The following is a 54395-nucleotide window of genomic DNA, read 5'->3' on the forward strand; positions in this document are numbered from 1 at the left end:
TCCTGCACGGTGCGGTTCCAGTCCCGCATGGTCGGCACCACGTCCTCCCAGGGAAGGCGGGCGGTCCAGCCGAACTGCCGCACATCCTCCAGGCTCATCCCGATCAGGTCCAGGAACGACGGGCTGACGTACTCCATTCCGCCGCTCTCGTCGGCTATCCAGATGCCGTAGGGTATCGACTCCCCAACCGCGCGGTAGATCGCCCCCTCGTCCCGCAGGGGGTGTCCACCCCTCTTTCCACGCTCTTTCGGGGAGGAGGGCTTACACCGCTCGTCCAGGGTATCGATCAGATCCTGCAATCGCGATCGCAATTCCGGATGGGCGTCGTCGGCTTTTTCGAGGATCTCGTGAAGCTGCTGTTTTACATCGGAAACCGTATGCTTCAGGTCTTCAGCATCCATGCGATCGCTCCGAGACCTCCGGCAATACGAGATAGTTCAGTTCACCGGTGCATCAAATTTGTGTTTGGGGGATCCGCCCGTACCCGGGTGCAGCAGTCAGGACGGCAGGGCGCCCCGTTCGCCCTGCCCGCAGGACATTCGCAGGAGACGAAGGCGACAGCGTCCCCGTCCCTCGTCACCATCTCCCCCCTCTTCGCGATGGGGCAACCGGGAGAATCGATCTCTCGCCGGCCGGGCAGAGAAATCTGGATTGCAGAGGGATCTGCCGCGGGCATGGACGACAAGGATCCATAGCGGAGCCGGGGGATCCACCGCTTCCTATGCCTTCGGCGCGATGGAACCGAGCAGGGAAGATGCGGATATTCGAAGAAGCCGGGAGAGGTTGTGCGCACCCGCTCGTCGGGATGCGTCCCCGCGTCCGGGAAGCTATCGCAGGCGGGGGTGAGGGCAAGCCCTCACCCCCGCCCTCCCCTGCGGGTTGTCGCACTGCAGGAGGATACCCCAAGGTGCGATGGCCTGCGCTGTCCTCCCGTGCCCTGATGCGGATCGAACCGTCTGACACCCAGGGGTCCTGCCGATCCTGAGAAGGGCCTGCCTGACCGCGCCGTGTGCAGCGGGCTGACGACAGGAGCGGCAGCGCGGCTCCGAAAAATGGGCGAAGTCAACGGCCCATCGCAGTCACGGTGCGGTTGCCAGGCAGAGCGAGGGGCAGGTAGTCGGTGTTGTTCGGGGCCAGCGAGAACGGGTCGTCGCAGATGAAGTCGGCGTCGGCGTCCGCACAGGTCTGCGAGAATCCCGTGCCGTTGGGCGTGGCCCAGTAGTTGCCCCCGAATGCCCCGGCGCCCATGATGTTGCTGGCGTTGCTGAAGGTGGAGTTCCAGGTGTTCTCGAAGAACAGCGGTTCCCTGCCGCTGCCCTCTTCCGACCAGATGAAGAAGTTGTTCGTGTTGGTGAAGTTGTTGTCATAGAAGACGCTCCCCCCGCCGCTGAGCGAGGGGCCGATCACCACGCCGACGGTATTGTTGACGATCTGGTTGGAGACGGCGATGAGGGTCGCGTCGGCGATGTCGATCCCGGCACCGTTCCCCTCCAGCCGGGAGCCGCGGATGACCACCTGATAGGCCTCGGCGACGAACAGCCCGGCATAGTTGTTCAGGAGAGTCACGGTGGAGATGTTCATGCCGTCACAACCGGCGTAGATGCCGTATACGCCGTCCCGCACCGTCACGTTCCGGATCGCCACGTCGGTGGATTCATTCCCGGGGTCCGTCGTGACGATCTCCGGCACCCGGATCCCGACCGAGCCGGACCGCCCGCTGATCGTATGGTTCTGCCCGTCCAGCACCACGCCTCCCGACTGTATGTCGATGCAGATGTCGCTTGGCCCGTTGGAGATGTTCCGCTCGAGGACGTAGGTGCCCGGTGCGTCGATCACCCCGCACTCGGTGACGGCAGTCTGGGCCGAAGCGGAGACGGCAATTGCCAGAATCAGAAAAATGCATAAAACGACCAGATTTGTTCGCATGGTAACCCCTTACGGAACGGTGTAATGGCAACCCTGACTAATAAACGTATGCCGCCTGCATAAGAACGCGAATCCTCAGGGGAATGAGTCTGAAATGGCCGTATTTATGAAATTTTTTCCAACAAGAGGATATGCCCGCTCGCAGGGATCCGTCAGGATTCATAGAGCGCGAGCGCGGATGGCGCATCTCTTTTGCTTCCGCCCGGAAGATTTTAAAAAGAGCTGCGGAGATGCCGCAGGAACAATTCCTGATCCTTCCCTTCACGGGGCCCGCGAGCGTGAAGTTGTCCATGTACCCCTCCCAGGTCGTACGCCCGGACGCATATGCCGTCTTGATCGGCGTCGAGACAGATCTCCGAGTATCCATCGTCTCCGGGGGATGCCAGTAGTTCCCGCCGCTCCTCCTGCCGCCGACGATGTTTCTCGTCCGCGTAAGCATGGTGTTGCATGGCGTGGACTCGGGGATGCCCCGGGCATCCCGGTCGCCCGCATTCCGGGGATAGTCGTTCGCGATCGTGCCGCTTGTAGAATCCCACATCAGGATTCCCGGGTCGTTGTCCTTGATCTGGCTGACAAAGACGCTGCAGCCGGACAAGGGTTCGCAGAAGATGCCGAATTCGCTCCCTCGACGGTGCTGTCCCGCACAGCGATACCGCCGTCAGCGGCGATGGCGAACCGATTGTCCTGAAGCCTGCAACCGCTGATATCGATGCTTACGCAGAAGTGATGCCGATACCGCTCTCCCGGTCGGTCAGCGCCAGGTTGCGGACAACGGATCCGTCGGGGGTGTCCATGCCGCTGATCGAGATGCCTGTTCCCGTGCCGACGCCGTCCAGCGCATGCCCCCGCCCGCCGATCGTCGCAGCCGTCCGGACATCGATGCACGAACCGCCGGCGTCTGGATCCACGTTCCGGGGATCGCGTTTCAGAACATGCGTTCCGGGCTGGTCGACCACCCTGCAGCCCGTGATGGGGGTCGCCTGCCCGGGACATATCGCAGGCTTCGCCGCACCGGGGACGACGGGAACGAAGCACACGAGAGAATTCCCATGACCATTCCTGCTGTTTGCATTCAAAATCCCCTCCCCACGTGGCAATGTGCCATGGCATTTTCCGTTAATGAACGTGCGCAACGCTCTGCTGATGACGCAAAGCCCCTTTAAACCAGTGAAGAATATGCAATGAACCGAAACGCAGCAGGAGCCCGATCTGACATAAAAAACCTCCAGGAATCCGCAATTGGCCGCCGATCCCCCTCCGTGGTGCCGCACGAGCCGTGGATCCGGCGGGTAGCACCTGTCCCGAGGGTATTCCCCCACCTACCGCCGCGCGAGACCGATGTAATAGAGGAGCTGCAGGATCGCGACGGCCGCTGCGCCCACGTAGGTGAGGGCAGCCGCGTTCAGCATCGAGCGGGCTCCGATGCGGTCCTGCTCGTCCACGATCAGGTTGGCCTCGTCCAGCATCCGCAGAGCCCGCCGGCTGGCGTCGAGCTCCACGGGGATGGTCAGGACAGAGAAGATCACCACCAGGAGGAAGAACCCGATCCCGATCCAGAGCAGCCCCGCCACGCCGGCGATGATGCCGAAGAAGATGAACAGGTACGCGAGGGTCGGGCTGAACCGCAGCGCCGGCACCAGAAGGTTGCGCACCCGCATCAGCCCCGAGCCCGCCTGGTACTGCTGGACGTGCCCGAGTTCGTGCGCCGTGACCGCCATCGACGCAATGGAGGGCTGGGCGGCCACCGGCTCGGAGAGGCGGACCACGTTGGCCCGGGGATCGAAGTGGTCGGAGAGCGCTCCGGGTGTGCGCTGCAGGGGAATGGCTTTCAGGGCCGTGCGGCTGAAGATCCGCTGGCCCACCTGGGCGCCGTTCAGGTTGGACCCGTTGCGGACGGTGGACCATCTGGCGTAGGTTCTCCGCAGGTAGAGCTGGACCCCGGCGGAGATCAGCAGCGTGGGTATCAGCACGAACAGGAAGTAGAGGGGATCGAGCCAGAAGACCATCGGATTTCTCCTTGCTTTCTCTGTGAGGCGGTTTGGCCTTTTAAAGGTTATGCCGGCTCTTTGCCGATGGAGCGAGCGAGAACAGGGCGGGACGCTCCCGGCAGGAGGGGGCAGCTGCCTCCCGTAGCCTTCGCGGCGGGATGTATTGTGGGGCGTGGCTGGAGCACGAATGCATGTCTAACATCCCCTTCTTCTGCACAGAAGCTCAAAATCCCCTGGATCGATGCACGGTCCGTCGTATCGAGGCACCGGTCCTTATATACACCTTTGCAATAACGTTTTTTATATAAGCCTTCTCCCGCTCTGCTGGCTCCCGTGCAGCATCTGCCCCAGCCCGGCAAGAGCTCCGTTTGTCCCCGGGTCAAGACTTCGGTGCGAAGAGGGCGGACACGAATGCAGTACGAGAGGTGTAACGATGAGTGTACGTCTCAATCAGAAGTATACGGCCGAGATGTTCGGCACTTTTGCCCTGGTGCTCGTCGGCCTCGGAAGTGCGGTGCTGGGCGGCAGCCAGGTCGGAAATCTCGGCATCGCTCTGGCCTTTGGACTCACCCTGATGACGATGGTCTATGCCATCGGGGATATCTCCGGCTGCCATGTCAACCCTGCCGTGACCGTCGGCGTGCTGGCCGCCGGGAAGATTCCCCTCAAGGAGGCTGTCGCCTATATCGTCATGCAGTGTCTGGGTGCCCTCCTTGGTGCCGGAGCCCTCCTCGTTATCGCAATGGGAAATCCCGACTATTCGCTGGCCGTGGACGGTCTTGGCGCGAACGGATACGGTGCGCTGTCGCCGGGAGGCTACTCGCTCCTCTCCGGGTTCCTGGTCGAGGTGCTGATGACAGGCCTGTTCGTCTTCGTGATCCTGTCGGTCACCTGCATCGACGAGTTGAAACGGTTTGCCGGCCTGGCGATCGGGATGGCGCTCACCATGGTGATTCTTGCGGCGCTGCAGGTGACGGGGGCGGCTATCAACCCGGCACGCAGCCTGGGGCCGGCGGTCTTTGTGGGGGGCGAGGCGCTGATGCAGCTCTGGCTCTTCTGGGTCGCACCCATCCTCGGGGCCGTCTTCGCCGTCGTTGTCTGGCGGTACCTCATGGCCGTGCGGGCAACGCGGCCGATCGCCGTCGCGACGGCTGCTCAATCGCGCACCTGACAGCCGGGCGGCTCCCGTCCACCCCTTTTTGGGGATGACCGTCGATGCCCGGGCAGTGAAAACCGTCTGCCGAGCCGGAACGGTTTTCAGTCTCCCGCACCCATCCGATTTCTGCCGCACGCGGGCCGTCGGCAGCGGAACGCGGATATACTGGCCGCGTGAATGGCCAAGGGATTGCCATGCGGCTCTGGACGCTCCCGCCCTCTCCGGGAATCCCCGGGCTCGCGGAGATGGCCGGTGACGCCTTCCGCGGTCTTTAAACCCCGGTGAGGCATGCGGACCTGTGGAGGTCGGGATTCATGTCTCCGGGCCGGATTTTGCCGCCGGGGGCTCATCGCCCTCCTGGCGGGGATCGCACTCCGGCAGGCCCGGAACCGCTGGTTCGGGAGGGGAGAGATGCGGTCCGCGAGGATAGTCGGCAGTACCCGTCTGGATCCCGATGCCCTCCGATCTCTGCTCTTCTCATGGCTTCTCTTCGCCGATCTCGGGGCGATCGGCATCCTGATCCTCGGGAGAACGGTCACGGTGACGGCCCAGAAGGTCATGCAGACCGGTTGGCCTGAGGATATGCCCCGTTGTGCTGCTCCCCGATCCGGTGCAGGAGGGTGCGCGCAAAAGCGGAGGCATCCCCCGATGTGCCCTCCTCCGCAGGGGGAGCTGCCGGACCCGTACCGGCCGCATCGGCACGGTCTCCCGGGTTGCAGAGCGATCCCGCCCCGGATAATCCAGAATACATTCGTATAAGACAAATCATGCCATTCAAGATGCGAAGAGATGTCCGAATGACGTCAGGCCCATCCAGAAAATTTAATATAGAATCGGCCGATACAAGGGGTGTTCCGGGGATCACGGGACCGCAGCAGCACCCCCTACTGCACGCCCTGTATACGATGCTCATTGAAGCATGCGACACGATTCGCTCCCTGCGGACCCGCTTTATGACCCCCGGTTGCCATTTTGGACGTTAGGCCGGCATAAAAGTCTTCTCCTCTCGCGGCAGCGGTGCACAACTCTTATCAGGAAACCGGGGGAATCCACACTCTGCACCGCGATGCCTCCTCCCCGAACGAGAGCCGGCTTCCTGAAGGACTCTCCCGGCCCGGATTATCCGGCTACGAATCGGCCATCTGGGGAAAATAGCAGCGATTTCCAGTGTTTTTTACCGGAATGTCTCCCTCAGGGAGTTCGGGAGACGCCGCCCCGATGCTCCGCCATTCCCACAGGCTTCCATCCCGTCTGGATCCCTCAGGCGGTGCGATCCTGCACAGACCCCGGATCCGGCCCGATGCAAATGAAAACCTATTTGTGGTCAGCGAGCATTCTGCTATCATTCCGAGGGATTCTGACCGGGGCAACGATGCCTCCCGCCGCCGAACTGCACGTATGATCCGCTGGGATTGAAATGGGGGCACATGGGAGGACGCGCTGTTCGGGGAGGAACGTCCTTCGGCTTTGACAGCTCTTCTGGCGCTATCCCCGTTTCGGGTTCCACGCCACATAGCAGTAGTATGGCGGCTGCCCATCGCTGCGGCCGCTCCGGGCTGGGGAGGTGTCGCAGAGATCCGTGAACTGGTCGCGCAGGCGCCGCTCTATCTCGCGGATATAGCCCGGTGAGCGTGTTCTGTAGAGAAGGGCGATCTCGCGGTAGCGCCCATCGCAGTCCCGTGCGGTTTCCCGCAGATCTCCGGTGATGCCGATCCGGCAGCGCCCCCGGGAGGCGGCCAGATACTGGCGGATCCGTCGTCGGAGGATGGGATACGCGATATGCAGGTGTCCGGTGAGGGGTTCGCCGCTGGCGATACTGACCATCGGGGGTACCTCAGCCGAATTATCAATATATTATAATAATAGTTATCCACCGGCAGACGCTCCCCCTGCCGGACGCGTCGCTGCCCACCCTTCCGCGGACAGGCGATGGCCTGCCGCGCCCGAGGACACCTCCCCCGACTGCTGGACGGCACGGTCGCCTCTGCCGCGGATCCCCGACCCGGAGGGATCGATGCGCGATATCGTGAGAGATGGCCTGATAAGAGCCCCCGAGGGTCAGGCGCCTCCGCCCCGCGACGTGCCGGTGGTGCCCCGTGCGCGGCGACGGCGCCGGGAGGTCTTCCTATCCCGCTTCTCTGCCGCCTCCTGCTCTCTCTGCCTCTTGATCCAGGATGCCAGGTAGTTCAGCCCCCGATCCTGGTAGACGCCACGGTTGACCACGTCTGTAACTCTCCGGAATGCCGCAGCAAGTTGCCGAAAATGGGAGTCCAGCCTCCTGCCTTCGGCTCGTCCGCATGGGGGTTCGATTCGTCATCGGAACGCTGATGACGCCCCGAGGACGGTTTGTGGAGCGTTCACCGCATTTCTATATATCTCTTCTCAAACCTCCTTTTCGGGCTGCAAAGCAGAATCGGGGGGATCGGCGCTCGCCGCACGATCCGCCTGCGCCAGTGTCTCCGGCCGGGGGCGCGCCTCCGCCCCGGTCTCCCCGATCCGCTCACGGCGCAGGCAGGCTGTCGAGCGGGGGATGGCTGAGAATCCCCGATGAATCGAGGGAGTTGTGAAAATAACTACGAAAATTCCCGTATTTATCTGAAAATATATACGCCGCCCTGCCGATGTTGTACCATGGCAACCAAGCGACTCCTCGCGGTGCTGGGAGCTCTCGCCGTCATCGCCTGCATCTTTGCGGCATCCGCCGCAGAGCCGGGCGACGGGGACTCCCGCACCCGGATTCATGTATCGGGCTCCGGCGAGGTCAAGACGACCCCGGACGAACTCGTCCTCTCGGTCGGCGTCGATACCCGCAGCCCCAGCGTCCAGACCGCCCAGGCAGAGAATGCCGAACGGATGACCGCCATCCTCGACGCCCTGGCCGCCTACGGGATCCCACAGTCGGATATCAAGACGAGCGGCTACTCGATCTACCCGGAATACGACAACTCCGACAGGATGGGGATTCCCAAAATCACCCAGTACCGCGTCTCGAACACCGTCACCATCACGACCGATAGGGTGAACGATGCCGGCCTGATCATCGATCTCGTCGGTGAGAAAGGGGCCACGAATGTCAACTATATCCTCTTCGGGGTCTCGGACGAGAAGCAGCAGGCCCTCCGAGGCGATGCGATCCGCGATGCCCTGCAGAAGGCCCGGGCGGATGCCGACGTCGTTGCGGCCGCCGCCGGCCTCTCCATCACGGGCATCGACGAGATCACCGTCGGCGGCAGCTACATTCCCTACTACCCGGCCTACGATACGGTGCGGGGCGAGAAGGCAGGCGTCACGACGCCGATCGTTCCCGGGGATGCGACCGTCACCGCCTCGGTGACGGTCACCTACTTCGCCTAACCTTTTTACAAACGCGGAACGGTCCCGGATTTGTCCCTTCACAGGATAGCCGTCGCATTGCGCACGACTCAGGACCGTTGCCGGAGCTGCGGTGTCGGGTCCGGCAGATACCGCTTCGGCCGCAATCGCCGAAGTGCTCGGGCCCGGTCAAGGCCTTCCAGATCCGCTCGACAGGCACCCCGAAGATACGCGTGACATCGAGATCTCTTCCTTCGATAGTATCGGTCATACGCTTCATGCCTTTATGCGAACGTTGCCTCAACCGCATTCCAGGGGCACAACGGCGATGGCATCCATCTCCACCAGGAAATCCGGGTTTGCCAGTCCCGACACGAACATCATGGTGATTGCCGGGGGATTGGGGCGCCGGCCCCATACCTGCTGGAATACTGCAAAGGCCGGCTCGGGGGGCTGCCCCTCGACCACATATACGTTCCACCTGACGACGTGCTCCAGCCCGGCGCCGGCGGCCTTCAGCGCCTCCTGCAGATTGGCCAGCACCTGGGAGACCTGATGCCGGAGGTCGCCGATTCCCACTACCTCTCCCGAAGCGTTCACGGCATCCTGTCCGCCGATGTATATGGTCTTCACCGGGCCGGTCACGGCAATGACGTTGGTGAATGCCGGATTGGCCGGCAATGCGTCCGGGTTGATATGCTGAACCTGTCCCATACGTCCCATCATCCTCGAGCATCTTCATTAGACCTTCCGTTTGAGATCTTTTGGTCTGCTCACCATCCTTCTCTATCAGGATCCGGCAGCGGTTCAGCTGCACCACCGTAGCGATCTGCCTTCATCCTGTCCGGACCGTGTGCAGATGCCACCCCCACCTCGACGGTCCGGGGACGGCGTTTAGCTTCTACCTTGCCCTATGCCCCGGTCCATCCACGGTTTTTACGAGAACTGCCGGACAACGTCCACGAACATGCCCGCCGGATCCTCTAGCAGGAAGTATTTCTGCCCCCGCTCCTCCTCCACGTACGAAAGAGCAATTCTCAACCCTTCCATCCCTTTGGCCTTCCCGTACTCTATCTGTGCATCCTGTGTGGATGATACCCTCTCCGTCATTCTCGGGATGAAGGAACGCGGGCTGGTTGGAGAGATGGGGTCTCATAAATGCCAGTTCCACGCCGCTCCCATGCTCCAGCTGGAATATCCAGTCGGGATCAAAGACGAGAGCGAAACCGGAATAATGTGCATAAAATCCCTGCACTCCATAAATTTCGGTGTGAAAACGACGGGGTACTGCCTGGCAATGTCAATTGTCTGCATGTTCCTCCTCCTGCTAAATTTTACCGGATGCGGCTGCTGCCCGCAGGATTCTGCCCATTCCGGGCGGCGGGATATAAAACGTTGCGGGTCGGGGTCATCGGGGCTTCACGCCCCCTATCCACGAACCTCACGCCTGAGGTCCCCGTGCCGTGTCACGACGCCGTGCTCATCCGTCTCAAGAATAGCCCTGAAATCGCCGCTCTCGAAGCGGTAGAGGTCGGCTGCAAGTCGGGTGCACTCACGTTCAGGCACCACAACATCGTACTCCGGGAAGCGGAGCCAGACCACGCGGATCTTGGCCACCTCGCCGCTCGCAAGAGCCAGCCGCCGGATCGGGAGCGTGCTCGTGCTGGGCGTAAAGCCCGAGCCTGCACCGAGGATGCCCCCGGACTTCCGATACCAGAATCCTGGTTCGTCCACATCCAGGTCGATTGCCCTTCCGCGTCCGAGCGGGCAACGCGCACGGTGCATTCCCGCGTGCGCCACGAGCGATCGCACGTCAGCACGTACCGGATCTCCGCAGGGCCGGCGGCGATGATGGGTGAACACCATAAAACGGACCGGATCGGCCGCATGGAACCGCCTTCATCACCCGTTGAATAGGTAGCCTCGCTGTCCCTGGAGCGAATAAAGCCTCCGTCGATGTATCAGAACCCTTCGAAGCATGGTCCATGCATCCGTGATGCTCATCCGGGCCGTCGTGTGACCGCCGGATCATCTCTCTGCCTGTTGGAGGCGAGCTGGCCTCCGATCGGGCAAGGAACTCCCCCCACCAGCCCGGCGATAATCCCGACGGCGAGCGGCAGGAGAAATGCCGTGAGAAAGGCCATCAGGGGCGGTGTCTCCCGGGGCCACGTCGGGATGCTGTCCAGGACCTCCCGCATCGCAACGAGACTCATCATCAACGGGTTCACCTGGTACATCCCCTTCAGATTGTGCGTGTCGGCGCGGCCATACGAACGCCACAACGGCGACGAGAGCCGTAGCGTTCGTCAGGGAGGTCAGCGCGGGGTTCTCGAAGGTCGGGGGGGGCGGTCAGGACCCGAAATAGTCCAGCAGCAGTCCCATACCCGTCTGTGCGGTGGACCCCGAGAACGCATAGAGGGGGAGCATGTTAAAAGAGGTTCACGTTCTTCGCCCTGGCGTGGATGCGGCTTATTCTGAGCAGCTGGTGCAGCGTATGATACACAGAAACGGCGATCATTCCGAAGGATACCGTGCAGATGGCCAGATCGACAACGAACAGCGCGGGCGACCGCTGGATTGCATCGGTCAGGCAAGGCGTGAACATCGCGGACACCGCCGTGAACAGGAGCGCCAGCCCCAGTACGACCCACGTCCGGCCCCGGGGAAGCGTCGTCAGCCCGTACTCCGACACGGCGTATTCGGCTTTGCTTCCGCCCCAGGCCGGGCGAAAGGTGGCGCGTGCCTGTTGGGCCATGCGGTTTAAGTAGTGCATAAAAGCCAGGACGGCTACGGGGTAGAACGGGATCGAGGTCCGATAGAGACCGAAGGTGCCGATCGGCACCGGCCCATCGAGCCAGGCGATGCCGTTGATGACCGGAATCAGCAGGACGAGCAGCGCCAGGTAGAACGCCCGGGCGGGGCCGGGCAGGCGACCCGCCCACGCCATGAAGCGGTCCACCACGCCCGCATCCCGCTCCGGTTCGGATGGAAGTAGTGGAGCGAGCAGAGCGCCGGGGGATACCTCCCCTGCCGGTAACCCTCCAGCAGGAACATCGCCTCGTTCCCCACGGTAGATGTCTGGTTGAAGGGCATGAAGGAACTCAGCAGCGAGACGACGGTGCCGCCGGCTCCTCGGAGTCGATCCTCTCCATCAGCGCCGCGGCATCCGCAGGAGCGATCCAGCCGTCGGGCGTATCCAGGACCGTGACGATGCTGTCTGGATGGCGGCGGAGTTCGTCCAGAAACTCGAGCGGGGTATGGTTCTCGAAATAGGCCGCACTCGTTGCGGAACAGGAGACCCCGCCCCCCGGCGCAGCGATGCAGAGCGGGCAGTTTTCGTGGACCGGGGGAGGGTCACTGGCTTCCCATTGCACGCAGGCGGCTGCAAGGGAGGTCGGTCAGGAGGACGAGCAAAATGAGCCAGCCTATCCTCCCCGGTATTTGCCGCATACTTGGCCTCCGTTCAGTCCTTCTCTGCCTTCCGGGTTGGATCGCGATCCCTCTGTGCGCCTTCGCGACCCGCTCACCGTTTCCGCACGCATCCGTACAGGAGATCGGCTCCCGGCCAATAGGAGATTCCGATCTGCGTGGGAACGGCGGACGGTATGCGAGAGAATGCGATGCCCGGCTGCTCCGCAAACTCCTCCTGCGCTCCCGCCAGCGGACACCGACTGTGATGATCGTGGCCCTATCCTGCTCCGGAATGCTCTCGCAGGAACTCTGCCGCTGCGGACCGCACCCCCCGCCTCGTACCCCGCCATCGTGTGGCCGCCCTACCCGAACCCGGCGAACCGTGCGTCCTGCTGTGCTGTGCGGTGTACTCTGCCGCCGGGCAGGTGTTGTAGAGGTCGTCGCGGGCCATGACGATGAGCGCCGGCACATCGATCTCCTCGAGGTGCGCCCGCTCCTGCACCTTCGGGGGTGTCGCCAGATGGGCTCGCCTGCATCGGCAGCCAGAAGGGGAGATCCGTGGACATCAGCGCAGCGTATACGGACTCCGGCACCCGTGGCGATTCCGAGGCCCGGGCAGCCGTGGGGTAGAGGCCAGGAACCAGGAGCACCAGGGCCGATACCCGCTCCGGGTGCTGCACCGCGAACTGCAGGGAAGAGGGTGCCCCCGACGACGCGCCCGCGACCGCGACCCGGGAGATGCCCGGAGCGTCCAGCCGGCAGGCATGGGCCTCCGGGCCGCGATGGATGCATCCTCGGGCAGGGGAGTGCAGAGGTAGCCGAACCGCGAGGGGGCGACGATGCAGAAATCCTCCCGATGAGATCTATGCTAGGGGGAGTCCCTGGTCGTAGCCGCCCCTGGCGCCGGGGACCAATTGCACGGGATCCCCCGATCCCGTTGCGCCGTACTCGATCGACCCGCAGGCGGTCTCGGCGATACGGCTGCCGCCCTCCCGGCGATCCCGAGCCTGCCGGATCTCCGTTGGCACTTCGAGGAGACGATACCGCCCGTCACCGAGGCAGCGATGCCGAGCCCCGCCGGGAGCCCGCGGTAAAATCCTTCCCGTATCATCTCCACCACCCTGACCGACCCACCGGGTCGTCCATGGCATATAGGGATTATCCCCGCAGGAGCATCAGCACCCCATCCCACCGCACTTTACCCGTTCCTCTTCCCGCCGGGACTAACCCCTCGACTCCCCGCTCCTGAATCCGGGCCAGGTTCCTGCGGTGCGCATCCCCATGCACCTCGTTCAGGAAGTTCGGCAGCCCCGGCTCCCCCTTTCCCGGCAGCATGCGCCGATCGGACAGGAGGGCAGGCCCCCGCCATCCCTGCAGCCCTGCCTGCATCGGGACACCGGCATCTGAACCAGGAGGTCGTGGCATCTGGGACAGGTCTCGAATGCGTTCGCGAATATTTCGAGATCGCCGCTGCAAACTTCTCATCATATGCCGCAGTTCGCGAGGCAGGTCGGCGATCTTTCCAGAACAACCATGGTAGTCCGGGCAGCAGAGCCGCATCAGGCGGCAACCGCTTCGTTCTCCATCTTGTCACGACCTTGCCGGATTTCAACTGCTGGATTCTCCGCGGGGCGGAGAGCGAATAGCAGTGTGCTCCGACGACTATTGTTGTGCTCCTGCCATCGCTATCTTTAATATTAATAATATTATAAATAATACCAATTGCTAACATTTTTTAGTTTTGTATACCAATACCCCATATACAAATAGAAAAAGTATGAGGCATTCATATGATTTCTAAAATAGGTATTACTATTGTCGTTCTCCTCGCCGTCGGCATGGCCATCATGGCCGGCTGTAGCACCCTGCCTGCAGACACGGGGAAGAGCGGCAGCGCAGGGAGACCGGCAGGCCAGGAGATCTCGATCACCGACGGGTTCGGGAGAACGGTGACGGTGCCGTCGCCGCCGCAGAGTATCGTCTGCTCCGGATCCGGATGTCTGCGCTACCTCGTATATATGCAGCGGCAGGACCTCGTCGCCGGTGTCGACAGCATCGAGAAGGAGGACCGTGCGATGGATGCACGGGCCTATGTACATGCCAACCCGCAGTTCCGGGATCTCCCGCTGATCGGCGAGTTCCGCGGCAAGGACGACCCGGAGAAGATCGTCGGCATCGGCCCGCAGGTCATCTTCAAGACGGGATCGACAGGCACGTCCTACGCGACGAGCGGCTCCGAGGCCGATACTCTGCAGGCGAAGACGGGCATCCCCGTGGTCGCGTTCCCCTACGGCTCGCTGCGCAGCCAGGCGGAGAAAGCGGAGATGTACGCCGGTCTGCGACTCATGGGGGAGGTCCTCGGCAACCCGGAGCGGGCTGAAGACCTGATCGCCTACATCGAGGCGACCATGGCCGACCTCGAGAGGCGCACGGCGGACATCCCCGAGTCCGGGAGGAAGAGCGCCTACATCGGAGGGGTGAGCTCGGCCGGCGCCCACGGCATCGTCTCGACCGAGCCGGCCTACCCGCCCTTCCTCTGGGTGCATGCCGAGAACGCCGCCGGCGGCATGGGCGTGGCGCACGCGGACGTCGCCAAGGAGGCGCTCGTCGACTGGGACCCCGAGTACGTCTTCATCGACGTCGGCACCATCCAGCTGGAGAGCGACGGCGCGATCGGGGAACTGAAGAACGATCCCGCGCTGCAGGGGCTCTCAGCGAGGAAGGGAGGCCACGTCTACGGCGTCCTGCCCTATAACTACTACAACACCAACTACGAGTCGGTGCTCGCGGATGCCTACTTCGTCGGCAAGGTCCTCTATCCCGACCGCTTCACGGACATCGATCCCGTGGAGAAGGCCGACGAGATCTACACGTTCTTCGTGGGGGAGCCCGTCTTTGACGACATCAACCGGCAGTACCGCAATCTGGCGTTCCAAAAGATCCCTCTCTGACGCGGGGGATGGGAATGCACTTCGCTGACGGGACGATGCCGCAGGACTACCTCGCCTACATTCGCAGAAAGCATCTCTGGATCCTGGGCGGCGTCCTCCTCCTCCTCTTTCTGTTCGTCGTCTCCATCTCGGTCGGGGCGGTCAGCATACCCGCCGGCGACGTGCTGCTTGCCATCGTGAACGGCGCCATCGATCGGCTTAACGGAGCCCTGCACCTCGGCATCCCACGCTTCGGCGACAGCGTATCGCATAAGTGGGATGCGATCGTCTGGAACATCCGCCTCCCGCAGGCGCTCGCGGCGATCGCAGCCGGTGCCGGGCTCGCGGTGGCCGGGGGGGCCATGCAGTCCATCCTCAGGAACCCGCTGGGCTCCCCGTTCACCCTCGGGATATCGAACGCCGGGGCGTTCGGTGCGGCGTTCTCCGTCATCCTGCTCGGGAGCGGCACCATGCAGTCGACGGTTGCCGGCGCCGTCACGATCAACAACCCCTGCGTGACGACGGTCATGGCATTCATCTTCTGCCTGCTGGCGACGGCGATGATCCTGGCGATATCCCGCATCAAGGGGGCGTCGCCGGAGGTGATGGTGCTGACCGGCGTGGCACTCTCCTCCCTCTTCACGGCGGGAACGATGTTCCTGCAGTACTTTGCAGACGACTCGCAGCTGGCCGCCGTCGTCTTCTGGACCTTCGGCGACGTCGGGCGGGCGACCTGGGAGACCCTCGGAATCATGGCCCTAGTCGTTGCCGCATCGGCGATCTACTTCGCCGCCAACCGCTGGAACTACAATGCCATCGATGCCGGCGATGAGACCGCCCAAGGTCTCGGCGTCAGCGTCAAGCGAATCCGCCTCGCGGGAATGGTCGTCGCCGCACTCGTCTCCGCCGTGATCGTGGCGTTCCTGGGCGTCATCGGGTTCGTCGGGCTCGTCTGCCCGCACATGGTGCGGCGGCTCATCGGCGACGATCAGCGGTTCCTGATCCCCGGTTCCTGCGTGATGGGCGGGATCCTGCTCCTGGCCTCGGACACGGCCGCACGGCTGATCGTGGCGCCCTACGTCCTTCCCGTGGCAGTCCTCACGGCGTTCATGGGGGCTCCAATCTTCATTTACCTGCTCCTGCGGGGGTACCGGCGATGATCCTCTCGGTGGACGACCTGCGGTTCTTCTACGACCATCGCGAGGTGCTCCGCGCGATCGCGTTCTCCATCGAGCCGGGCCAGGTCGTCGCCGTGCTCGGCCCGAACGGCGTCGGGAAGACAACGCTCTTGAAGTGCCTCAATCGCATCCTCCGCCCGAAGGGAGGGGCCGTCTACATCGACGGCGAGAACCTGCTCGCCCTCGACACGATGGAGATCGCGCGCCGCGTCGGCTACGTCCCCCAGCGTGTGGAGAGCGGAAGGCTGACCGCCTTCGATGCGGTTCTCCTGGGGCGGCGGCCGCACATCGGCTGGGACCTGAAAGACCGCGATCTGGCTATCGTCGACGCCGTCTTCCGGCGTCTCTCGATGGACCACCTCCGCCTCGCCTGCATCGACGAGATGAGCGGGGGGGAACTTCAGAAGGTTGCCATCGCACGGGCGCTCGTGCAGGAGCCCAAAGTCCTGCTCCTCGACGAACCGACGAGCAACCTGGACCTGAAAAACCAGGTGGAGATCCTTGCCACCATTGTCCGGATCGTCCGCCAGCACGGGATCGCGGCGGTGATGACGATGCACGACCTCAACCAGGCGCTTCGCTTTGCCGACCGCTTCATCTTCCTGAAGGACGGCGCCATCTATCTCCACGGTGGTCAGGAGGAGATCACGGCCGAGGTCATCGAGGAGGTATACGGCCTCCCGGTGATCATCGGCGAGATCGGGGGCGTGCGGTGCGTAGTCCCCGATAGATGTCCCGCAGAATGAACATAGGAACAGGATGTGATGGTAATGGAACGCAACAGTTCAGAGCGTTATCCCTCGTTCGAGGAGGTAGTTCAGTTTCACGGACATGCATGCCCCGGCCTTGCCGGCGGCTACCGGGCTGCGGTCGCCGCGATGCAGGCGCTCGGGGTGGCCCGCCCCTACGACGAAGAGCTGGCCTGCATCGCGGAGACCGACGCGTGCGGCGTGGATGCCATCCAGTTGGTCTGCGGCTGTACCGCCGGCAAGGGCAACCTGGTCGTGAAGGACTACGGCAAGCACGTCTTCACCGTCATCAGCCGCGAGAGCGGAAGGGCGGTGCGGGTGCTGGTCCGCAATGCCGACATCCCGGAGCGGTCGGAGATGGATGCGCTGCGAAAAGAAGTCTTCTCGGGCAGGGCAGCCTCCGAAGAGCGGGAAAGGTTCCAGGCGCTCATGCGCCGGGCGACGGAGCGGATTCTTAAGCTGCCCGAGGAGAAGGTCGTGGCGGTGCGGGAGGCCCATGTCGAACCACCGTCGCAGGCGCGGATCTTCGCGTCGATTGTCTGCGGCTGCTGCGGCGAGGCGGTCGCCGACGCCAGAACCCTCACCCTCGACGGTTTGCAGGTCTGCATACCCTGCTACGAGGCGCGGCACCCTCCTCACCGCTGAGCGGCGATCTCTCCCCTCCTGCCCTGTGGGCGGGCGATTGATAATATTCTCGCGCGGGCTCTCCTCCCCCCTCCGCAACAGTCCTGCAGTTGATGCCCGCTCAACCGGGTGCCTCCCCGGTCCACGAGGGGGTTTCAACTCGTGCGCCCGCCTCCGAAGCGGCTGATGCACTACTCGCGCTTTCCATCTGCGTGCGGCGAGACCTGCATCAGAGAGGGTTGACCTTATCCGACTGGCAGTCCGGGCAGAGAGGCCTTTTTCCCGTTCCCTTGAACTTCCGCCCGCAGTTCTCGCACTGGTAATCGTCTTCTTCCGTATCCAGGATCGTGATCTCCATGGGGCCCCCGGCAGAGCACACCGCAGACACCTCGAGAATCTCTAACGGAGGATGTCTATTTCAACCTTGCGGTGCCGGCGAGCAGCGGCGGAGCCTGCTGGATCCCCCCGATCGGCATTCGGGCAGCGGGAGAACGATTGCAGCGTCCCCGATCCCCCGCACCGGCTCCCGCCCGAAGGGGCATCGCCCGGGAGGTCGGGCTGTCAGATGACGGGCAGTGTGTCGTGCATGCATCGGACGCTGGCACCCCCTCGATGCGGATCCGCCGGCGCCCGGTTCGGCCGCACGCCCGTTCGGCACGGGGCAGCCGTTCGAAGTGCGGGCGCACGGCGGGTGTCGACAGCGGTTCGAGCCGTCAGCCGCATGCCGGTATGGTGAAGTGGAACGTCGATCCCACCCCGGGTTCGGATTCGACCCAGACGCATCCGCCGTGACGCTCCACGATTCGCTTCACCAGCGCCAGCCCGATGCCGGTCCCGGGATACTTCTCCCGATCGTGCAGCCGCTGGAAGATGACGAAGATCCGCCCGAAGTACCGCGGTTCGATCCCGATCCCGTTGTCCTGCACCGAGAACTGCACCATCCTGTCCTGTCTCCGGGCGGATATGCGGATCACAGGGGGGACGTCTGGCCTCCGGAACTTGACCGCGTTGCTGATCAGGTTCTGGAACACCTGACCGAGCTGGACGGCGTCGGCCATGACGGGAGGGAGCGCCCCGTACGTGATGGAGGCGCCCTGCTCGTCCAGGGTGGTCCGCAGGTTCTCCAGCACACCCTGGAGCACGCCCTCCGCGTCTGTCCGCGTGAAGGTCGCCCCCCGGGTGGTGACCCGCGAGAACTCCAGCAGATCGTCGATCAGCTCCTGCATCCGTCTTCCCGCATCCACGACGAACCGGATGTACTCGTTCGCATCCCGATCGAGCTGCCCCGCATAACGCTTCTCCAGCAGCTGGGAGAAGACCACGATCGTCCGCAGGGGTTCCTGCAGATCGTGGGAAGCGGCGTAGGCGAACCGCTCCAGATCCTCGTTGGATCGCTTCAGGGTCTCCGCGTACTCCTTCAGGGCTTCCTCCGACCGTTTGCGCTCCGTGATGTCCTGCAGGATCTCAACGGCTCCGATGATGCGCCCCTCCGCGTCGCGGATCGGGGACGCGGTGAAGAAGAGCCAGGTGCCGCCCCGCATCTGCGGGAAGAAGTCGGTCGCCTCGTAGGCGTCGCTCACCAGGGCGGAGGGGGCGTACTTCCCCTCGTACCACACAGGTATCTGGTCGATAGCCTGGTCGACGATGAGATCGGCCAGCGTCGGACGCTCTTCGGGATAGAAGGCCTTCCAGGCGAGCGATGTGTCCAGCACGTCTTCCGCCGGAATTCCGCTGTACTCCGCCAGCGCCCGGTTCCAGGAGACGATCCGATGGTTGCGGTCGATGACGAACGTCGGAACCGGCGACCCCTCCACGACTGCGCGGAAGCGCTCTCCCTCCAGACCGCCCTCCTGTGCAGACCGGTCCACCGGACCGCTTTTCCGCATGCAGACCTCCGCCAGATCGTCAGCCAGCTGCCGGATCCGCGACTGCAGGAGGGATGCGTCCCCCGGCTCCTCAAAGAGCGACTGGATTCTGCGCCGGATCTCGTCGGATATTTCTCTCTGGCTCCTGTCGTGCATAGAAGCATCCCTTCGGGAGTCTCGGAAGATGGTTACCGCTCCGCTGCGGTAAATACCTTCTGAGCTGCCATCGCTCGGCCGACACGGGGGGACCCTGTGCTGCCGCCGCGCCTCCTCCGTCCGCACCTTACCGGACAGCTTCTCGATCGCCTTGCGGTTCCTTGAGGACGTTCTCGAAGACCCCCAATGCCGCGTTCGGCTCTCCTCTCTGACGAGCCAGCTGTAACCTTTCCTCACCCTGTCGTCCCCCACCCTGTCAGCAGGATGCCGCGGATGGCGAATGCCTCCGCGGGCCCTTCCTCGGGGGAGAATGAGCGTGACCGAGGACGCCCGCCGCATCCGGGGTCTCCCGGGCGGACCCAAGCTCCGGCTTCCCTGCCTGCTGTGGGAACGGCACGATCCGCTCCCGGCGGTGCGGTTGCGTAACCCGTCGCACCTGCCCCCGAATCTCCGCGTCCATCCAGCGCCCGGCGGCCGCCAGATCCCCGGACTCCCCGCACGGATGGAACGGCAACCTCCGAAGCTGACGAAGAATGCCACCCGGTGAGCCGGTGCAGGAAGCTCCCTGCAGAGAGCATAGATCCTGCTCCTCTCTTCTTGCTTCGCCTCTATCAGGCTGTCTCCCGCCTTCAAGCCCCATAGCGGGCTCCTTGAAGAACCGCTGGAACGCCTGCTCCGTCTTCTCGCCGGCGCTTCGCCTCCTGCTCCCGCCGGATCCCCTCGACGATGCCGTTCGTGCGACCTCACCGGGGATGGCTACGGAGTGCTGGCCGCACTTCCGCGCGAAGACCGGGCCGGTCGCATACTGCATGTTCCATGTGCGGCGACTGCGGCGGCATCCTGCCGGAGAACGTGCCCCACACCGGGATGTATGCCGCTCCAGAATCTCACGGTCGACCGCAGGGCATGTGCCCCCGATCCGGGGGAGACAGGGTCGGGCAGGATGGGACGGTCCGGCACGGCGGTGCCGGCGCTGCAGCAAGTTCGAGGACCGTGGGCCGTTCTGCCTGTATTGCAGAGGGCGTTCTCTGTGCACCGGCAGAAGGTTCTCCCTTCGCACGGGGGCTGCCCGGGGATTGCGATACGGCCGATCCCCCCTAGCCCCCTTCATAGCTACCCAAAAGAAGAAATACGGTAGCAGCTCTACTATTGGGACGAATGGCATATGGATGCCATCCGTGAGGTGTCGAGATGAAAAAAGGTTTTATCACAGATATCGAGACCGAGACCCGGAAGAACACGGATTATCGCCGTGTGCTCTATACCAGCAACTTCAGCCAGCTGGTGCTGATGAGCCTCAGGCCCGGCGAGGAGATCGGCAGGGAGAAGCACGACGACGTGGACCAGTTTTTCCGCTTCGAGCTGGGCGAGGGGATCGTCGAGATCGACGGCGTGGAGCACAAAGTAAAGGATGGCAGCGCCGTCGTCGTCCCCAACGGGGCATGGCATAACGTCACCAACACGTCCAGGACAGAGGACCTGAAGCTCTACACGATCTACTCGCCTCCCGAGCACCAGGACAAGGTGGTGCGCAGGACCAAGAAAGAGGCGGAGGCGACGGAGGAGCACTTCGACGGCAAGACGACGGAGTGAGCGGCTTCCGGGGAATACTCCCCCTGCCCTTTTGGAATCCGGTGCCGACGCTGGGAAGATCACGGGCGAACACGTCTTTCTGACCCTTTTCCGGAAGTGCCTCCCGCACATCCGCCATCGTCGCCTCGAAGTCCCGCATGCAGGCGAAGTCGGGCTGAAGACCGGGCGGTAGCCGTCGGGATCGCGCACGATGAGTTCCCGGGTGCTCCAGGGGCGGTCGACCGCCCCCTCGACGATAACAGATCGGCCCGCACAACCCGTGCGGCAAAGGCGTCGAACTCGGCGAGACGGTCGACAGGCTCTATAGAGAACGCAAGCGTGATGTCAACGCCGAGGCCTGGCTCTGCTGCATCGGGGAGGCGGCGGGGCGCCAGCAGGATTGTCCTGGTGCACCAGCCGCCGCAGGTGCGCCAGGCAGGGGCGACGGGAATCGTCCTGCATCCGGTTCACCAAGGAAAAATCCAGGGACCGGTATCCCCGTCCACGGATGCCGTGATGTCCCGGATCTCGAGCGTGGAGAATAGCGCCATCGGATAGATCCCTTTCATGTGCCCGTACATCTCTCATCAACAGGCATACGATCTCTCATCGGATTGCAATCCCAGAGGACGGATATCGGCATTCCCATCGCTGCGATCTTCGGCGGTGCCGCCCCTGCCCCCGTGGCAGGAATCGTGGCATCGGTTTTATCGGGACCACAGTTGACAGAAGAGAAGAACCGTTGCATTCGAGTTTGTCTGGCCGCTCCCGAATAGCGCGAATAATCTCTATTATGCCCGGATAGTAGAAATTTGCTTGGGTCCTGAAAATAGGAGTCCAGCGAGCAGTCTGTAGTGCGAATGGATGCGGGCGGAACCATGCGCCCCCGGTGGGAGCAGATGCCCTCTCTCTTGGGGTCGATGTACACGAATGCCAGTCGAGCACCTCGAGCGCCAATGATTAATACAGGCGTTCGTATACTCCTTATCAGGTGAATGCATGGATTTCGCCGATTGTATAGCATTTGCGACCGGAAATCCGGTCACTTACATCGCAACGGTCGAAGGAGAACAACCCCGTGTGCGGGCGTTCGCGATGTGGTTCGCGGACGAAACCGGATTCTACTACCATACCGGCACGCCAAAGCGCGTCTATCGGCAGCTGCAGAAGAATCCCCGGGTGGAGCTCTGCTTCTACAAACCCGATCTCCAGGGTGCCGGGACAATGCTGCGTGTCAGCGGGAAGGTGGAGTTCCTGGAGGATAAGACCCTGGAAGAGCGGCTCTACCGGGAACGCCCCTGGGTGAGGGATCTCCTGCGCACGGGCCCGGAAGGCGCCCGCATCGCCATCTTCCGCGTAGCCCACGGGGAGGCGTACTTCTGGACGATGGAGAACAACATGCGGGAGTCCGAAGCACCCCGCGTGCAGTTCTGAGTCCCTGGCGCCCGCGGGAATAATGCAGTTGAGAGCCTTCCCGCCCCGGCACCGCGAGAGGCAGAGAAGGCCCCACTCTCCCGTCCGCCCCACTCGACGACGAGCGTCCCTGTCATCGCCGTGGGATGGATGTCGCAACGGAAGAAGTAGTTCCCCGCCCGATCCGGTGCCGTGAAGGTGCAGGTCGTCCACGCAGGACCGGTGATTGCGTCGCCCTGGAAGATGGCCTCGGATGCCGTCCCGTCGGTGTACACCGCGAAGTTGTGGGCATCGCCGCTGTCAGGGTTGGTGAAGTTCACCGTGACCGTCGCCCCGGCGGGGACCGTGAGGGTGTCCCGGTCGAAGGCCCCGGCCACCGCGATCAGGTCGATCGCCGACGTCCCCCCGCCGCCCACGGTTGTCGGGGTGACGTTCGGCTGTGCTGCCGCCTCCTGGAGTGCCACGACCCAGGCGGCGCTCCGAACGGCGTCGCCCGAGGCATATTCCAGGATACCGGTTAAGGCGAGTCCGTCCGCGGTGCGGATCAGGCTCCGGGCCTCGTCCTCGTACGCTCCCCCGAATGTCTGGATCACGGCGACCGAGCCAATTATTTGAGATCTTTAAACAAACTATTTGATTTAATGGGATTTCTAGCTGTTCAATTACAACCTTATGGCTGACTCTCCACGTGTTTCTTTCCTTCAGGAATGCCTCACTCCAAAGCCTCACTCCAAACTGTGTCGCTTCGCACAGAATTCCTCACAATTTGTCGGGCCGATGCTCGGTTTCTCTTGGTGAGGGATAGAGATCGTTTTTCAAATCTTCCTTGACTTTTCATTAAAATGAGTGTTTCGTCAGAGGATACTGAAGGTTCAGAGTCTTATGGGATGACCATCTTCGGTTTTTTCTCTGTTTCTTATAGCGAACGTTGAGAAGTTGTAATAGTTCTTCTGTCTCCCTTTGGTCAACACAACAAAACCACTCCCCCTTCCAATCCAAGCTAGTTACAGATGCCTGGAAGGAAGAATTCTGATTTTCTGCCTACATAGTGAACCATTTAGAAGACTCCAGTTTTCAATAACACTGATGTGCAATACTCGAGCGAGCAGATCGCTAAGGGTATCAACCGGGCGAAGCATGACCTTATTACCCAACCGATGGGGAGAAGGCGGCGCCCGACGCCGATTTGGGGGAGTGGCAGCGATCATGCATCCGGTCGATGAGGCATCAGCGGCGGAGCAGGGGCGATGTCTGGTTCGTCGATCTCACCGATGCACGGGGGGCACGAGCAGAGCGGGCTTCGGCCTGCCGAGGTGCCCGCAGTCGCCGGTATGACCATCGGGGTCCCGCTGACGACGACTTCGACGGCTATTTCATTCCCGCATACCCACGGCATCGCGAAAAGTTCGGAGAACGGACTATCCTCCGACAGTGCTGCGCTGGCCTTCCCGATTGTTGCCCTCTCACAGGACCGTTTCGTCCGAAGGATCGGGCGGCGCTCGGTTGAAGATATGGAAGCGATAAACGTTCTTCAAATAGACCTGCTCTCGCTGGAGTAGCAGGCAGGTACGGAACAAGCCATGAAGATTCATGAGGAGATTCTTGCCACGTTCCCCGGCCTGTCAGTCGCGGAAGGTGATGTCGGACCGCTGTCGATTCAGGAGAAGAGCCCGGCTCTGGAGGCTCTGAAAGACGATATCGTCCGCTCGGTAAAAGCACAGTATACGCTCGATCAGGTCAAAGACGAACCCCTGTTCAGGGCCTACAGGGACTTCTTCTGGAAGGTGGGCGTCGATCCGACCAAAACGCGGCCTGCCTCGGAGGCGCTGGTCCGAAGGATCCTGGGCGGGAAGATGCTCCCGACGATCAACACCGCGGTGGATGCCTATAACCTGGCCTCGATTCGCACGGGCATACCCATTGCCGCGTTCGATGCCGATACTCTTGCCGGAGATCTCGCCATGCGGTTTGCCGAAGAGGGTGAAGAGTTCCTCGGCATCGGGATGGCAGCACCCGTCACGCTCCGGAAGAATCAGGTCATCCTGACGGATGAAGACGCGATCGTCGCCATCTACCCGTACCGTGACTCGGATGCAACAAAGATTACCCTCGCCACGAAGACGGTTCACATCGTGGCATGCGGCGTGCCGGGGGTCGAGAGCGAGAAGGTGAAATCGGCATACGAACTGGCTGCCGCATACCTGCAGGAATACGCTTCAGACAGCCGGTGATGAGGAATAGAAACGGGCCCGCACTTCTCCTTGCATCTCCGGCTGTATTACCGCGTGTCATAGACCCGAAACAGTCGTCTGCCGCAATGTTCCTCTGAAGCGTGCTTCTGACCAACCGGTTGCCGAAACCTACATATGGTTCTCCGAATATGGGGGACCATGAAGATTATACTGACCAAAGTATTTGTCGACGACCAGGAGAAGGCTCTGAAGTTCTACACCGAAACACTGGGCTTTGTGAAGAAGAGCGACGTCTCTGCCGACAGCTACCGGTGGCTCACCGTCGTCTCCCCAGACGACCCGGACGGGACCGAGCTTCTGCTCGAACCGAACGACAATCCGGTAGCACAGGCATACCAGAAAGGAATAATCGAACAGGGCATCCCCGCCGCGTCCTTTGGTGTTGAAGATACCCATGCCGAATACGAGAGACTGAAAGCACAGGGCGTGAAGTTCACGATGGAGCCGACGGAAGTTGTCGACGGGGTGACCATAGCGGTCTTCGACGACACCTGCGGCAATATCATCCAGATCCAGACAACGCAAAAATAGGTTGTTTCACGGGAGGCAGCCGTCTCTTGAACGGGTGAAACTCCCTCACTTTTTACCGACTCGTCCGTATGCAGCATAGTAAATATGGAATCACTTTCAATATCACCATGGCTCCAACCAAGAGGATTCCCGTCCCGGAGAGGGTATGGGCGGAGATCTCCGAGCTGAAGCACCCCGGCCAGACCTTCGATGACCTTCTCCGGCACTTGGTCGAGAAGGAGAAGAAACGGCTCTGTAGAATTCCTATTCGAATAAGAGAGTGTCCCCTCGACCGAAAGATCCAAGGTACGAGCGGCTCCTTATCCGTATATGCCAACAATAAGCCACAAGGAGCCACTATTAAGGTCATCCAACAAGGATATCAGGTTTCCTGAAGCGGCCTATCCCATCGTACAGAGTTCTCGGACTTTTCGCTACTCCTGCAAATACTCCCGACGAACCTACCCCCAGCATCAACTCCTCGTCCTTTTCTTATTCAAGGAATATTTAGGAGAGGATTATCGAGACACGGGTGAACTCCTCGAGCTGATGACACCGATTCGGGAACACCTGGATCTCCAGCAGATCCCGCATTTCACCACCCTCCAGAAGTTCATGGCTCGGATTCGGTCGATTTTTCTCAATCTTCACCTGAAACGGATTCTTCTCCTCGTCTATAGTTGGGGAGAAGTGATCCCGATCACCGCTATCGATTCGAGCGGATTTACGAGTTCCTATGCCAGTTCCTACTATTCCGGGAGGACCGGCAAGACGCGGAAACGGTTCATCAAGACATCGATTGCCGTGGATACCGAGCGGCAGATCATCACCGGATTCACGTTCTCGCAGCAGCCGGTCCACGATGTTCCCCACGGCCAGAACCTCCTGAAGACCTGTCACCGGGCACGACGATCGGCCTGCTACGGCATGGACAAGGGATACGATTCAGAATATCTGCATATTCTGATCCGCGATCAGCTACAGGCCCCGTCCTTGATCCCGGTCAGAGACCGGGTGAGGGAACGGATTCATGGGAGGTATCGACGGAAGATCGCCCGGTCCTTCGATCGAGCCCTCTATCATCGGAGAAATCTCGTGGAAACCGCCTTCTCTGTGTTGAAGAGACGGTTCGGGGAGAGCCTGAAGGCGCGGAAATACTGGTACCAGGTCAAGGAGATCAAGGTGAAGATCCTCATCTACAACCCGGACCGGTGGATTAAGAGTATTCTCTTTATTGTTATCATTGAGGGGTTATACAAGGCCCCATTTTCTTTAGCAACCAGGACGATTGGGGAAGAGAACGACGGTGCTGCGATGCTTGCGATACCGCTGTCGACATCCGGAGCCATTTTTCCCGGTACGGGGAAAAGAGGAGGATATGCAGGAGCTTTGTTCCCCTTTCTACTCGATTACCGCAGCCACCCTGGAGACGAACAGCAGCGTATCAGGCCCCTGGAGTAAGGGACGGGAGGATGGATCCGCCGGCGGCGACCTCTTCGCAGGCGATATACCGGTTCCCCTCGCTCGAGGCGACCGGGCAGAAGCGGATGTTCTTCTCCTCGCCGTTCCTGCAGTGCACCCGGAAGATGCGGGATCGGACCGGTTCAATACCCGCCTGTTTGCGATCCGATATCCAGGTCGAGATTGCTTCCTTCCGGTATTCGGGATCGGGGAAGGCTAACTTGAACCATTCCGTTCCCGCAGGGATTTCCGCACGGGTATACCCGAAGAGGTCCGTGAACACCCGATTGAGGCGGGTATACCGCCCATCCGCCGGGACGAGGGCGGCCGGGATCGGGAAGCATCGAGCACCTCCTGCAACCGCTGTTCGCGGCGGTGGAGCCGATCCTCGCATCGAGAAGACTCGCGAGAGCTGCACCGTGCGGGGTAAACTGCGAGGCCGGGGGCAACCGTGTAGGAACCATCATCGCACGTTCCCTCACGGTCGCGGCCTTCACCGCGAACGCGGCGGAGATCCTGGCCAACGTCCCCCTTACCACCGCGATGGGCGGGGCGGCGAGAGGAGGTTCTCACCTCGCCGAAACCTTATATTCTACCGTGGTGTATTCTAGTGTATGCCAGTGGAATCAACGATCAAGGTGACCCCGGAGGTGAAGAAGCGGCTCGATATCCTGAAGAGATACCCCCGAGAGACCTACAACGAGGTGCTCGAACGCCTCACCGGGGATGCCCTGGAGGACGCAGCCGAGGTGCTGACCGAAGAGGACATCCGCGATATCGAAGAGGCGATCCAGGATATCAAGGCCGGAAGAGTCTACACCACCGAAGAGGTGAAGAAAGAGCTGGGGATCGATTAGATGCCGTATACGGTGATCTGGACAGCTAAGGCCCTCAAGAACCTGAAACAATTCCCCCGCGATACCGCTGCCAGGATCGTCGCCGCCGTCGAGAGGGTGCGGGACGATCCTCTCTCACACCTCCAGCACCTGCAGGGATCGCCCTACTTCAAGCTGCGGGTGGGAAACTACCGTGTCATCCTGGACCTGAAGAGAAACGCCCTGATCATCTACGTGATCAGGGTCGGGAAGCGAGAGAATATCTACGATAATCAATAAGGAACACCGACACCATCACTGCACGCCCTCCCACCGTTGCGGCCTTCAACGTCAATGCGACCGAGATCCTGGCTGATGTCCTACTCGCCACCGCGATGGGCGGGACCGCCGTGCGGGACAGCGAGGCTGAGTCGTTGCCAGCTCCGCTGCCGCGACGGGAACGGGGAGATCTTGTCAGCTTCGGGCGGGATACCGTGCATCTCACCTCCTGCCAGGACGATGCGATTCGTCTGAAGGTGGAGATCCTCGAACGGACACGGTGTCGGATCGGGCCTGAAAGGGATTCCCAATCCCTTTCTTTTTCCTGGGAGTGATGTTCTATGGAGAACGAGGTGTTGATTGGTGGGATCTTCGTTGGAGCCGGGTTGCTGGCCTATGTTGTGATTCCCGGTCTCCTTGTGACGTGGGACCGGGTGCTGGACCATATGCACCGCTCGCGGATCGAGAAGAAGCAGGGATAAATCCCTACACTTCATACTCATGAAGACCACATGACCGATTTCACTACGTCCTTAACAGGGGTCATAAATTGTCCGGACTTCTCACTGGCTTCATCCCCGTCGGTCGTGTTTCCATACGCACCATATCGTGATACAGGATTGCAGGTATTAGTATATGAAATTCTACAATAAAATCAGTAAAACGCTGCTAAAACTCATATCAGAATTGTATCTTGAGCAAGAGTTTCCGAATGCCCACAATTAGATTGTTATCAATACGATGATACGTAATCTTATATCTCTTCGCAAGAATTGCAAAAATTACTACCATAATATTTTAGTTGATGTAGCCGAAAATTCCTTTTCAACAATATACGCCTTTGAACGGCAACTTTAATTTCAATGAAACAGGAATAGATGTAGAACAAATATATGAAAGTCCTTGATCTTTTCTGCGGTGCTGGAGGACTATCGCTGGGATTTCGAAACGAAGGTTTTTCTGTTACAGGGGTCGATGTTAATGATTGGGCCGGGGAGATATATCTAATCAATGATATAGGAGAATTTATTCAAAAAGACCTTGCCATTGAATCGATAGATGGTTCATATGAAGTTATTGTTGGTGGACCTCCCTGTCGTCCTTGGTCCAGTGTTAACGTAAAAAGAAGAGGCTTTTTTCACCCGGACTATTCCTTGCTTGAGCATTTTTTCGCTCATATACTCAGGATTAAACCAAGTGTTTTTTTATTGGAAAATGTACCCCCACTTGAGGGCGATATCATCTACAAAAATTTCAAAAAAACGATGTATAGAGCAGGGTATAGCATCTCCTCAAAGGTTATCAATTATCAGGATTATGGCGTAGCAACCAGTAGAAAAAGATTATTTACAGTAGGTTTCAGGGATTTTAATATCTTTGGATTCGATGCAAATAGGTTTTTCGAAAAATTAACCTGTCTGAAAGAGAAACCTGTGACAATAGAGCAGGTGATAAAAATTTATGAAAATCTACCAGAAGGGGATATTCCGGACCATGAGTGGCCGAAGTTAAAAACAATTGATAAATATTTAGATCATTATGAAGACGGCAGATATGGCTGGATAAAACTATCCTATAAAAAATCTTCCCCCTCCTTTGGAAATATCATGAAGACTTATATCCTGCATCCTTGCGCCGGAAGGGATGGTTTCCCAACCAGAGTAATATCGATCCGCGAAGCCCTCGCGATAATGGGGTTTCCAAGTAATTTCAGGTTTCCGGAGAAAATGGGAATGGGTATGAGGTACCAGATGGTCGCAAATGCTGTAAGTCCTATGGTGTCCTCGAAACTTGCAAGGGTGATTAAGCATATGATGAAGGACCTGTCATTTAAGCATGGTTCAGATGGAGAATGAAACAAAAATGATGAATCGGATTCCGGAATTACAATCCAAGGTTCTGCAGTGGGGAAAAGAACATCTCAGGGACTACCCTTGGCGACATACCCGTGATCCGTATAAAATTATGATTGCAGAATTCATGCTTCATAGAACTAGAGCCGATCAGATAGTTCCCATTTACAATGATTTTATCAATAAGTATCCGGATGTTTATGCTCTTTCTAAGGCTGATCCGATAAAAATTAGAGATGCTACCAAACATCTTGGATTGCACTGGAGATCGCAACACATCCAAAAATCAGCACAATATATCATCGATAAATATTCCGGAACATTTCCAAAAACTGTTGAAGAACTTCGATCCATACCAGGCATTGGAGATTACATAGCCGGTGCAATAATTACAATATGTTACGGAAAACCACACCCTGTGGTCGATTCTAACATTGCCAGGTTTATCAATCGATATTTTGGTTTGAATCTAACGGGAGAACTACGACGAAAAAAGGAGATAATAGCTCTCGCAGGCAGATTATTTAATATTGAAAACCCCCGTGGATTTCTATTTGCCATTCTGGATTTCACCGCTGCCATATGCAAACCCAGAGATCCTTTTCATTCGATTTGTCCATTAAAAACTTGTTGCAAATTTTATCTTGAAGCGGGTTCATTCTTTCATAGAAAACATACGGAAGATGGAGTAATAAAGATATTATTCTGTCTCCCGCGATGATTTCCATTCATCAAACTCGGCAGGTAATAGATTTAAAATATCATCCGATGAAAGAGAATAAAGATCATAGGTGAGGTCAAATTGTTGGATAACATCAATGAAGCGCCTCAATGTGCCCTTTTTCTTCCGGTTGGAAGATCCTATTTTTGGAAGATTTCTTCCCGGATCCCAATAGAGATCTCCAAGAGCATGAATAATTCCTTTATTACGTGCAAAATCCTGCCTCGATGTCACCTGCTCAATAAAATCACCCTGTTGATACAAAGGACCGTAAAGCAATATCTTTGCAGATTCCTGATGATACGTATATATTCTCACAGGATTTGCCAGCAAATGACGGTAAATATGCTTCCAGTCGCGACCCTGCGAAGGGATATATCGGTATACCCTTCCAATTTTCCTTGTACCATTCGGTCCTGCCGGGCAGACACTGTCGAAATAAAAAGCGGATAACCAGCTCCATAACCCGATATTATAATATTTATCTTCGAGATTGAGTCTCTGAAGAATCGCACTGAGGTATCGGGCTGCTTCCATTTTTGATGAAAATATTTTAGCCTCAACTTCGATTTTATCACCGATTTCTGATGACAATTCATCGCTGTACAGCAATACATCATCCGGAGAAGCTCGATTGCCTCCGGCAACCGCTACCAGATATTCGTGAAATTTCTCGATCCCCCGCTCTTTGAAGACTCTGAGTACGGTCATCGAGGACTCTCCTGTGATTGTATAAATCGTGTTAATACCTGTTGCGATTTGCAGAATGCGGGCACCGCCTCATCTTCAATCCATTCCAGTTTTGCATCGGGGAGTGAAACAAGGTCGGGATTATATCGGACGGACAGAGAAGGGAGATCGTTGATGAATTTTAACCAGAGATTTCTCCAATCTTCTGTATCTATCTCATCAAATTCATGCTCATCAACAATCAGTATCTGTATCAGAATTAATTTCACCACAGCAGGATAGACCAAGCTGAAAAAGAAAGGTTCATTCCGTGCCATCTCGCCAATTCCCTCAATCCTGTTATTCAGCTGCAGTACGGGCCGAAAATCCGAAAGATCAAGATTCCATATTTCATCTCCGATATCAGCATATCTAACATACAGCAGATTCTCTCTGGATACTGGTTTTTCATCCTGCCGTCGGGTCACAATACGATCTGCAATGGCAAGTATCTTACCGTGTTTTCCAGATTCGTCAACCACTTTGATACGAAATGAGATGGCATCCGTACTCTGAAGTTCGGACAGAATCCGATCTGAAACCGGAGGTTCTGCTATATGAGCAACAGAGCCATACCCGAATCGCATATATGAGTTCTTATCGTAAGCCTCTATATATACCCGAGCTGTTTCAGGAAGGTTAAGACCATTGAGATCGATATTCGCTGAAAAAGAGGGTGGTTTATTATTCTCCGGTATCAATCTTATTTGTATTCTCCTTCTCTCAAGTTTGAATCTGCCGGTGTAATTAAATCTCCGTATCATTCTGTCACCTCAATTGACTTAATACGGACGATTAGATCCCTGTGTTCATCGAATCCTTCTACATTTACTTCGAAGTCATCTTCAACAATCCTGAAAATAAGATTATTCAGCGATTGTGTCTCAATCACCACTCCTTTCGACTTGACATGGATCGGAGATTTTGACAGATCAAAATCAAAAGGATGGTATTTTTTAAACGGATTCTTTTTTCGGACATCATATGCAAATTTTACCATTATCTTATCTGGAGGGTTACCTGCATTTTGATTCCGCCTAATTGAAATCCCGCCAGCTCTCTTATCCACCTGGATTGGCTGGGGTACAGGGGGAGGAGGGGTTGGGGAATCTTCCTCCACTTGATCACGCCCTCTGGGTCTTATCGGCCCGGGACGGGTATTATCTTCCGTGCTGGATTTCAGAGGAAGGTCAATCGAAAATATATTTTCTAGTAATTCTTTATCAAGCTCCTCCGAAGGGCGAAGAATATTCTTGACAATCTCCTTCAGACTGTCCTTTACGAAGTTCAGGTAACCGGGACCATAGATGTAGTTACCTTTAAAATTCATTGATTCTTTCTGCCATTCGGTATGTGCCGGACCTTCAGCATCTCCCAGCATGTTACTGAGAGGTCCATCTTCGATCACAACCATGCCTCTGATACCTTTAGAACGTATGGAGGGAACACCTTTGATCCGGAACCCCTGACGGATAAAATAGCTCTCTGAATACCCCATGCTATCGTCACGTTCCAGATACACCTTGAAATGGCTCTGAGCCGGTTCGTGCTGTTTTTTTCGTATTATCAGAGGAACTATAAAAGCCAATCTTTCCCCGGCATCCAGTCTCTTTCGAAGATCCGGCAATGAATCTTTATCGAACAGATCTTCGCTCCATTTTGGAGATCTTCCTGGATCCGGACGTTTAATCATGTAATGCTCTTCATCTGGCAGGTGAATAGCCCATTCCGTGAAGTCAATTAATTTTAAAAATTTGGGACAGTCGATTTGTATTGTTACCGTGTTGATAGTTTGGAGGAAATCTTTGATTCCTGTGCCATCTAAATGGACACTACTGGTTTGATTGCAGATATCCACCTGCAGAATTCCTGCTATTATGGGATAAAACAATTCCTCCAGAACGGCTGTAATTATACTCTCATATGTAATTTCATTGTCCGGAAAGGGTATCATAATGGAAAGGCCAGAATTTTTTCCTCTTTCCAATCTAAAGACGTTACAAAATCGCTCAATATAATCCGATTTTTCCACCGGTAAAGCAAAATACTCCTCGCCAGAGTCTCTTTTGAAACATCCGAAGTCTCCGTAGGGATTGTAGATCTTCTCATCCAACCTATGGATCTTCAAAACAGATTGTCCCATCAGATAGGATTTGCCATCACTTTGACGTACAGTAAGACCAAAGAATGTATTAATTCGGGAAGATGCAGGATATACTGTCTTACCCAGTCCCCATCGTCCAATCACACCCTCAGATTTCCCGGATCTGCCATAGTTCCTCCAGAAAAAAAAGAAATTGTGATCTCCTCCCGCGCCTTTCTCGACAAAATCTTCGAGAGGATCACCCTCAAGACCTATTGTCCCGAAATCCTCAATAACAAGATATGGCATCGGTCCTGTCAGATCGGGGCATTCCTTTAATCCATTATCTCTGGCATATAAATGACCTGATAATCCATGTATAAATTCATCATGCTGTGCCGGGGTTGGGCCATTATTTCTGATTGATAATGCGAACCGAATACGAACAGGTCTATCATAGGTCTTGATCCTGGCATCCAGTGAATTCTGTGCACTCTCTCTGATGAGTGCCCTTGATAACCCTCCCAGAGCTTCGGTGGTAAAGAACTGGGCCTGGGTTGGGTCCACCAGTTTCTCTCCCCTGTCACGGGGTTTAAACCTCCATTCGGGGGGAGATATTGCAGGATTATTCATACACTATCCCTTGAAAGAGGATCACTATTGAGGCAATTAAAACATTCGATCTTAGTGTGAAAACCGAAGATGGTACCTTTATGAAAAATTACAGGAGGTGCTGGTTCTCAATCCGATGAACACTTTAAATTGCATTTGATAAAGTAAAGTATAATTTCCTGCTGATAAATATTCTATAAGGCAGAATCTCAGTAGCAATCACGCGAACCGGTGAAAAGTTAACATGGGAACCCCTTATACCGTGCTGGACTTATTTGCAGGTGCAGGAGGTCTGACGGAAGGTTTTCTTCGTCACAACTTTGACATCATCGCTCATGTTGAGATGGATGCTTATGCTGCAAGGACATTGGAGACCCGCGTTCTTTTCCATGCCCTGAACCGCATCGGTCATAGCGAGATCTATCAGGATTACTATATCGGTGACATATCCCGTGATGAATTTGTGAATGAATGCCAGAATCTGAACATAAAGCATACCAGTATTATCAACAGGAAGATATCTGCAGAGACCGAGGATCAGATTATTCAGAATGTACAGAGCGAAATGCGTCACCATGATGCTAAAAAAATTGATGTAATTATTGGAGGACCTCCCTGTCAGGCATATTCGGTTATCGGTCGGAGCAGAGATCCTGGCAAAATGAAGCATGACCAGCGAAATTATCTGTACATCCATTACCTAGAATTTATACGAAAATTCACACCCGAAATATTCCTGTTTGAGAACGTCCCGGGCATCATTAGTGCTCGAAATGGTGAAATATTCTCTGATCTGAAAAGACGAATTGATGATCTGGGTTACTTTATCGAATCCAGCCCTAGGATGCTGAATGCTCGACACTTTGGAGTTTTACAGAACAGATCCCGAATAATCTTCATCGGTTGGAAGAAGGAACATGATCTCCAGTATCCCGAATTTCCGAATATATCCAGTAAATACAAGGTTTTCGATATTCTGAACGATTTACCGGCACTCGAACCAGAAATGGGATCTGATGGTCCGCAGAACTACAGGGTCGGACGACCGTCAAAATATCTTCGTGAGTTCAGGATCAGAACAGATGAAAAATGTGTGCGAAATCACATCGCCAAAGCGACAAACGAACGCGATAGAGAAATATACAGGATTGCTATAAAGAAGTGGACTGATACTGGACGACGATTGAAATATTCTGAACTTCCGGAGAACCTGAAAACCCATAACAATCAGTCTTCATTCCTTGATAGATTTAAAGTGGTCGATGGCAATGGTCTTTCCCATTCAATTGTGGCTCATCTTGCCAAGGACGGACACTATTACATCCATCCCGCTCTTGAACAGGCCCGATCACTCACAGTAAGAGAGGCAGCAAGGATACAATCTTTTCCTGATAACTATATCTTTGAAGGCTCCAGAACATCTCAGTATGCACAGGTGGGCAATGCGGTTCCCCCTCTCATGGCGGAAGGCATTGCAGAGGGAATAATCCGGATGCTGAAAGCAATTTGAAATTTCAGGAAACGTGTAGGTCTGTAATCAGAACCATCCTTACGAATCAGTTGTATTATAATTCGTGGTTCTCAATATCATTGAAGTCAACCAAAAACTCTCCAGAGGATCCGGGCACAGGCAGGATATATGAGTCCCAGGAATGAGTGTTCATAGCGTTCGTAGCGGGGAACCAGCTTCTTGAATGCCTCGATCCAGCTAAAGAATCGTTCTATTGCTCCTCGTTTCCGATAGAGATCGCGGTCAAACCAGATCGGTCGTCCTCGCTTCGGATGGGTCCGACGTCGAGGATTTAGAGGGATGTTACTCCTGATGCCGCGTTTTCTCGTATAGTGACGGATCTCCTGGGAATCGTACGCCGCATCCGCGGAGATGACAGCCGGCTTCTCGGTGGTCCCGGGAATCTCGAATTGAGCCACCGTAGGCTCAAAGAGACGAGAATCATGGATGTTCGCCGGTGCAATCAGACAGGTGATGGGAAGTCCTTGCTGATCGACCGGGGCGCTCAGTTTGGTTCCCTTTACTTTCTTGTAGCCATCAAAGCCGATGTTTCCCCCTTTTTCGCGGGAATCGCCTTGGTATCGGTGATACCGTGGATGAGATCGAGCTTCTGGATATCATAGCCGGACTGCAGCAGGTCGAGGAAGATCGCCTGATACACGCCCTTCTCGCAGAGTTCGAGATGATACCGATGGACCGTCGATTTTGTGCCGTACTGCTCAGGGACATCGTTCCAGGCACACCCCGTGGTCAGGACATACAAGATGCCGTTCAGGAGCTGCCGGGGGTCGCACCGGGGACGACCAACATGCGGTTTCTGGGGAGGGAGATGCTTCCGGATAATCTCCCAGAGATCGTCGTCGATTTCCTGAAACGCCATGCCCCGGCCCTAGGATGCTCAAGGGTCTTATAATTTTGGGATGTCCTCTTTGATTCCCAGTGGGACCAGCTCCTTGAGATCGAGTCTTGCTGTTCGTTCACTGCAGGTGAACGATGTCGCGTATCGGGACATAATCTGGAGAGATTCGGGATGGCCTTATAATTAAAAGAATTTTGCAGGGATGAAATGTATTCTACCCTCTATAGTACATGTGCATCTTTTAACGTCTGCTTTATCCAGATTTTATCGTGCTGGGGCTTGAGAGAAGCGACGACTTCCACTAACTCATCGTCATTGCTAACATCAAAGTTGTCCTTGACATAGAGTGCCGTTGCGATTATCGATAGAGTGAGTGCGTTGTAGTGACCGTATTTCGCAACGATAGCGTTGATCTTATCTTTCATCGGGGCATCGAGAACATGCTCGTAGCTGATTCTCCCAGGTTCGATGAAGTAGCCCTTATCCTGCTCCCAGCGAATGGTGACAAGACCAATCTCACTGGCCAACTCCAATTCACTGGCAACCTCGCCAGAATAGGGGCCATAGTGGTACATTGAATAATTAAAACCTGAATCGAGTTGCCGGGTCAACAGATATCCAATTTTTTGAACGATCGTCTTGCCAATCTGTTTATGGGGATCCTTCTCATGCAATTTTCTGACGATGTACTCGACAAGAGCCGTTCCCTCAAACATGCTTCCAGACACAATTCTCCCCTCTGATTCACACCATCTTTTCCGCCCGCTCTCTGTCTTCGGGTTTGACGTACAGTCTGATCTGCCTAACATCGCCAATATTTTTAACTATCGGCGAGCGTTCCGAAAGTGGGCTCGTGGATTGATCCTTTGTAACGATCATGATCTCTTTGTTGCCCTTCTCATGCCTGTTCGTGTCGTACCAGACTCTGGGAGATTCATCTACCCAGTACCAGATCCCTTCATCGTCCAGTATCTTCATCCATGAGCTCAGTTTTTCATCGTCTTCTGGCGTGGGAATACCCCTGATCTCGCGGATCCTTCGGATGTGATCCCTTGTCTTTATGGATCTACACCAGTAGTTATCATCGCTGTTCTTCAACCACTGCCACATCTCATAATCGTCCAGTTTCAAGAATTTGGTCAGTTCTTCGCCTTCTGGAGACGGCAGTATGTTGCTCTTCGAGACTATGGCTTCCTGATACATTTTATCGAAAGCCCTGCGGGTCTTATGGAAATAAACTTGAGAGAACATCTGATATCTGGCGATTATCAGGGCTTCTGCAACATAACGCCCCCCTTCGCGTATACCCAGGGTGACATCCTCGCTCTCAGGATCGATTCCGAGAGCGACGCTTACAAGAAGCCTTTCGAGGTCGTACACGCCGTACTTCACGCCGATGTGAAGAGAATCCCGCAGAAGATAATCGCCTCGATCCGCGTCGAGCTGACTTGATATGAGTATCTTCCAGAAGACCCTCTTGCCCAGATTTTTTGGATTTCCTTCTATGAAGTCCGCCAGGTCGTCAGCCGAGATATTAAAATTCATCCGATTCGTACGGTGCTCTTCGATGACTTCCCGCAACGGTCCTTTGATAATCGCAACGGTATAATCCTCATGTTTATATGGCTTTGGATTTTTGGATTTATTTTCAGGATCGATTCGGAGGTATGAGAGAACGGTGCATGGCCGACGTCGTGAAGTAGAGAAGCGAGTCTGACAAGCTGTCGATCTCTCTTGAGACCGCTCTCCTCGTAACACAATTGGTCAGATAAAACACGCTTATTCAGATCATTTTCAAGAATCGCATCATACATCTTGGTAGCCAGGTGCATGACACCAAGAGAGTGTTCAAACCTGGTGTGCACTGCTCCGGGATAGACCATCTCCGTGAAGGATAACTGTTTGATTCTCCTAAGCCGCTGGAAAACGGGGTGGTTAATGATCTCCTTCTCCCAGCTACTGAACGGGATAAATCCATATATCGGATCCCTCACTTTAAATAGCGTCACCGGGAGATCCCTCAATCAGTATTGTATTTGTATTTATCTTCTTAAATAACGGTAGTTCTCAACTTCATCGGATTTTACGATTAATCTGGAACCGGTCATTCTGTGTACTGCGTCCATCCATATCTTCACGGATCGCCGGTCAGGATCTGCTTCTGATGCCTGGTTGGAATAAGGTAAGCTGGACCACAGGTATCCTGAATCTGCAGATGATATCCTCTGGCAGCAGTATATGCTGGGATTAATTAAAGGCCATAATGCTCATTTTTTTGGGTGAATAGCCGATAATTTCGGCCATTTTTCCGAAGCCCCTCAGGCACGTTTGGAGGGGCTCTTCTGGGGGTAGACGATGTCCACATCACCCCGACTGTCATGACGGGCTGCAATCCCCTCCTGAGGGGCTCGAGAAGAGCCCTTAAATTGCTCATTTTCGGAAATAAGGCCAACATAATCGAAATCCCCTTTAATGGCCCCTTTTTCGGGGGGTCGGGATCGTAGATCAGAGCCGGATCGGGGAAATATCGGTTTTAAGGCGACTTCATGATTGCGTTGGCGATGGTGATCCCAGTTTCCGTGAACACGGGGTGGAGCATATAAAGGGGAAAAGGACCCCCCCTAATCGGCTCTGTTGGAACCATACCAGAGAGGATCTCTTCTACCGAAAGATCTATGGCACAGGGCTCCTTGCCTCTTTGTGCAAAGGAAGAGCAATGAGCAATTACCAAACTTGCAGAATACATATTTCAGAGGATTTCGATTATCTATCACTTCAATCTACCGGATCTCTCACTATCCCCCTGTTTCCTCAACCGTGTCTCCTCTTTCTCCTGAGCTCCTTTGATGGGAAGGAATTTTCCGGCTGTCTTCGATCGCTACCGCTCGGACGGGTGTCGATGGATCGTACGGAGCTGCGTCAGGTTGAACGCAAGACAGGAGAAGAGATTCTTGAGAGGGACCCGGGCGCCGGTGGTGACCAGGACATGTCCGCCCTGGAACACCCGCTCGATCACGGCGAACGGCCGGTCCACGAGTGACCGGGTCCGGCGGATCGCCCGGTTCCTTCGGTTCTCCGGGATGGAGAGCGGATGCCCCCGGACCGCCCGGTGCAGGGTCTTGTCCAGGGATGCCTGCGGTATCACCCCGAAATTGCCGGCATCCCGGTAGACGGTCTCCCCTTTCTGGGAGAGGTCGACCTGGCTGTCATGGAGAGCGGCGGGGGTCGTCTCCACCCGTCGGATGAGCTGGTGGTCTCTGTCCATCAGGATGGGGAGTTTGAACCCGAACAAGGACTTCTTCCCCTTCTTCGCCCAGGTACCGTCCTGGCTCCGCCGGGTCTTCGCCTCGTCTCCCCGGAGCGTATCCGCAAAGGCTTGGCCCGGATCGGCCGTGATGAAGGTCGCATCCTGGATCACCCCGCGCCGGATCTGTAGGCCTTTCTCGTCCAGCTGCCGCTGGAGTTCCTCCCAGATCGCCTTCTCCTTCCCGGTCTCGATCAGCCGCTCCCGGAAGTACCAGACGGTGGTGTGATCCGGGATCGTCTCCGGGAATCCCAGGAACTTCCGAAAGGAGATCCGGTCGTTCGCCTGGCGCTCCAGTTCCGGATCAGAAAGCCCGTAGAGGGACGGGAGCACGAGCAGCTTCATCATGAGAATAACGTCCATTTTGGGCTGTCCGCCCTGGCCCTGGTCATTGATGTACAGCTGGCCGATCACCGGCCGGAAGGCCTCCCCGTCGATCAGAGATGCGAGGTCAGAGAGCTTATCCCCGAGTCTCTGGATGCGTTTGTACTCCTCGTTCAGGGCAAAATCGGTGAGTGAGTCCATTACTCACGTATGCGTCGTGCGCAGGTAAAGCTCTTGCGGTTGAAGGGGAGGTTATTCGAAATCCTCCCATGTACTTAAAGATTCGATTCGGGGTTTTCTCTGGAATAATCTGGCTTGCCAGTTCAAGTAAATCATTTAGTAATATAATCTCCCACTCCCCCGGGATCTCCCCGCTATCCGTCTCCTTGTAGCCCTCACGCACCATATCCAGCCTCCTGCAGGTAAATACCCGGCCGTCCCATTCCCGGGCGCTCACCGGCGAAGGGCGTTTGCATCGGCAGAATCGCGGCCAGCACCGCCCGTTGCGCTCTCATAGATTCCCTCCAATCTCCATCCCAGGCGCTGTCCGATACCCCTGGCGGGGATGATTGCGGATATTCTTGTATTTCGCCTCAATTCTGCCGTCTTCCAGCATAGGATTGATATAGTGGTTCCGGAGCGAGTCCTTCCCGCGGTTCAGCAGATCCGCCAGGTCATCGAGGGTCAGGTAATCCTCCTTGCAGAGCTGGAGTATTGTTGCTTCAACGACTTCTCTGGGCGCTTTCCGCAGAGATCTGACCGGTTCCGCAATCTCACGCAATGTATCCAAATGTTCGGAGTACCTCGGCAAATGTTCGGAGTTTGCGGCATAATGTTCGGAGCTCTCGACCAAATGTTCGGAGTTCGACTTTAAACAACCTCCCCCGGCTCCGAACATTTCATCTCCCATCGGGTGGCGACCTGGCCGGTAGTAGAAGGTGTTTCTGCCCGAACCCTCGCTTATCAGCAGTCCTTTTTCGACCAGACCGTGGAGAGCAACGGTGATGTCGTGAGGGTGTGCTTTCGTCACCTCCTTCAACCTCCCGTGGTTCACGCATCCCTCACAGTGGGCGGTCAGGAGAGCCAGCCGCTCGATCTCACCAAGTTTACTGAACGATTCGCCGAGCTCGGCCTTCAGGTCCTCGACAGCCTCCGTCGGCACAAGGCTGATCATTTTGAGGATGAAGATCGTCTGATTACTCTCATACCGCTCTTCAAGCACCGGTTCGCGCCAGTGCTGGAGCTGCCAGTTCCGGTAGATCTTCAGGAATCCCGATCCCGCTTGCTCGCCAAGACCGATCAACTGAAACATCTTCTGGAGGTTCCGATTCCGGCAATCGCTAACACCGCCCCTTATTGCTTCGGCTTTTGGCACCCTCATCAGGCCCGGGTTCCGAAACCCGAACAGATCGGGGCGTTTCACGACAAGAATTGAGCAACTACCCGAATAATCAGCATGAATCAGAGTATTTACCAGCGCCTCACGCAAGGCCTCGTGGACCGGAGTCTCTTCGACTCTTTCGTCGCCTTTCAGCTGAAAAGGCACTTTCAAGTCGCTTGAGAGTCGCTTCATGACGATGCGGTAAAAATCATATAGATTCCCCGACCACGACCCATCGAGTGTGACCCGATCAACCCAGCGGGTTTCGGGCGTCTCCCGCTCCTGGTAGTCCACGATGTAGGTGGGAACAGCATCGAGGATCGATCGGAACTTCCCGAACATCAGCAACCCTGCGAGCGTGAGCCCTTCCTTTCCCGTCTGTCGATCCCGTGCCCATCCACCGATCTGCCGGAGGAACTCCAGGTCGTTGCACTCGTTGAACGGGTGATCCGGCTTGCGATTGGAGAACTGCTGCCGGTAGATTCGAAAAGATTCTTTATCAAGATCGTCTAGACCGTAGTGTTCCAAGATAACAGCATCGCGGGTGTCATTCACCTGCTCGCCAAGCATCTGCTTCACAAGGTCGGGCGGACACAGGTAATCACCCTCGTTATTGCGCCGGTATGTCCCCATTAAGGGATTCTGCCCGATGTATACCGGGCGCTGCTTCCGTGAAGCTTGAGGGATCCGAACAAGGATCACTGTCTTCCCCTCGACTTGGACCGGTGCAATGTCCCGGTTCTGGAGGAGGTTGACACTCGCCTTATTTGGGTTATTCAGTGAATTCCAGATGTCCTGTATGATCTTCTGGCTATCGGGCAGATCGTGGAAGACAACGCCATTCCGGGTTCCTTCCGCGCCGAGGATAATATAACCGCCTTCTGTATTCGCCATCGCAGAGTACGTCTCCCAGAATGAGCCAGGGAGTTCTCCCTTGCCGTTCTTCCCCCGTGCAGTCTTCAACTCGACGTCATAGCCCTCCTGCAACGACGCCAGATCAAAGAAGTCTTTACTCATCGCCAATCACTTCCATCAGACTCCCTCTCCCGCACCATACCCGAGCTCCCGCAAGTAGCCATCCAGACGTTCCTTCGCCGCGTCCCGCTCCGCCTCGATATCGGGGGCGGTCACCCGATACTTATCTCACCAGTTCTCGTAGATCGCCATGAGTTCCTAACGCGATTGGGTCAGATAACGCTCCAGCCCGGCGGCCAGGCAGTCATAGAGGTGAGATTCGAGTTGTTGGAGCGTAAGTATTACCGTGGCTATGCCCCCCAAGTTCCAGGTTATTATCGCGGGATTGTTATTAGAGATCTCCTCTTTTCCAGAAGATACAATTATCCAATGGCTTCAAAAGGTTTTTTATACGAGCATTTGAATTCCCTTTGTACGACCAACGGGATTGCCTCCTCCAACCGGGATAACTGGAAGATCCTCGATGTGAAGCAGATCTGGGGAGTACCCAAGCGGAATAAAAACCTCATGCACCGGGTAAAGCCCGGCGATACCATCCTTGTCTACGTCCGGCAGGAGAAGGAGGGCGACACCATCCTCCCTTCCGCGATAACAGGCGCCTACGAAGTCATCTCCGAGCCCTACGAGGACCACTCCCGCCTCTTCGTCACCCCGAAGCATATGGGGGACGAGGTCTTCCCCTACCGCATGAAGGTCCGGCCGGTCGCAGTTTTTCAAGAACCCCTCGAGTTCAAGCCGCTGATCAAGGACCTAAAATTCATCACGAACAAGACGACGTGGAGCGGCCACCTCAGGATAGCCATGCGCGAGATCCCGGAGGAGGACTACCGGCTCATCCTCAAGCGAGCCGGAGTGGAGGCATAACCGATGCCCGCGATCACCGGCGTCGCCTTCCCGGTCCCCAAACACCTCATGCCCCGGTTCTTCAAGGACGGCAAGACCGTCTTCATCAAACCCGCCACCGTCTTTAAAGAACTCAAGCCGGGCATGAGACTCGTCTTCTACCAGTCCCACGAGGATACCGGCTGCGTCGGGGAGGCGACGATCAGGCGGATCGTCATCTCAGAAGACCCTCTCGCGTTCTTCGAGACCTTCGGCGACGCGATCTTCCTGACAAAAGAGGAGACAAAAGCCTACGTCGGGAGCCAGGAGCGCTGGCAGGGGGTCCGGGTAAGGAAGGGAGAGGGCAGGAAGAGGGACTGGATGGCGCTCGAACTCGAGGATATCCGGGAGTACGCTACGGTCAAGAAACCAAAACGGTTCGTGCCGGTCGGGGGGAGGTACCTGCGGGAGTGAGCCCATGGGAGACATCCGTATCTTTCGCATAGACGGGCCGGAAGCCCGCGAACTCAAGGGATCTTCTGTCGCACTCGAGAAATCCCTCCAGGTCTACATCGAGAAGAACCTGGAGCACCTACTCGGGATCACGTTCCTTGAGAGCGAATATCCCACCGGAAAGACGCACGGTGGCCGCATCGATACCCTGGGGATCGATGAGAACGGTTTTCCAGTCATCATCGAATACAAGCGGGCCATCAATGAAAACGTCATCAACCAGGACCTCTACTACCTGGACTGGCTCCTCGATCATAAAGGCGAATTCGAGTTGATGGTTCTCAAGAAACTGGGCAAAGACTACGAAGAGAAGTTGGACTGGAGCACCCCACGGCTCCTCTGCATCGCCGGCGACTTTACGAAATACGATGTTCATGCCGTCCAGCAGATCAACCGCAATATCGAGCTCGTCCGCTACCGGAAGTTCGACGACAACCTCCTGCTGTTCGAACTCGTGAACGCGACCACTGCACAGAACGCCGCTACTGCCCTGAGTACTACCGCAAAATCCGGTGAGGGCACCGGGCCGAGACCGACACGCGCTGCGCCGTCATTCTCTGAAAACCTTGAACGTGCGGATCTGGTTCTGCGGGACCGCGTCGAGGCGTTGAAGGCCTACATCGAGGCGCTCGGGGACGACGTCCAGACGAAGGTGCTCAAGTTCTATGTAGCCTTCAAGCGGATCAAGAACTTTGCCTGTATGACCATAGGCGTCCAGAAAAGAGAGATTGTCGTCTGGGTGAAGGTCGATCCAGATGCGGTTGAAATCGAGCCGGGATTTACCCGGGATGTGCGAGAGATCGGCCATTACGGCACCGGAGACCGGGAGATACTGATCCGCTCCGATGAAGACCTGGAGAAAGCAAAACCCCTGATCCTGCAGAGTTACGAGGCGAACTAAACGGAGAATAGAGCGACGGCGCTCGGTCGGGAATCTCCGGGGCAGAGACTCCCGACCGACACCCGTGCTGAATCCGCCCCCGCAACGGTTTCCGGGATGCCGTCAGGTTCATTCACCGTAGATCTCACCGGCAGAAAGCTGCCTGCCTTCGGCAAGGTGCCGTGCGGCCCGGAGGATCAACTCCGCACGGGCGCGGAGGAACGCTTCAAAGTCGGCCTTCAACTTCTTGTTCTTCTCAGACTCCTCAAGACCTTCGTAGCCGCCGTTGGCGAGCTCACGGATGGGGATGAGATGCGACTGCAGCCGCTCGCGGACAATGGTCTCCGATGTCCAGGCATACCGGTCCTTGAGGTACTGGAGCGGATCTTTCCGGCCGATGTTCATATTCGTCGTATCCTCGATGAGTGCGCAGTTCAGAGCGAGATAACCGGGAATCCCGCCCTCTTTCAGCAGTGCATCGGGATAGATATGGTGATAGTGCCGTTTTTTTATGGTTTCCGCATCGAGGCGTTCTCCGGTTGCGAAGTCGAGGGCTCCCGGTCGACAGGCGACGGCCAGTATGCCGCGGCCACGGATGGTCGCCCTTTTTGGCCATTCAGCGGTCATGAGTTCTTCCACTTCCGCAAAGTCATGCTCGGCAAAGATCGGGACATCGTTAATGCCATAGGGGGAACCGTCAGGTTTGCGCTCGCCGGTGATGATCTGTTTCAGCCGGGTGAAATCGGCAAATGCACGAGTGGCGGCTGCGTTTTCGTAGCGGTCGGTGAAGAAGGCGTACCAGAGATACCTCTTCAGCAGGAGTTCATCCTGCCCTCGCTTGTCGCCGGATTCAGGGATAAACGCATACAGGGCGGCAATGACGGCGAGCACGGCGTTGGTCGGCAGGCGTTCTCTGTCGAAGATGCCTTCACCTTTCAGGAATGCAGCCATGCGATGCAGACTGTACGCCATCGGTTCCCAGTTTTTCACCATCTGGGTCTTGTCCATGTCCCAGGCCCCCCGCTGGTTCGGGAGGTGACCCTGGAGGAGAGCGGAGGTGGTAAGGATCTGGTCTGAAAGCGGCGAATACCGGACGATTTCCGGATATTTTTTATTGAGTCCCGTCTCCAGATCGTGGAGGGACTGCCCCATGACACTCTCCACTTCCGCGACGATGATGTCGTACTGTGAGAGCGGTTTGCTGTTGGTATTCATGTTGATGAAGACGTTCAGGGCAACGGTTTTGTCGGTTTGGGAGGGGGAGCGAGAGGTAGGGGAGCTTATAGTTGGCGATGATCGAACGAAAGTCCTTGATCCGGTCGCTGACCCGTTTCTTATATTCAAAGAATCTGAGCAGTTCCTCTTTCTCTCCAGCAGGCTCCAGTGGCTTTGTTGCCGCCTCAATCCACTCATCGATCTCGTTCTGGATGTCTTCCGGCCGCATGAGGTTGGTAGGGATCATGCCACGCTCAAGACACTGTGCCGGGTCGTCACACCAGAGCGGATAGCGTTCACCGTTCTCCCGGTAGTAACGGCTTCGACAGAACACGGTAAGATCCTCGCGTTTCGAATCTCCATCAAAACGGTCGAATTCTCTGAGATAGATGAAATAGGTCTCATTCTCGTAATTGTTGTGAAAAACCCGCCAGAGTGCCGTAAGACGCTGTTGACCGTCAAGCAGGTGCTCATAGACGCGACCATCCGTTCTGGGAGCGGTCATGAGGTACCGGGAGATGAACTTCTCGTTGTCCCCTACTTCCAGAACGAGTGTAATGCCCAGGGGAAGGTTATGAATGACCGTCTCCACCAGGCTGCAGATGCGCTGCCGGTCCCATGCTTCGAATCGCTGGAACCGCGGTAACTTAGTCTGGCCATGTTTTATCTTGCTATACCACTCATCCAGTTTTCTGTTCCGTGCTTCCATGCTTCTTCCCTCCCGAAGCTGTTCCTCGGTCCGGATCGATCCCGATTGCTTCCTGGATGTCCACCTCGCCTACGCGGATCCGAGCAAGTCGCAGGTTATGGAGGAGCAAGGATATGTTCACGAAAGCGGGTGGCCTGCTCAGAATACAATAGTATCCTATTGCCCGCCCATTCTATAATATCTCCGCTTTTTGTTTGGCCTTTCGTTGTTCTATATTGAGCCTATGGCGATTTAGACCCCGCATATCAGTGTTTCCCGATTTCTTCCGCCTTCTTCTCTTCCGGGAGAGTAGCGGCGCTTGCAGGGATGACCCTGTGGGAGGGACCACTCAGGGCACAGAAGATTCCCCCTTACAGTCCCAGGACTGCTGCGGTGCCTATACCCTCTTCTCCCGAGGCAAGGCCACCATCTACAGGAGCGGGAAGTACATCATCTACGGCCTCGCAACCCTCGACGAGGTCGATGCCTCCTATCGGGAGGTCCTCGCGCTTATCTCGCCCCTCATCGACCCCTCGCTCGCGACGACACCGGAGGTCCGGAACATCGTCGGTATGAACGATCTCCCTATCGAGATCCCACTGTCACGGCTCGTCGTCGCGCTCAGGATGGAGCGGTTCGAGTACGAGCCCGAACAGTTTCCGGGTCTCCTATAGTGTTTTTCCGGTTTTCCCCCTCACCAGCTTCTCGCCAGCATCGCGAGCCGCAGGGACAGCCGAACAGGGAGGGCGGCGTTGCCCATCTGGTTCAGGTCCCCCACAAAGAACAGTTCTTTCAGGGGATAGTAGAACGCGAACGAACCCGTCGAGCCCGAGTGGCCGATCAGCTCGCCCCGTCCCAGGAAGAGAGTCGCCAGCCCCTCAAGGGGAATTCGCATGTACCCGCTGCCGTAGTGGATCGGCCCCCTCGAGGCCTGCAGCCGGTTCGATGCGGACAGCGTATCGAATACGGCCCCATCGAAGAGCCTGCCGCCGAAGAAGCCCTTGACGAACGCCATCAGGTCGCGGGCGGTGGTGATGCATCCCCCGCTCGCCCGGCTGCTCCTGACAAACTTCGGGCGGCGGATCGCGGTATCGTTGCAGCAGATATCCGGAACAGAGTCGTTCTCGCATGCGGGGAGGTACGTGCTCTTCAGCCCCAGGGGTTCGCATACGAACTGGCGGAAGACCTCCGCCAGCGGCAGGGCGGTCACGGTCTCGACGATCTCGCCGAGCATGTCGAAGTTGATATCGGCATAGTGGGCCCGCCGCCGGGTTCGCGGTGCAAAATGCGGTCTCCGTCTCTTCGTCTCCGCCACGAGCTCCTCGAAGGTGATCGAAAAGTCCTCGCGAACGAGCCGGCTCTTCAGGCTGCCATCCCCTTCTTCGTACGCGTCCGGCAGCCCGCTCACCTGATGCAGCAGGTCGGACACGGTCAGGTCGAACGAGTACTCCTGGCCCCGATAGACGTGGAGCCCGCGCAGCACGGCGGGATCGAAATAGTTCGCGACCGTGTCGTCGAGGGATAGCCGCCCCTGCTCCCGCAAGGCCAGGATGCAGGCCGTCGTGAAGAGTTTGGTGACGCTCGCCATGAGCAGGGGGGAATCCAGGTCCCTGCCCCCGCATCCTCTGCTGTACGAGAAGTCGCCGTCCGTGCTCTCGACGAACAGGACCCCTTCGTGAACCGGATTTGAATTCCTGAAACGATCGAATACGTGTTCAATCTTCTGCGTTCTGCTGATTTCCATCGAGATCCTTTCAGAAAAATGTGCGCCCTGCAGAATAATTATGGCGATGTCTTCCTCAAGGGCGCCCGATCGCATGTTCGGATTCGGAAACCTCCCGTCAAATATGCGGAAAAGAGCACTATTCTGGAGGAGAACCCGTCCTAGCGGATGGCAGTATGCCATCGCAAAGAGCGTAAGCCACAGGAGGTAGAGACTGACCCTGGCATCGCGGAGCCTTGCGGCATCGCCAGCCGGTGGAGATAGAACATGGGCTCGATGTTCGCCGCATGCAAGGCAAGAGAGACGATAGATTACAACAGAATGACGAAAAGAAGCCGCTGGAGGGATTCGAACCCCCGACTTGCGGTTTACGAAACCGCCGCTCTGCCAGCTGAGCCACAGCGGCACGTACCGTATAATGTGGGCGCTCCGGCATATTAAAAGTGCTGGAGGAACAGGTCCTGCCCGAACTGCCGCACCCGCGGGCGCGTTACGAATACCCCCGCATGGTGACGCTCTCGACAGGCTGCCTGGCATCGCCCGCCGGCTCGATCGTGCCGAACTTCTTCTCGTAGTCGCGGAGACTGTTCCCCAGCACCTCGAGGAGGTTCTTCGCGTGGCGGGGGCTGATGCTGACGATCGCCTTGGCGCGGGCCTGGTTGAGACCCGGGATCTCGTGCAGGAAGATGAAGGTGACCTCGTCCTCCTTGTAGGCGATCTGGATGCGGTTGCTGTAGACGGGATCGAGGTCCTGCGGGACGTTGACGGCGATCTCTCGGGTGGACGGCTGCATGCATAAGATTTTACCCCCGGGGAATTAAGCCTTTAGCGTACATGCAGGGCACGACGTTCCGGCGGTCCGGAGACGGGCGGCGCCCGCCGGAAGGGGGCGGCCCGGCGTGATCCGGAGCGTGGAAGCGTGGATCTCATCAGCATCTCCAGCGTGGTGACGGCGGGCTCCTGCCCCCTGCGGCTCTACCTGGAGCGCAGAACACCGCGGGCGGAGTCCCCGCGGTACACCGTCTGCAAACAGATCTCCTACCACCTGGGAAGCAGGCTGGACGCCGGGGCGATCTGGAAGGAGGTGCGGATGGTGGCCCCGCTCATCGAACCCGCGATGCAGGTCTTCCTGGAGGGCTGCGTCCAGCGGTGCCGCGAGCGGGACTGGCCGGTCCCCGTGCAGACCGATCTCGCCGTCACCTCCGAATCGCTCGGGATCCGCGGGGTCGTGGACAAGATCTTTGCGGAAGAGCCCTACTTTGCCCTCACGCGGTCGAGCGAGGCCCCCGCCGCCGGCGTCTACGCGAGCGACCGCCTGCGGGTCGCCGCCTACGCCGCCTGCCTCCGCGAGACCCTGGGCCTTGCGGTGGAGGGGGGATACGTCGAGTACATCCCGAGCGGCGTGCTCCGCCTCTGCATCCCCCAGCCCCGGGACCGCCGGAGGCTGGTGCGGGCCATCCAGGCGGCACGCCGCGTGGAGAGCGGCGAGATCCCGGTACGCCCCCTGAACGCACCCTGCGAAACCTGCCCGCACGCCGATCCCTGCGCGGGCGGCGCCCGCCGTCTCTCGGACCTGCTCTGAAGACCCCCGATCAGAGATGGCAGCTCCTCATCCCGCGCTTCTCCAGGTACTTCTGGTGGTACTCCTCGGCCGCCCAGAACTCCCTCGCCGGCGCGATCTGGGTGACGATCGGGCGCCGGAACCGCCCGGACTGCTGGAGGCGGTCCCGGGAGGCCTCCGCCCTCCTCTTCTGCTCCTCGGTATGGTAGAAGATCGCCGAACGGTACTGCGACCCGACGTCCGCACCCTGGCGGTCGGGCGTGGTCGGGTCGTGGATGCTCCAGAAGACCTCCAGGAGGTCGTCGTATCTGACCTGCCGCGGATCGTAGATCACCTGGACCGCCTCCGCGTGGCCCGTGAGCCCGGTGCAGACGTCGCGGTAGGTCGGGCTCTCCACGGTCCCGCCCGTGTAGCCGACGGTAGTCTCCACCACTCCCGGGACGCGGCAGAACGCCATCTCGACGCCCCAGAAGCAGCCGGCGGCGAATGTGGCCTTCTCGGTGTTGCCCTCGTGCGCCATCCATGAACCCCGGGGAGGAAACGGGGCCGTTCAGGTATATACCTTGCTGCCGATCAGCCGATCGCCCCCGCGCCCTCGAGCAGCGTCTTCGAGACGATGTACTCCCCCCGGGCGGTGCGGGTCGTGCCGATCACCAGCCAGAGCTCGTCCCCGTGCCGCTCGCAGACGCCGCAGGCCTCGATCACCTCGCCGTCCTGCGCCTGGCCGCTGTAGGTGTGGGTGAAGGAGAGGACGCGGGAGATCTCCGGGTGCTCCACGCGGTACACGGCGGGATTGTCGAAGGCGAGCGAGGCGTCGGCGACCGTGGCGGTGATCGTCCGCCTCCCCAGGACCTCGCCCCTCCCCGTCGGGACGCGGGAGAGTTCGTCGTACGAGCGGGTGTAGAGCAGGTCGAAGTAGGCGCCGCCGAGCACCCCCCGGTTCCACTTCCGCCGCTCGTGGGCGACGAAGACCGGAAACGGTATCTCGGGCTGCCGCTTCGCGTAGACGGTGCGCCACATCCCCTCCGAGAGCGCATCCACTTCCCCGCCCGCGATCGCCTCTTTCAGCCGTTCCTGCGCCCGGAAGAAGGACGGGCCGTAGACCACCAGATCGATGTCGGACGTCTCGGTCTCGAGACCCAGGAGGAGGGAGCCGGTGCATCCGAGCGTGCCGGGCGGGAGATCCAGGATCTCCCGCAGCCGCCTCACCCGCCAGTTGCGGTTCGCGATCGCGTCGATCTCCCGCTCGGGACGGTACACCCGCCGCACGTCCCGGCGCGGCACCCGCAGGATCACGTTGCTGTACCAGGGTTTGTGCCGCCGGATCCATTCGAACCCCTCCTCGAAGTCGAACTTGTGGTAGCGCGTCCCGTCGAGGGCGACCCGCTCCCCCGCGGGATCGGGGGCGTAGCGGAGGATGCAGCCCACCTTCTCGTCGTTGTCGTAGGTGGAGACCGAGTAGAGCCAGCCGTCCCGGTCCTGGATGAAGTCCCGCAGGCGGATGGGCTCCGTCATCTCGCTCCCCGTGCAGCCAGGCAGGCGATCACCTCGCGCACGCGCTCCCCCGGGCGGAGCACCTTCCACTGCACCAGATCCACCACCGTCGACGGCGTCCCCGGCAGCCTGCCCCCGTCGATGAGGAGATCGTGGGGCACGCGCACCTCGGCCGGGGTGGCCGGGTCCTTCTCCCCGTGCAGGTTCGCGCTGGTGGCGGTGATGGGGCCGTCCAGGGCGGATATCAGGGAGAGAGCGATCTCGTGGGCCGGGATGCGGACCCCGATCCGCTCCCCGCCGCCGGTCAGCATGGGCGGCAGCAGGGACTTCGCCTTCAGCACCACCGTGACCGGCCCCGGGAGGAACCGCTCGATGAACTCCATCGCCTCGTCCGGCACCACCGCGATCGCGCAGAGCATGTCCACGTCCGAGACCGCCACCGAGATGGGCTGGGAGTGCGGCCGCTGCTTGGCCTCGAAGACCTTCAGCACCGCGTCATCGGAGAGCGCGTCCCCCCCGAGGCCGTAGATGGTGTCGGTGGGGTAGACGACGAGCCCGTCCCGCTGCAGCACCCGCACCGCCTCGCGGATGATGTCCATCAGAACTCCAGACCGCGGACGCGGTCGATGTCGAAGACGGCCTTCTGACTCACGTGCATGACGGCGAACACCCCGGCCTGGATGGGGTCGGTGACCACCAGATCCGCGTGGCGGGGGACGCTGCCGGCCATCTTCAGGGCGATCACCGGGATGCCCGCCTCGCGGACCCGCTCCACCGCTTCCGCGATCTCGCCCCCCATGAGGGACCCGGCGAGGACCAGGATGGATGCCCGGGGGAGGCGGGCCACCGCGTCGACCGCCTGCGCCAGGTCCCGCTCGCCGACGAGCGGGATGGTATCGACGGAGATGCGCTCGCCGCGGATGTTGTGGCGGTCCGCCTCGTTGACCGCGCCCAGCGCCACCTGCGCCACCTGGGCGCCGCCGCCGATGATGATCACGCGGGAGCCGAAGATCCGCGAGAACGGTGCGTAGGTGATGATGTCCGTCACGCAGGAGAGCGAGCGGAGCTCCTCGATGAGCCCGTCGCGGTCGCCGTCCTCCAGCTCGAAGTAGAGCGTGGCCATCCCCCTGCAGGGCCCCGATCCCAGGATGGACTGCTGCACCATCTGGATGTTGGCGCCGTGGGCTGCCACCACCGCCGCGATGTCCCGCAACACGCCGGGGTGGTTCTTGGTGGTGAGGCTGATCGCGTAGATGCCCTCTGTGCCCATGGGGATCACGACACGCCGCCGGCCGCTCCGGGGCTCGAGACTGCCCGCCCGTTCGCTTCGCGGGCAGGGGAGTTACCGTTGTTCGACGAGGCTGTTCCGTTCATTTCGCGTGGAACAATTTTCGCAGTCCGATCAGTTATAGGTTTTCGGTAGGAGAAAAGCGGACCCTCCGGGGCGGACGAGAAACATTCTGCATCCTGCGTACGGCCGGGAACGCCTCCTGCCATCCAAGGTTCCGAAATCTCCCGGGATCTCGGAGGGGAGCAGCGGCATAGATACGCCGGGCGCCGCCGTGCACTCGGACCTGCACTCTCCCACTCCCGGCAGCATCGGCGGGTGAGAACCAGAGGCGGTCCGGGAGGTGCGTTCCTGCGGGATACCTCATGTGAAACGGAAAATAGCAGGAATTTTACAATTGAAGCAGAAATACGGAGTATGTTCGATAACCGGGGCGCCCTTCGTCTCGCTCCGATAACGGCGCTCCTCCTCCGGTCTGGTGCGGTACTGACTGCGGGGTGCATCGACGAGCTCTTCGAGGATTCGAATGGCGGCACCTCCAGCAGTTGCGCATCGGGCTCAGCGTACAGCGCCCCATCCGACCGCGCACTCCGGGACATACTGCTCTGTCCCGCGGGCTCGTCCGTGTACGTTGACGGCGAGTATCGGGGGGAGACACCGGGGCAGCTTTCTCGTGGAGGTCGCGGGCGGATCGCATAAAATCGAGGTGTTCAACACAGGATACGAGCCATACATCGAGTACGTGGATGCGAGTGCGGAAAAGGCGGAGATGCTGACCATATACCTCCGGGAATCACGGCAGACGCTGCCGCCGGAGCCCGAACCTGCCCGGACATGGGAACCGGAGCCCACGTACCCCCGGCCCGGCCTATGCGGCCCAGACAAGGCCCGTCTCTTGATCCTCTTCTTACCCCCTGCGTCGGAAGGCGCCTGTACTGCGATCGAGGGATCTCACGTGCTCTTGGGTTTCGATCTGTCGCAAGCGATATGGTCCTGCACCTCCAGAGAGGGGCGCAGAGGGCTGCCTGCCGTGCTGAACGTCGATATTCCCGAAAAAGAGGGAGGTCGGTTCTTCGATAATCCTGCAGGACTCCTCCCGGCGCCCGCAGGATCGGGACGGTCTCTCCCGAACAGCCGGGATGTTCTGTTTTTCGCGAACAACGCGTGACCTCCGGCACAGCCGCCAGCAGGGGATCGGTTCTGCGACACCGCAGGGAACTCCTCTGCTAAGGCCTGACAGGGGGATGGTGCGCTCTGCTGATTTCCGAAGGCACGATCACAGCGATGATCCCCGGTCTCTGGCACTGCTGTCGCACCGGGAGCCGCGGCCAGCAGGGCTGCAGCGGCACGGGGTCGCCGCCCGGTGTTGCTGCGCCCGGTAGGATCCCGTCATCCGACGCCGATCTCTTCGCAGGTGACATACCGGGTCCCATCGCTGAGGGGGACCGTGCCGAAGCGGACGGTTTTCTCCTCGCCGCTCCTGCACCGCACCCGCCCCGTGCACACCTTGGCGGCGGCCGCCTCCTCTCGCTCGCTCGCATCCGGGAACGCCCGTTCGAACCACTCTTCTTCTGCAGGAATATCCGCCAGGGTATACCCGAGGAGCTCGGTGAACTTCTGGTTGAGGAGGGTGTAGCGCCCGTCCGCCTGCGCAAGGGCGGCCGGGACCGGGGAAGCATCGAGCACCTCGGTGAACCGCTGTTCGCTGCGGCGGAGGCGGTCCTCGGTCTGCCGCCGGGCGATCGCGATGGAGGCCTGCCGCAGGAACGACTCGATCGCCTGGAGGTCTTCGAGCACCGCATCGGGGGGCAGGAAGATCCCGACGGTCCCGAATAACCGGTCGCTCCAGACCAGGAATGTGATGTACGCCTTGCCGATGTTCAGGGTGCGCAGGATCTCTTCGCAGAGATCTTCGGGGATCCGGTGGAAGCAGAGATCGTAAAACGATGGTCTTCCCGGTGCAGGTTCGGGATAGAGGATGAACTCCTCCAGACCCCTGTGCAGCAGATTCAGAGGATCTCCCCCGGCGGGCATGGAGAATACCTCCGTGAGGGGCATGGTCATACCAACCAAATCTCGTCCCAGTATGCGGGCAATCCCATTGCGAACGTTCTCATCTTCTACCGCCGTCATGGAAAAACTCTGATTGGCCTCGTCGTAGGAACAGACATGTACGCACGCTCGCGGAACGACTTCAACGAGTCGCCTGGCGATATACTGGTGGATATCCTGCTCGGGGGGCATGTCCACCAGTTCCATCGCG

At 58.2% G+C, this 54395-nt stretch carries 59 protein-coding genes, 1 tRNA gene and 2 pseudogenes (1 of these 62 cut by a window edge); 25 read left to right on the top strand and 37 right to left on the bottom strand.

All coding sequences use genetic code 11. The annotated features are described in order from the left end of the window. The 4 genes from QMC96_05755 to QMC96_05770 form a co-directional block, all read right to left on the bottom strand. On the bottom strand, positions 1 to 401 hold the 5' end (the start) of the coding sequence (locus QMC96_05755; protein ID MDI6876261.1) for a PAS domain S-box protein. 2188 nt of this gene lie to the left of the window's left edge; the window shows 401 of its 2589 coding nt (coding positions 1-401); the start codon lies at positions 399 to 401; its stop codon lies beyond the left edge, outside the window. Between the two features lie 661 nt (positions 402 to 1062). Further along, positions 1063 to 1926, bottom strand: a complete 864-nt coding sequence (locus QMC96_05760; GenBank protein MDI6876262.1) for a NosD domain-containing protein — start codon at positions 1924 to 1926, stop codon at positions 1063 to 1065. Between the two features lie 713 nt (positions 1927 to 2639). Next, on the bottom strand, positions 2640 to 2963 hold the full coding sequence (locus QMC96_05765) for a hypothetical protein (protein ID MDI6876263.1): 324 nt from the start codon (positions 2961 to 2963) through the stop codon (positions 2640 to 2642). Between the two features lie 282 nt (positions 2964 to 3245). After that, positions 3246 to 3932, bottom strand: coding sequence for a zinc metallopeptidase (locus tag QMC96_05770; GenBank protein ID MDI6876264.1), 687 nt, complete (start codon positions 3930 to 3932; stop codon positions 3246 to 3248). A 415-nt stretch (positions 3933 to 4347) separates the two neighbouring features. Between QMC96_05770 and QMC96_05775 the strand changes: the two genes are divergently transcribed. Continuing rightward, complete coding sequence (locus QMC96_05775; protein ID MDI6876265.1) at positions 4348 to 5085, top strand: MIP family channel protein; 738 nt, start codon at positions 4348 to 4350, stop codon at positions 5083 to 5085. 1470 nt (positions 5086 to 6555) lie between these two features. Here the strand turns inward: QMC96_05775 and QMC96_05780 are convergent. Beyond that, complete coding sequence (locus QMC96_05780) at positions 6556 to 6894, bottom strand: hypothetical protein (protein MDI6876266.1); 339 nt, start codon at positions 6892 to 6894, stop codon at positions 6556 to 6558. Between the two features lie 234 nt (positions 6895 to 7128). Beyond that, positions 7129 to 7293, bottom strand: a complete 165-nt coding sequence (locus QMC96_05785; protein ID MDI6876267.1) for a hypothetical protein — start codon at positions 7291 to 7293, stop codon at positions 7129 to 7131. A gap of 408 nt (positions 7294 to 7701) precedes the next feature. Between QMC96_05785 and QMC96_05790 the strand changes: the two genes are divergently transcribed. After that, positions 7702 to 8424, top strand: a complete 723-nt coding sequence (locus tag QMC96_05790) for an SIMPL domain-containing protein (GenBank protein ID MDI6876268.1) — start codon at positions 7702 to 7704, stop codon at positions 8422 to 8424. 258 nt (positions 8425 to 8682) lie between these two features. On the opposite strand, the gene QMC96_05795 is transcribed toward QMC96_05790, so the two are convergent. From QMC96_05795 to QMC96_05835, 9 genes are all read right to left on the bottom strand, one after another. Next, positions 8683 to 9096, bottom strand: a complete 414-nt coding sequence (locus tag QMC96_05795) for a RidA family protein (protein MDI6876269.1) — start codon at positions 9094 to 9096, stop codon at positions 8683 to 8685. Between the two features lie 222 nt (positions 9097 to 9318). Further along, positions 9319 to 9492 carry a hypothetical protein gene (locus QMC96_05800; protein MDI6876270.1) on the bottom strand — a complete coding sequence of 58 codons (174 nt, stop codon included), beginning with the start codon at positions 9490 to 9492 and terminating at the stop codon, positions 9319 to 9321. 318 nt (positions 9493 to 9810) lie between these two features. Further along, complete coding sequence (locus QMC96_05805) at positions 9811 to 10194, bottom strand: putative glycolipid-binding domain-containing protein (protein ID MDI6876271.1); 384 nt, start codon at positions 10192 to 10194, stop codon at positions 9811 to 9813. Between the two features lie 188 nt (positions 10195 to 10382). Continuing rightward, positions 10383 to 10598, bottom strand: coding sequence for a hypothetical protein (locus QMC96_05810; GenBank protein ID MDI6876272.1), 216 nt, complete (start codon positions 10596 to 10598; stop codon positions 10383 to 10385). Between the two features lie 212 nt (positions 10599 to 10810). Further along, positions 10811 to 11344 (bottom strand): hypothetical protein, encoded by a 534-nt coding sequence (locus tag QMC96_05815; protein MDI6876273.1) that lies wholly within the window; start codon positions 11342 to 11344, stop codon positions 10811 to 10813. A 139-nt stretch (positions 11345 to 11483) separates the two neighbouring features. Further along, complete coding sequence (locus QMC96_05820; GenBank protein ID MDI6876274.1) at positions 11484 to 11756, bottom strand: hypothetical protein; 273 nt, start codon at positions 11754 to 11756, stop codon at positions 11484 to 11486. A gap of 314 nt (positions 11757 to 12070) precedes the next feature. Then, a complete protein-coding gene (locus QMC96_05825) occupies positions 12071 to 12295 on the bottom strand; it encodes a hypothetical protein (GenBank protein ID MDI6876275.1) in 225 nt (74 codons plus the stop codon). Positions 12296 to 12656: 361 nt separating this feature from the next. Beyond that, positions 12657 to 12821, bottom strand: coding sequence for a hypothetical protein (locus QMC96_05830; GenBank protein ID MDI6876276.1), 165 nt, complete (start codon positions 12819 to 12821; stop codon positions 12657 to 12659). Positions 12822 to 12951: 130 nt separating this feature from the next. Continuing rightward, positions 12952 to 13182: a hypothetical protein gene (locus QMC96_05835; GenBank protein ID MDI6876277.1), complete on the bottom strand. Its 231-nt coding sequence runs from the start codon at positions 13180 to 13182 to the stop codon at positions 12952 to 12954. Between the two features lie 401 nt (positions 13183 to 13583). Here QMC96_05835 and QMC96_05840 point away from each other — a divergent pair, with 401 nt between their 5' ends. From QMC96_05840 to QMC96_05855, 4 genes are read left to right on the top strand one after another with little or no spacing between them, the layout of a single operon-like run. Beyond that, entirely contained in the window at positions 13584 to 14744 is a 1161-nt protein-coding gene (locus tag QMC96_05840) for an iron ABC transporter substrate-binding protein (protein MDI6876278.1), read from the top strand. Between the two features lie 14 nt (positions 14745 to 14758). Then, positions 14759 to 15883 carry an iron ABC transporter permease gene (locus tag QMC96_05845; protein ID MDI6876279.1) on the top strand — a complete coding sequence of 375 codons (1125 nt, stop codon included), beginning with the start codon at positions 14759 to 14761 and terminating at the stop codon, positions 15881 to 15883. After that, on the top strand, positions 15880 to 16647 hold the full coding sequence (locus QMC96_05850) for an ABC transporter ATP-binding protein (protein MDI6876280.1): 768 nt from the start codon (positions 15880 to 15882) through the stop codon (positions 16645 to 16647). Before QMC96_05845 ends, QMC96_05850 begins: the two co-directional genes overlap by 4 nt. An 18-nt stretch (positions 16648 to 16665) precedes the next feature. Beyond that, the gene (locus tag QMC96_05855; protein MDI6876281.1) at positions 16666 to 17295 is read left to right on the top strand and encodes an FmdE family protein; all 630 of its coding nucleotides are present in this window, start codon (positions 16666 to 16668) and stop codon (positions 17293 to 17295) included. 208 nt (positions 17296 to 17503) lie between these two features. Here the strand turns inward: QMC96_05855 and QMC96_05860 are convergent, their stop codons facing one another. Both QMC96_05860 and QMC96_05865 read right to left on the bottom strand, forming a co-directional pair. Continuing rightward, complete coding sequence (locus QMC96_05860) at positions 17504 to 17632, bottom strand: hypothetical protein (protein MDI6876282.1); 129 nt, start codon at positions 17630 to 17632, stop codon at positions 17504 to 17506. 355 nt (positions 17633 to 17987) lie between these two features. Then, entirely contained in the window at positions 17988 to 19295 is a 1308-nt protein-coding gene (locus QMC96_05865; GenBank protein ID MDI6876283.1) for an ATP-binding protein, read from the bottom strand. Between the two features lie 310 nt (positions 19296 to 19605). On the opposite strand from QMC96_05865, the gene QMC96_05870 reads away from it, so the two are divergent. From QMC96_05870 to QMC96_05880, 3 genes are all read left to right on the top strand, one after another. Then, positions 19606 to 19842 carry a hypothetical protein gene (locus QMC96_05870; protein MDI6876284.1) on the top strand — a complete coding sequence of 79 codons (237 nt, stop codon included), beginning with the start codon at positions 19606 to 19608 and terminating at the stop codon, positions 19840 to 19842. A gap of 644 nt (positions 19843 to 20486) precedes the next feature. Then, positions 20487 to 20888, top strand: a complete 402-nt coding sequence (locus QMC96_05875; GenBank protein MDI6876285.1) for a cupin domain-containing protein — start codon at positions 20487 to 20489, stop codon at positions 20886 to 20888. A gap of 978 nt (positions 20889 to 21866) precedes the next feature. Next, the gene (locus QMC96_05880; protein ID MDI6876286.1) at positions 21867 to 22301 is read left to right on the top strand and encodes a pyridoxamine 5'-phosphate oxidase family protein; all 435 of its coding nucleotides are present in this window, start codon (positions 21867 to 21869) and stop codon (positions 22299 to 22301) included. A 104-nt stretch (positions 22302 to 22405) separates the two neighbouring features. Here the strand turns inward: QMC96_05880 and QMC96_05885 are convergent. Continuing rightward, positions 22406 to 22696: pseudogene (locus tag QMC96_05885) on the bottom strand (cupredoxin domain-containing protein). 831 nt (positions 22697 to 23527) lie between these two features. On the opposite strand from QMC96_05885, the gene QMC96_05890 reads away from it, so the two are divergent. The 4 genes and pseudogenes from QMC96_05890 to QMC96_05905 all read left to right on the top strand — a co-directional run bounded on the left by QMC96_05890 (position 23528) and on the right by QMC96_05905 (position 26287). Continuing rightward, on the top strand, positions 23528 to 23839 hold the full coding sequence (locus QMC96_05890) for a type II toxin-antitoxin system PemK/MazF family toxin (protein ID MDI6876287.1): 312 nt from the start codon (positions 23528 to 23530) through the stop codon (positions 23837 to 23839). Between the two features lie 21 nt (positions 23840 to 23860). Further along, complete coding sequence (locus QMC96_05895) at positions 23861 to 24511, top strand: phenylalanine--tRNA ligase beta subunit-related protein (protein MDI6876288.1); 651 nt, start codon at positions 23861 to 23863, stop codon at positions 24509 to 24511. Between the two features lie 159 nt (positions 24512 to 24670). Then, complete coding sequence (locus QMC96_05900; GenBank protein MDI6876289.1) at positions 24671 to 25063, top strand: VOC family protein; 393 nt, start codon at positions 24671 to 24673, stop codon at positions 25061 to 25063. 309 nt (positions 25064 to 25372) lie between these two features. Next, a pseudogene (locus tag QMC96_05905) lies at positions 25373 to 26287 on the top strand (IS5 family transposase). Between the two features lie 199 nt (positions 26288 to 26486). Here QMC96_05905 and QMC96_05910 read toward each other — a convergent pair. Then, on the bottom strand, positions 26487 to 26621 hold the full coding sequence (locus QMC96_05910) for a hypothetical protein (GenBank protein ID MDI6876290.1): 135 nt from the start codon (positions 26619 to 26621) through the stop codon (positions 26487 to 26489). A gap of 496 nt (positions 26622 to 27117) precedes the next feature. On the opposite strand from QMC96_05910, the gene QMC96_05915 reads away from it, so the two are divergent. From QMC96_05915 to QMC96_05935, 5 genes are all read left to right on the top strand, one after another. Continuing rightward, positions 27118 to 27360: an antitoxin VapB family protein gene (locus QMC96_05915; protein MDI6876291.1), complete on the top strand. Its 243-nt coding sequence runs from the start codon at positions 27118 to 27120 to the stop codon at positions 27358 to 27360. Next, on the top strand, positions 27361 to 27618 hold the full coding sequence (locus QMC96_05920) for a type II toxin-antitoxin system RelE/ParE family toxin (protein ID MDI6876292.1): 258 nt from the start codon (positions 27361 to 27363) through the stop codon (positions 27616 to 27618). It abuts the gene before it with no gap. Between the two features lie 320 nt (positions 27619 to 27938). Then, positions 27939 to 28079, top strand: coding sequence for a hypothetical protein (locus QMC96_05925; protein MDI6876293.1), 141 nt, complete (start codon positions 27939 to 27941; stop codon positions 28077 to 28079). 411 nt (positions 28080 to 28490) lie between these two features. Then, positions 28491 to 29453 carry a DNA cytosine methyltransferase gene (locus QMC96_05930; GenBank protein ID MDI6876294.1) on the top strand — a complete coding sequence of 321 codons (963 nt, stop codon included), beginning with the start codon at positions 28491 to 28493 and terminating at the stop codon, positions 29451 to 29453. Continuing rightward, positions 29434 to 30171: a hypothetical protein gene (locus QMC96_05935; GenBank protein MDI6876295.1), complete on the top strand. Its 738-nt coding sequence runs from the start codon at positions 29434 to 29436 to the stop codon at positions 30169 to 30171. The genes QMC96_05930 and QMC96_05935 overlap by 20 nt, the downstream gene beginning before the upstream one ends. On the opposite strand, the gene QMC96_05940 is transcribed toward QMC96_05935, so the two are convergent. The 3 genes from QMC96_05940 to QMC96_05950 are packed head-to-tail and all read right to left on the bottom strand — an operon-like array spanning position 30151 to position 33616. After that, a complete protein-coding gene (locus tag QMC96_05940) occupies positions 30151 to 30882 on the bottom strand; it encodes a hypothetical protein (protein ID MDI6876296.1) in 732 nt (243 codons plus the stop codon). The genes QMC96_05935 and QMC96_05940 overlap by 21 nt on opposite strands. Then, positions 30879 to 31664, bottom strand: a complete 786-nt coding sequence (locus tag QMC96_05945; protein MDI6876297.1) for a hypothetical protein — start codon at positions 31662 to 31664, stop codon at positions 30879 to 30881. The genes QMC96_05940 and QMC96_05945 overlap by 4 nt, the downstream gene beginning before the upstream one ends. Next, positions 31661 to 33616 (bottom strand): hypothetical protein, encoded by a 1956-nt coding sequence (locus tag QMC96_05950; GenBank protein ID MDI6876298.1) that lies wholly within the window; start codon positions 33614 to 33616, stop codon positions 31661 to 31663. The genes QMC96_05945 and QMC96_05950 overlap by 4 nt, the downstream gene beginning before the upstream one ends. A 241-nt stretch (positions 33617 to 33857) precedes the next feature. Here QMC96_05950 and QMC96_05955 point away from each other — a divergent pair, with 241 nt between their 5' ends. Beyond that, positions 33858 to 35105 carry a DNA cytosine methyltransferase gene (locus tag QMC96_05955; GenBank protein MDI6876299.1) on the top strand — a complete coding sequence of 416 codons (1248 nt, stop codon included), beginning with the start codon at positions 33858 to 33860 and terminating at the stop codon, positions 35103 to 35105. A 520-nt stretch (positions 35106 to 35625) separates the two neighbouring features. Here the strand turns inward: QMC96_05955 and QMC96_05960 are convergent. The 6 genes from QMC96_05960 to QMC96_05985 all read right to left on the bottom strand — a co-directional run bounded on the left by QMC96_05960 (position 35626) and on the right by QMC96_05985 (position 41990). Further along, positions 35626 to 35985, bottom strand: a complete 360-nt coding sequence (locus QMC96_05960) for a transposase (GenBank protein MDI6876300.1) — start codon at positions 35983 to 35985, stop codon at positions 35626 to 35628. A 200-nt stretch (positions 35986 to 36185) separates the two neighbouring features. Further along, a complete protein-coding gene (locus QMC96_05965; GenBank protein ID MDI6876301.1) occupies positions 36186 to 36692 on the bottom strand; it encodes a hypothetical protein in 507 nt (168 codons plus the stop codon). A 16-nt stretch (positions 36693 to 36708) separates the two neighbouring features. After that, positions 36709 to 37545 carry a hypothetical protein gene (locus QMC96_05970; GenBank protein MDI6876302.1) on the bottom strand — a complete coding sequence of 279 codons (837 nt, stop codon included), beginning with the start codon at positions 37543 to 37545 and terminating at the stop codon, positions 36709 to 36711. Then, positions 37506 to 37973, bottom strand: coding sequence for an HD domain-containing protein (locus QMC96_05975; GenBank protein MDI6876303.1), 468 nt, complete (start codon positions 37971 to 37973; stop codon positions 37506 to 37508). The genes QMC96_05970 and QMC96_05975 overlap by 40 nt, the downstream gene beginning before the upstream one ends. Positions 37974 to 38842: 869 nt before the next feature. Next, positions 38843 to 39793, bottom strand: coding sequence for an IS5 family transposase (locus tag QMC96_05980; GenBank protein ID MDI6876304.1), 951 nt, complete (start codon positions 39791 to 39793; stop codon positions 38843 to 38845). 310 nt (positions 39794 to 40103) lie between these two features. Beyond that, positions 40104 to 41990, bottom strand: coding sequence for a putative DNA binding domain-containing protein (locus QMC96_05985; protein MDI6876305.1), 1887 nt, complete (start codon positions 41988 to 41990; stop codon positions 40104 to 40106). Positions 41991 to 42317: 327 nt separating this feature from the next. Here QMC96_05985 and QMC96_05990 point away from each other — a divergent pair, with 327 nt between their 5' ends. From QMC96_05990 to QMC96_06000, 3 genes are read left to right on the top strand one after another with little or no spacing between them, the layout of a single operon-like run. Then, positions 42318 to 42812, top strand: coding sequence for an EVE domain-containing protein (locus QMC96_05990; GenBank protein ID MDI6876306.1), 495 nt, complete (start codon positions 42318 to 42320; stop codon positions 42810 to 42812). 3 nt (positions 42813 to 42815) lie between these two features. Then, on the top strand, positions 42816 to 43244 hold the full coding sequence (locus tag QMC96_05995) for a DUF365 domain-containing protein (protein MDI6876307.1): 429 nt from the start codon (positions 42816 to 42818) through the stop codon (positions 43242 to 43244). Positions 43245 to 43248: 4 nt separating this feature from the next. After that, positions 43249 to 44184 carry a DUF5655 domain-containing protein gene (locus QMC96_06000; protein MDI6876308.1) on the top strand — a complete coding sequence of 312 codons (936 nt, stop codon included), beginning with the start codon at positions 43249 to 43251 and terminating at the stop codon, positions 44182 to 44184. Positions 44185 to 44292: 108 nt separating this feature from the next. Here QMC96_06000 and QMC96_06005 read toward each other — a convergent pair whose 3' ends face one another. Further along, the gene (locus QMC96_06005; protein ID MDI6876309.1) at positions 44293 to 45171 is read right to left on the bottom strand and encodes a hypothetical protein; all 879 of its coding nucleotides are present in this window, start codon (positions 45169 to 45171) and stop codon (positions 44293 to 44295) included. Between the two features lie 49 nt (positions 45172 to 45220). Here QMC96_06005 and QMC96_06010 point away from each other — a divergent pair, with 49 nt between their 5' ends. After that, positions 45221 to 46024 (top strand): hypothetical protein, encoded by an 804-nt coding sequence (locus tag QMC96_06010; protein ID MDI6876310.1) that lies wholly within the window; start codon positions 45221 to 45223, stop codon positions 46022 to 46024. A gap of 377 nt (positions 46025 to 46401) precedes the next feature. Next, on the top strand, positions 46402 to 46740 hold the full coding sequence (locus QMC96_06015; protein MDI6876311.1) for a hypothetical protein: 339 nt from the start codon (positions 46402 to 46404) through the stop codon (positions 46738 to 46740). Positions 46741 to 46760: 20 nt separating this feature from the next. Here QMC96_06015 and QMC96_06020 read toward each other — a convergent pair whose 3' ends face one another. The 3 genes from QMC96_06020 to QMC96_06030 form a co-directional block, all read right to left on the bottom strand. Further along, positions 46761 to 47810, bottom strand: a complete 1050-nt coding sequence (locus QMC96_06020; GenBank protein MDI6876312.1) for a serine hydrolase domain-containing protein — start codon at positions 47808 to 47810, stop codon at positions 46761 to 46763. 312 nt (positions 47811 to 48122) lie between these two features. Continuing rightward, positions 48123 to 48195, bottom strand: a tRNA-Thr gene (locus tag QMC96_06025). An 84-nt stretch (positions 48196 to 48279) separates the two neighbouring features. Continuing rightward, on the bottom strand, positions 48280 to 48582 hold the full coding sequence (locus QMC96_06030) for a DUF3467 domain-containing protein (protein MDI6876313.1): 303 nt from the start codon (positions 48580 to 48582) through the stop codon (positions 48280 to 48282). 126 nt (positions 48583 to 48708) lie between these two features. Here QMC96_06030 and QMC96_06035 point away from each other — a divergent pair, with 126 nt between their 5' ends. After that, positions 48709 to 49371, top strand: a complete 663-nt coding sequence (locus tag QMC96_06035; protein ID MDI6876314.1) for a Dna2/Cas4 domain-containing protein — start codon at positions 48709 to 48711, stop codon at positions 49369 to 49371. A gap of 10 nt (positions 49372 to 49381) precedes the next feature. On the opposite strand, the gene msrA is transcribed toward QMC96_06035, so the two are convergent. The 5 genes from msrA to QMC96_06060 all read right to left on the bottom strand — a co-directional run bounded on the left by msrA (position 49382) and on the right by QMC96_06060 (position 54166). After that, the gene (gene msrA / locus QMC96_06040; GenBank protein MDI6876315.1) at positions 49382 to 49870 is read right to left on the bottom strand and encodes a peptide-methionine (S)-S-oxide reductase MsrA; all 489 of its coding nucleotides are present in this window, start codon (positions 49868 to 49870) and stop codon (positions 49382 to 49384) included. Positions 49871 to 49923: 53 nt separating this feature from the next. After that, entirely contained in the window at positions 49924 to 50865 is a 942-nt protein-coding gene (locus QMC96_06045; GenBank protein ID MDI6876316.1) for a nucleotidyltransferase domain-containing protein, read from the bottom strand. Then, positions 50862 to 51443 (bottom strand): L-threonylcarbamoyladenylate synthase, encoded by a 582-nt coding sequence (locus QMC96_06050; protein MDI6876317.1) that lies wholly within the window; start codon positions 51441 to 51443, stop codon positions 50862 to 50864. Before QMC96_06050 ends, QMC96_06045 begins: the two co-directional genes overlap by 4 nt. Next, positions 51443 to 52114, bottom strand: coding sequence for a DUF5612 domain-containing protein (locus QMC96_06055; protein ID MDI6876318.1), 672 nt, complete (start codon positions 52112 to 52114; stop codon positions 51443 to 51445). Before QMC96_06055 ends, QMC96_06050 begins: the two co-directional genes overlap by 1 nt. A 1407-nt stretch (positions 52115 to 53521) precedes the next feature. Next, on the bottom strand, positions 53522 to 54166 hold the full coding sequence (locus tag QMC96_06060; GenBank protein ID MDI6876319.1) for a PAS domain-containing protein: 645 nt from the start codon (positions 54164 to 54166) through the stop codon (positions 53522 to 53524). Positions 54167 to 54395 lie beyond the last annotated feature (229 nt).

Source organism: Methanomicrobiales archaeon (assembly GCA_030019205.1).
Lineage (GTDB): Archaea > Halobacteriota > Methanomicrobia > Methanomicrobiales > JACTUA01 > JASEFH01.

Coding starts and splice junctions, on each gene's coding strand:
- QMC96_05775 (MDI6876265.1), top strand. CDS start 4,348: ATGAGTGTACGTCTCAATCAGAAGTATACGGCCGAGATGTTCGGCACT.
- QMC96_05780 (MDI6876266.1), bottom strand. CDS start 6,894: ATGGTCAGTATCGCCAGCGGCGAACCCCTCACCGGACACCTGCATATC.
- QMC96_05935 (MDI6876295.1), top strand. CDS start 29,434: ATGGTTCAGATGGAGAATGAAACAAAAATGATGAATCGGATTCCGGAA.
- QMC96_05940 (MDI6876296.1), bottom strand. CDS start 30,882: ATGACCGTACTCAGAGTCTTCAAAGAGCGGGGGATCGAGAAATTTCAC.
- QMC96_06000 (MDI6876308.1), top strand. CDS start 43,249: ATGGGAGACATCCGTATCTTTCGCATAGACGGGCCGGAAGCCCGCGAA.
- QMC96_05895 (MDI6876288.1), top strand. CDS start 23,861: ATGAAGATTCATGAGGAGATTCTTGCCACGTTCCCCGGCCTGTCAGTC.
- QMC96_05925 (MDI6876293.1), top strand. CDS start 27,939: ATGGAGAACGAGGTGTTGATTGGTGGGATCTTCGTTGGAGCCGGGTTG.
- QMC96_05790 (MDI6876268.1), top strand. CDS start 7,702: ATGGCAACCAAGCGACTCCTCGCGGTGCTGGGAGCTCTCGCCGTCATC.
- QMC96_05855 (MDI6876281.1), top strand. CDS start 16,666: ATGGTAATGGAACGCAACAGTTCAGAGCGTTATCCCTCGTTCGAGGAG.
- QMC96_05840 (MDI6876278.1), top strand. CDS start 13,584: ATGATTTCTAAAATAGGTATTACTATTGTCGTTCTCCTCGCCGTCGGC.
- QMC96_05930 (MDI6876294.1), top strand. CDS start 28,491: ATGAAAGTCCTTGATCTTTTCTGCGGTGCTGGAGGACTATCGCTGGGA.
- QMC96_05835 (MDI6876277.1), bottom strand. CDS start 13,182: ATGCAGGCAGGGCTGCAGGGATGGCGGGGGCCTGCCCTCCTGTCCGAT.
- QMC96_05810 (MDI6876272.1), bottom strand. CDS start 10,598: ATGATGAGTCTCGTTGCGATGCGGGAGGTCCTGGACAGCATCCCGACG.
- QMC96_05795 (MDI6876269.1), bottom strand. CDS start 9,096: ATGGGACAGGTTCAGCATATCAACCCGGACGCATTGCCGGCCAATCCG.
- QMC96_05995 (MDI6876307.1), top strand. CDS start 42,816: ATGCCCGCGATCACCGGCGTCGCCTTCCCGGTCCCCAAACACCTCATG.
- QMC96_05960 (MDI6876300.1), bottom strand. CDS start 35,985: ATGGCGTTTCAGGAAATCGACGACGATCTCTGGGAGATTATCCGGAAG.
- QMC96_05915 (MDI6876291.1), top strand. CDS start 27,118: ATGCCAGTGGAATCAACGATCAAGGTGACCCCGGAGGTGAAGAAGCGG.
- msrA (MDI6876315.1), bottom strand. CDS start 49,870: ATGGCGCACGAGGGCAACACCGAGAAGGCCACATTCGCCGCCGGCTGC.
- QMC96_05875 (MDI6876285.1), top strand. CDS start 20,487: ATGAAAAAAGGTTTTATCACAGATATCGAGACCGAGACCCGGAAGAAC.
- QMC96_06005 (MDI6876309.1), bottom strand. CDS start 45,171: ATGGACAAGACCCAGATGGTGAAAAACTGGGAACCGATGGCGTACAGT.
- QMC96_05950 (MDI6876298.1), bottom strand. CDS start 33,616: ATGAATAATCCTGCAATATCTCCCCCCGAATGGAGGTTTAAACCCCGT.
- QMC96_05760 (MDI6876262.1), bottom strand. CDS start 1,926: ATGCGAACAAATCTGGTCGTTTTATGCATTTTTCTGATTCTGGCAATT.
- QMC96_05945 (MDI6876297.1), bottom strand. CDS start 31,664: ATGATACGGAGATTTAATTACACCGGCAGATTCAAACTTGAGAGAAGG.
- QMC96_05860 (MDI6876282.1), bottom strand. CDS start 17,632: ATGGAGATCACGATCCTGGATACGGAAGAAGACGATTACCAGTGCGAG.
- QMC96_05980 (MDI6876304.1), bottom strand. CDS start 39,793: ATGGACTCACTCACCGATTTTGCCCTGAACGAGGAGTACAAACGCATC.
- QMC96_05865 (MDI6876283.1), bottom strand. CDS start 19,295: ATGCACGACAGGAGCCAGAGAGAAATATCCGACGAGATCCGGCGCAGA.
- QMC96_06055 (MDI6876318.1), bottom strand. CDS start 52,114: ATGGGCACAGAGGGCATCTACGCGATCAGCCTCACCACCAAGAACCAC.
- QMC96_05850 (MDI6876280.1), top strand. CDS start 15,880: ATGATCCTCTCGGTGGACGACCTGCGGTTCTTCTACGACCATCGCGAG.
- QMC96_05845 (MDI6876279.1), top strand. CDS start 14,759: ATGCACTTCGCTGACGGGACGATGCCGCAGGACTACCTCGCCTACATT.
- QMC96_05900 (MDI6876289.1), top strand. CDS start 24,671: ATGAAGATTATACTGACCAAAGTATTTGTCGACGACCAGGAGAAGGCT.
- QMC96_06030 (MDI6876313.1), bottom strand. CDS start 48,582: ATGCAGCCGTCCACCCGAGAGATCGCCGTCAACGTCCCGCAGGACCTC.
- QMC96_06050 (MDI6876317.1), bottom strand. CDS start 51,443: ATGGACATCATCCGCGAGGCGGTGCGGGTGCTGCAGCGGGACGGGCTC.
- QMC96_06020 (MDI6876312.1), bottom strand. CDS start 47,810: ATGGAAATCAGCAGAACGCAGAAGATTGAACACGTATTCGATCGTTTC.
- QMC96_05770 (MDI6876264.1), bottom strand. CDS start 3,932: ATGGTCTTCTGGCTCGATCCCCTCTACTTCCTGTTCGTGCTGATACCC.
- QMC96_05890 (MDI6876287.1), top strand. CDS start 23,528: ATGTCTGGTTCGTCGATCTCACCGATGCACGGGGGGCACGAGCAGAGC.
- QMC96_06045 (MDI6876316.1), bottom strand. CDS start 50,865: ATGACGGAGCCCATCCGCCTGCGGGACTTCATCCAGGACCGGGACGGC.
- QMC96_05800 (MDI6876270.1), bottom strand. CDS start 9,492: ATGACGGAGAGGGTATCATCCACACAGGATGCACAGATAGAGTACGGG.
- QMC96_05990 (MDI6876306.1), top strand. CDS start 42,318: ATGGCTTCAAAAGGTTTTTTATACGAGCATTTGAATTCCCTTTGTACG.
- QMC96_05985 (MDI6876305.1), bottom strand. CDS start 41,990: ATGAGTAAAGACTTCTTTGATCTGGCGTCGTTGCAGGAGGGCTATGAC.
- QMC96_06060 (MDI6876319.1), bottom strand. CDS start 54,166: ATGCCCGCCGGGGGAGATCCTCTGAATCTGCTGCACAGGGGTCTGGAG.
- QMC96_05920 (MDI6876292.1), top strand. CDS start 27,361: ATGCCGTATACGGTGATCTGGACAGCTAAGGCCCTCAAGAACCTGAAA.
- QMC96_05880 (MDI6876286.1), top strand. CDS start 21,867: ATGGATTTCGCCGATTGTATAGCATTTGCGACCGGAAATCCGGTCACT.
- QMC96_05870 (MDI6876284.1), top strand. CDS start 19,606: ATGAGCGTGACCGAGGACGCCCGCCGCATCCGGGGTCTCCCGGGCGGA.